Below are 55858 nucleotides of genomic sequence, written 5' to 3'. Positions count from 1 at the left end.
ACGATCACCGACCATCTCGCGGTTTTGCGCCCGCATTGCTGGCTGATGGTCGGCCATTGCGGGGGCCTGCGCCAGTCGCAGACCATCGGCGACTACGTGCTGGCGCACGGGTATCTTCGCCGCGACCGCATCCTCGACGACCTCGTGCCGCCGGACATCCCGGTGCCGGCCTTGGCGGAAGTGCAGATCGCCCTGCAATCGGCCGCCGCCGCGGTGACCGGCGAGCGGGCCGACGCGCTCAAGCGGCGGCTGCGCACCGGCACCGTCGTCACCTACGACGACCGCAACTGGGAGCTGCGCTTCAGCCAGGAGCGGCGGCCGATCAACCTGTCGCGGGCGGTGGCCGTCGACATGGAGAGCGGCACCATCGCGGCGCAAGGCTTTCGCCTGCGGGTGCCCTACGGGACCTTGCTCTGCGTCTCCGACAAGCCGCTCCACGGCGAGATCAAGCTGCCGGGCTCGGCCAGCGCCTTCTACGAGCGGGCGGTGGCCGAGCATCTCGAGATCGGGCTGGCGACCCTCGACACCCTGCGCGCCGACCGGGCCGGGCTGCACTCGCGCAAGCTGCGAAGCTTCGACGAGCCGCCATTCCGGTAGGGGCGGCCGTACGGCTTCGGTTTGATCCACTCGGTGCGCCGAGCATCCCCTCTCCCCGCGTGCGGGGAGAGGGGGGAACCGGCGGCCTTCAATGCGATCAGGCCGCCCGTACGGTCGCCAGGAAGCGCCCGACCTCCGCGCGCAGCTGCTCGGACTGCCGCGAGAGTTCGCCGGCCGCGCCCAGCACCTGCGTCGCCGCAGCACCCGTCTCTTCCGCCGCGCCCGCGACGCCGGTGATGTTGCCCGTCACCTCGGAGGCGCCCGCGGAGGCCTGCGCCACGTTGCGGACGATCTCCTGGGTCGCCGCGCCCTGCTCCTCCACCGCCGCGGCGATGGAAGAGGCCACCGCGTCGATGTCGCGGATGCGCGCCGCGATGCCGCCGATGGCCGTGACCGCCTGACCGGTCGCGCCCTGGATGCGGCCGATCTGCTGCGAAATCTCCTCCGTCGCCCGCGCGGTCTGCGTCGCGAGTTCCTTCACTTCCGCGGCCACCACCGCGAAGCCGCGGCCGGCCTCGCCCGCGCGCGCCGCCTCGATGGTGGCGTTGAGGGCCAGAAGATTGGTCTGGCCGGCGATCGAGGAGATCAGGCCGACCACGTCGCCGATGCGCGCCACCGCCCCGTCGAGTTCCTGCACGAGCGCCGAGGTGTTGCCCGATTCCGCGACCGCCGCCTGGGCGAGGTCGGCGGAGCTCGACACCTGCCGGCCGATCTCCGCCACCGAGGCGCCGAGCTCTTCCGCCGCCGCCGCGACGGTGTTGACGTTGGCGGCTGCCTCTTCCGCGGCCGCCGCGACGGTGCCGGCCTGGCTCGCGGTCTCGGTGGCGGTCGCCGTCATGGTCGAGGCGGTGGCCTGGAGTTCGGTGGCCGACGACGACACCATGCCGACGATGCCGCCGACCGCCCGCTCGAAGCGATCGGCGAGTTCGATCATCGTGCGCCTGCGCTCGGCCGCGGCGGCCGCGTCGGCGATGTGGCGCAGCTCGGCCTCCTCGGCGGCCTTGCGGGCGACCATGTCCTTGATGCGCTCGACCGCGCGGCCGACCTGCCCGATCTCGTCGCCGCGGCGCGCCTCCGGGATGCCGGCATCGATCTCGCCCTCGGCCATCCGCCGCAGCACGCCGACGAGGCGCCCGAGCGGGCGGGTGATGCCGATCACCACGATGGTCCCGGCGAGCGCGAGGGCGAGCAGCAGCGCCAGCCCCGAGCCCGCGATCAGGAGCGACGTCGCGCGCGCGGTCTCGTCGAGCGCGGCCCGCTTCTCGGCCTGCATCTCCTCGCTGATCGTCTTGATGCGGGTGTCCACCGTCTCCCGCAGCTTGGCGCGGGCGGGCGAGGCCTCCTCCTGCGCGATCTTCATCGCCGCGGCGGGTTCGTTGCGCAGGCCGAGATCGGTCGAGCGGGCCAGGATGCCGAAGTAGGACTGCGCCGACTGCAGCATCGCCCGGTTGGCCGCCGCGCGCTGCGGCTCGTCGGAGAGCTCGATCAGCCGGTTGATCGATCCGTAGGCCGCCTGGATCGCCGCGTCCTGGCGGGTCTTGTAGGTCCCCATCTTCGAATTGTCGGTCTCGATGATGATGTTACGGTTCTGGATCGTCGCCTCGGTGATGGCGATCTGCGTCTTCAGGATGTTCTCCTGGCGCACCGCCTGGACGTCCGTCAGGTGGCGGGACTGCTCGCCGACGCTGTCGAGGGTCCGGCTCGCATAGGTGACGGAGCCGACCGACGTCGCCACGAGGAGGCCGAGCGGCACGGCGACCTTCAGGAGGATGCGGGTGTTGGCGACAAGCTTCACGGGGTGGGCCTCGAGGATCGCACGATCGTGAGGCGAGAATTGTTGACGTAGGTTAAGTTGAGCTTACGAGCCGCCGTTTTCGACGCGCTCGATTCTTGTGCCGCATCGGCTTTTTCCGAAAGCCGGCTCCCACCTTTCGGGCCGATGCTCGAGGATCGAAACGGCCGGCGCCGTTCAGCGCTCCCGCTGCCACAGGCCCGCCCGCTCGGCGCGGGCCTGATCCTCGGCCTCGACGAGGTCGGGCGGCGCGTCCTCGGTGGCGCGTGCCCCGCCCGCGGTGACGATGAGCGCGGCGAGGTCGTCGCCGTCGAGGCGGCAGCGCATCTCGGTGTCGCCGGAGCAGACCACTTCGCGCCGCCGCAGGTAGCGGGCGAGCTGGCGGGCGAGCGCGCCGCCCTCGCCGATGACGCCGAGCAGCCGCACCGTGCGCCCGCGGATCGTGAGCGTTCCGGTATCGACCACCTCCGGCACGCCGCGCACCTCCGGCCCGGCATTGCTCGGAATCGGCGCGGGGGGCGTCGGCGGCGGCACCGCGGTCGCCGGCACGGTCTCGCCCCGCGCGGCCGAGGGCGCCGGGCGCTTGCGACCCTTCAGGACCTTCTGGGCGCGCTCGACGAAATCGTGGAACACGCGGGCCGGGATGTCGCCGCCGGTGACCTTGTTCATCGGTGCGTTGTCGTCGTTGCCGACCCAGACGCCGACGATCATGTCCGGCGTCAGCCCGACGAACCACGCATCGCGAAAATCCTGGCTGGTGCCGGTCTTGCCGCCGACCGGCACGCCCGAGACCCGCGCGGCCTTGCCGGTGCCGGACTCCACCACCGCCTCGAGCGAGGTCAGGATCATGGTCTGCACCTGCGCGTCCATCGGCGCGCCCGGCTTCGGGGCGCTGCGCTGGTAGAGCGGCTGCGGCGGCCCGCCCTTCACGGCGCGCACGAGATAGGGCTCGACCGGCACGCCCGGCCCCAGCACCCCTGCATAGGCGCGGGCCATGTCGATCAGCGTCACGTCGGCGGAGCCCAGCGCGAGGCTGGGGACGTTGGGCAGATCGGTCTGCACCCCGAGCCGGCGCGCCTCGGCGATCACGGCCGGCATGCCGACCTCGTCGCCGAGCTGCGCCGCGATGGTGTTGACCGAGAGTGCGAAGGCCTGCCGCAGCGGCAGCGCTCCGCGGAAGCGGTTGTTCGCGTTCTGCGGCTCCCACTCGCCGATCTGGGTCGGGCGGTCGACCAGCACGCTGTCGGGGAAATAGCCCTTCTGATAGGCCGCGAGGTAGACGAACAGCTTGAACAGCGAGCCGGCCTGACGCTTGGCCTGGGTCGCGCGGTTGAACTGGCTGTCCTCGTAGTCGCGCCCGCCCACCATCGCGAGCACGGCGCCGTCGGGGGCGAGCGCCACCAGCGCGCCCTGACCGACCTTCTTCTTGGCGCCTTCCGCGTCGAGGCGGCGGGCGAGCACGCCCTCGGCGAGGCTCTGGAGGTCGAGGTTGAGGGTCGAGCGCACGGTGACGTCGCCGGTCTCAGGTGTCAGGCGGCGCACGTCGGCCTGGAGCGCGTCGAGATAGTAGTTGGTGCCCGGCGGCGTCTCGGGGGGCGAGTGGAGCGTGAGCTTTTCTTTCCGCGCCTTGTCGGCCTCGGCCTGGCTGATCGCGCCGGTCTCGACCATGGCCTGGAGCACGAGGTCGGCCCGCTCCTTGGCGCCGCCGAAATTGCGGGTCGGCGCGAGCTGCGAGGGGGCCCGCACGAGGCCCGCCAGCATCGCGGCCTCCGGCAAGGTCAGCCCCTGCGCCCCGTGGCCGAAATAGCGTCGCGCCGCCGCGTCCGCCCCGTAGGCGCCCGCGCCGAAATAGGCGGTGTTGAGATAGCCTACCAGGATCTCGGGCTTCGACATCGTGCTCTCCAGGCGAAGCGCCAGGAACGCCTCCTGGATCTTGCGCCGGAGCGTCTTCTCCTGGCTGAGCGAGGTCAGCCGCGCATATTGCTGCGTGATGGTCGAGCCGCCCTCGCGCACGCCGCCGCCGGTGGCGTTGCGCCACATCGCCCGCAGCAGCCCGCGCAGGTCGATGCCCCAGTGACTGTAGAAGCGCCGATCCTCGATCGCCACGATCGCCTCGGCGAGCCGCGGCGGCAGGGTCTTTTCGGTGAGTTTTTCGCCCTGGAAGGCGCCGCGGGTGGCGAAGGTGCGGCCGTCGTCGGCCTCGACCACCAGCGCCCGCTGCCCGGCCTCTGGCACGACGCCGCCCAGCGGCGGCAGCGTCGCGAAGGCGGCGAGCACGTAGGCCGCCAGCACCGCGATCGGCACCAGCAGGGCGAGGATCGCCACGGCGAGGGCGGGCCGGCGCCGCAGGCAGGCGAGGAAGCCGGGGCGGGCCGGGGCGGGTTCGGGAGCGGCCGCCGGGATCGGCGCGGATGTCGGCCCCGAAACGGGTCCGCGCTCGCGCCGAAGAGCCGGCCCCGCGGCGCTCGCCGTCCGCCGCGCCGCGTCGCGGCTCTGTCGCCACAGGCTGCGCCCGGCGCTTCCGGCCAGCCGGCCGAGCTGGCGCGCGAGCAGGCCCGCGGTGCGCGCCGCCTCGCGGGCGGCATCCTGCGCCTCGCGTCGGTCGCGTCCCGCGCCATCGGGGCTGTCCGGTCCCTGCGCCGTCATCGAGACCCGTTCACGCCCGCCATCTCCGCCCGATCATGCCGAATGGCACCGATCACGCCCGGCTTCGATGCATTTCCGGCATCGAAGCCCGGGTCCGGAACGACCTTAGCGGAGGGAGGCGGGCTCGGGCTACGGGCACGGAGGTCGCCGCCGCGATGGCGCGGGTCGGGTGGCCGGAAGGACACGGCCGAACGAGCGCCCGGAGCGACGTATCCGGCGGAGAGGCGCTTGCCGGGCACCGATCCTCGTCCCGTCTCCGCCGGTCACCCGCTCCCGGCTTCCGGCTGTGGACGACACGGGTTTCGTCCGGCAGCCCCGTGCCGAGCCTCGTCCGTCCTTGCCGGGGCGAGGGCGGATGAACGGGGTCGTGGCGCGCCCCGGCGGCCGGAACCGCGGCGGCAAGCCGCCCGGCCCCGAGATCGGACCCGCGGCCGGGATCGCTGCGCCGCTGCCCTCGCCGGTGCCAGGATCGCTCGAGCGTAGGCGAAACCCGTGTCGCCCGTCGCTGCAGAGCGGGGAGAGGGGACGCGCGGGCACCGAAGCGATCGGACGGCGACGATCTCACACGGCCGCCATGGCCTCGAACACGAACGCATGACGCGCCGCGATGGCATCGACGTCGCTGCCGTAGCCGCCGCCGATCACCGCGCAGAGCGGGATCCTTTCGGCCACCGCGAGCCCGACGACGAAGCGGTCGCGGGCGGCGAGGCCTTCGTCGGTGAGGTTCAGGCGCCCGAGGCGGTCGTCGCGATGCGGATCGACGCCCGCGTTGTAGAAGACGAGGTCCGGCGCAAACCCCTCGATGAGCGGCGGCAGGCGCGCGGCCAGCACCGCGAGATAGTCCGCGTCGCCGAGCCCGTCGGGCAGGCCGATATCGAGATCGCCCGGCACCTTGTCGTGGGGATAGTTGCGCTCGCAATGGACCGAGAGCGTGAACAGGTCGGGCTCGCGGGCGAGGCAGTCGGCGGTGCCGTCGCCCTGGTGCACGTCGAGATCGACCACGAGCGCCCGCCGGATGCGCCCCTCCCGCTTGAGGGCGAGCGAGGCCACCGCCACGTCGTTGAACACGCAGAACCCCGCCCCGCCCGCGCGCCGGGCGTGGTGGCTGCCGCCCGCCGTGCTGCCCGCGAGCCCGTGCTCGAGGGCGAGCCGCGCGGCGCAGAGCGTGCCACCCGACGAGGCGCGCGAGCGGGCCACCACGGACTCCGTCACCGGCAACCCGATGGCCCGCTCGATCGCGGGCGGCACCCGCGCGTCCAGCACGGCCTGGACGTAGGCCGGATCGTGCGCACCGGAGAGCAACGCCGCATCGGCGGGTTCCGGCGTGACGAACCCGTCCGGCACCAACCCGCGCTCCCGCAAAAGCTCGGCGAGCCGGCCGTACTTGCGCATCGGAAAGCGATGGCCCTCCGGCAGCGCGGCCTCGTAGGCCGGATGGAACACGATCGGCGGCAAGGGGCGGTCTTCGGCGGGTTGCAGTGTCACACGCCTGATAAGGCCGCGCTGCTAGGGGCGTGAAGGGGCGCGCCTCGCGCCCGATGCCGCACCTCACGTCGTTCGGAGACGCCCCGCATGGCCGCCTTGCCGGAGAGCGGCACGCTCGCGACCTTCGCCCTCTGGGCGGTCCTCGCGCTCGTGCTCGTCAACCTCGCGAGTCTCGCCGTCGCGATGGTCCGCATCGGGCGGCAGCACCGGTCCTCCGCCTTCCCGGCGAACGCCCCCGTCTCGGTGGTGCGGCCGCTGCGGGGGATCGAGGCCTTCAGCGAGGAGACCCTGCGGGCGAGCTTCCGGCTCGATCATCCGGCCTACGAGCTGATCTTCTGCGTGGCCGATGCCGGCGACCCGATCCTGCCGATGCTGGAGCGGATGCGCGCGGAATATCCGCACATCCCGTCGCGGCTGATCCTCGGCGACGAGCGCATCGGCGGCAACCCGAAGCTCAACAACTGTGTCCGCGGCTGGGACGCGGCCCGGCACGATTGGGTGATCCTGGCCGATTCGAACGTGATGATGCCCCCCGACTACATCGGGCAGATGCAGGCGGCGTGGCGGCCCGACACCGGCCTCGTCTGCTCGACGCCGATCGGCGACCGGCCGGACGGGTTCTTCGCGCTGGTCGAATGCGCCTTCCTCAACACCCTGCAGGCGCGCTGGCAATATGCCGGCGAGGCGCTGGGGCTGGGCTTCGCGCAGGGCAAGAGCATGCTGTGGAACAAGCCGTTCCTCGACGCGCGGGGCGGCATCCGCGCGCTCAACGCCGAGATCGCCGAGGACGCGGCGGCGACCAAGCTCGTGCGCGCCGCCGGATGCCGGGTCCACCTCGTGGCCTCCCCGTTCCGCCAGCCGCTCGGGCGGCGCTCGTTGAGCGAGGTCTGGTCGCGGCAGGTGCGTTGGGCACGGCTGCGGCGCGTCACCTTCCCGCTGTTCTTCGCCCCCGAGATCGGCATCGGCGCGCTGCTGCCGCTGACGCTCGCCGCGCTCGCCATCGCTACGCCTGAGGCGACCGCCCTGCTGATCGGCGCCGGCGCGCTCTGGTACGGCGCCGAGTATGCGCTGGCGGTCCGGGCCGGCTGGCACCGCTCGCCGCGTCTGCTGCTGGCCTTCCTCGTGCGCGACGCCCTGCTGCCCGCGATCTGGGCCAGCGCCTGGGGCCGCACCGCCATCGTCTGGCGCGGCAACCCGATGGACATCCGCCCCCGCGAGGCCGCACCGCTGGAGACCGGGCCGACCGCCGCCTGATCGGCCCACGCGATTGGCGATGGACAAGGCTTGAGCGATGCACATCTAGCTCCGGTACGGGGGCCGTCGCGCTGACGGTCCCCTCCGAAGGATCGCTGCGGAGCGCAGGATGGGGCAGGCATCGGACGGAGCGCGCGGCGTCGCGGTGATCGGCGGCGGGGCCTGGGGCACGGCGCTGGCCAACGCCGCCGCCGCCGCCGGGCACCCGGTCACCCTGTGGCTGCGCGACGCCGAGACCGCGGCGCGGATGCAGGAAAGCCGCGCCAACGCGCGCTACCTGCCGGGCATCGGCCTGCACGAGGGCGTGCGGGCGACCACCGAAACCGGAGCGCTCGCCGGGGCCGCCACCGTGCTCCTCGTCGTTCCGGCCCAGACCCTGCGCGGCGTGCTCGGCACGCTCGCGCCCGTGCTGCGGCCGGATGCCCCCATCGTGCTCTGCGCCAAGGGGATCGAGCGGGGCAGCGACAGCTTCATGAGCGTGGTGGCCGCCGAGGTGATCGGGCCGGAGCGCCCGGTCGCGGTGCTGTCGGGCCCCAGCTTCGCCGTCGATGTCGCCCGGGGATTGCCGACCGCCGTGACGCTCGCCTGCGCCGACGGGCGCGAGGCCGCGCGCCTCTCCGGCCTGCTCTCGGGCCCGGCCTTCCGGCTCTATCACACCGACGACGTACGCGGCGTCGAGATCGGCGGCGCGGGCAAGAACGTGCTCGCCATCGCCTCGGGCATCGTCGCCGGCCGGGGGCTGGGCGAGAGTGCCCGCGCGGCCCTCATCGCCCGCGCCTTCGCCGAACTGATGCGCTTCGCCCGCGCCTACGGGGGACGCGCCGAGACGCTGATGGGCCTGTCGGGCCTGGGCGACCTCGTGCTGACCGCCTCCTCGTCGCAATCGCGCAACTTCGCCTTCGGCGAGCGGCTCGGAAAGGGCGCCACGCCCGAGGACGCCGCGGGCGGCAAGCTCGCCGAGGGCGCCTTCACGGCAGCGGCTCTGGTCGGCCTCGCCCGCGCCCGCGCGGTCGAGATGCCGGTGGCCGAGGCCGTCGCCGCGGTGGTGGCGGGCGAACTCACGGTGGACGCCGCCACGAGCCGCCTGCTGTCGCGCCCGCTGAAGGGAGAGGTCGAGTGAGCGGCCCGGTCCACGCCTTCCTCGCCGGCCACGGCCGCGACGGCGCCGGGCGGCTTCTCGCCGATGTGCTCGCCTTCGACGACGCCCGCATCGAGGGCGTTCACGACTTCATCCAGTGGTGCTTTCCCCTGCGCGAGGCGAGCCGCGCGGTGCCGGGCGCCCCGGTGCTGACGCCGACGGAAGCCGATGCCATCCGCATCGATCCGGCGGCAATCGATGGCTTGCGGGGCGCGACCGCCCGCATGGCCCGCTTCTACGAGGCCACCGACGGCTGGCTGCGTCCTTACGATCACAACCATCTGCGCATCACCCGTATCCTCACGGCGCTCCGCGACCTGATCGGTCAGGATGCCGCGCAGGAGTTTTTCGAGCTGGTGATGAAGCGGGTGCAGGCGGCGGGCTCACCCGTGAACCCGGACAGCCTCACCTACTGGAAGCGGACACTCAGATAGCTAAGGCGCCGCTTCAAGCGCGGCCGCAATTCCCGTAAGCGGGGGCGTCGTCCACGGAGCCCCCTCCCCCATGGCCCACTGGCTGTTCAAGTCCGAGCCCTCGACCTGGTCGTGGGAGCAACAGGTCGCGGCGGGGGAGGCCGGCACGTTCTGGAACGGGGTGCGGAATCATCTGGCCAAGAACCAGATGCAGGCGATGCGGGTGGGCGAGCGCGGCTTCTTCTACCACTCCAACGAGGGCAAGGCCGTCGTCGGCATCGTCGAGGTGATCAAGCCCTACTATCCCGACCACACCGACGAGACCGGCCGCTTCGGCATGGTCGATGTCCGCGCCGTGGCGCCGATGCCCCGCCCCGTCCCCCTCGACGCCATCAAGGCCGAGGACGCGCTGAAGGGCATGATGCTCGTCGTCAACACGCGCCTCTCGGTCCAGCCCGTGACGGAGGACGAGTGGGCCCTGGTCTGCGCCATGGGCGGCTACGGGCTTTGAGTTTCACACGAATGTGAAGCTCGGCCGGTTGCCCTGGCGCCGGGGCGCACTCGCTTTGCCGCGACACGACCTGCGCCTCGTGCTGGATATGATATCCAGCACGAGACGCTGAATTCTTGTGACGCATCGGCTTTTCCGAAAGCCGGTTCCCACCTTTCGGGCCGATGCTTTGACGGACGAACCCTCATGGCCCCGCGCGAACCCCTGCTCAAACCCGTGCCGATCGCCGAACTGCGGCCGACCCAGATGACGGTCGGCTATCGCGAGGTCGCGGAGAAGCGCCGCCGCTGGCGCGAACACGATGCGGACAAGAAGGCGGCCTTCCTCGGCGCGCACATGATCCCGGTGCTGCTCGGGCCGAAGAAGCACCACTACGTCATCGACCATCACCACCTTGCCCGCGCGCTCCACGAGGAGGGCGTCGAGAGCGTGTTGGTGACGGTGGTGGCCGACCTGCACAAGCTGAGCAAGGACGCGTTCTGGACGGTGGCCGACCACAAGTCCTGGGTCCATCCCTACGACGCCAAGGGGGTGCGGGTTGGCTTCTCGGACATCCCGAAGACGATTTCGGCGCTCGCCGACGACCCCTATCGCAGCCTTGCGGGCGAGTTGCGCCGGGCGGGGGGCTTCGCGAAGGACACGACGCCGTTCAGCGAGTTCCTGTGGGCCGACTTTTTGCGACGCAAGGTGAAGCCCAAGCTCGTCGCCGATGATTTTTCGGCGGCGCTGGAGCGGGCGATGCGCTTCGCCAAGTCGCCGGAGGCCGGCTACCTGCCCGGCTGGTGCGGCCCGGTCGAGGGCTGAGCGAACCCGAGCGCCGCAGCCGCCGCGACGAGGCCGAGGGCAGCGGCGATCAGCGCGTTCCATCCGGCGAGCGAAACGCCGAGGAAGCGCCACGCGGCGGTCGTGCAATCGACCGGCCGCACGCTCTCCAGGCTCTTGAGGAAGTCGCCGACCTCCGCCGGCGCCGCGCCCGAGCCGCCGCCGCAATCGTTGGGTCCGGGCCAAAAAGCCCATTCGGCGCCCGCGTGATAGACGCCGAGCCCGGCCCCGTAGAGCAGCACCAGCGCCACCAGCCCCAGCAGGAACCGCGCCGGCCGCGGCGGCAGGAAGGCGGCGACCAGCGCGAGCGGCGCGGCGAGATAGTAGGGCACCCGCTCGGTCAGGCAGAGCTTGCACGGCACGTAGCCGAAGCCGTGCTCGAACACGAGCGCGGCGCCGACGGTGGCCGCCGCAGCGAGCGCGAGCGCGAGCGCGATGGCACGCAGGCTCACAGCATCACCTTGAAGGCGACGAAGCCGAGGATGATCACCGCGGCGAACAGGCCGGCCACCACGTTGAGATGCCGGTCGAGCACCGCGCGGATGCCGACGCCGTAGCGCCCGAGCAGCCAGGCGAGCAGGAAGAAGCGCGCCCCACGGGTCACCACCGACAGCACGGTGAACCAGAACAGCGAGTAATGCGCGAAGCCCGAGGTGATGGTGACGAGCTTGTAGGGGATCGGCGTGAGTCCCTTCAGGAGGATCACCCAATGCCCGTAGGTGGCGTAGGAGGCCTGGAACGTCGCGGCCTTGTCGGCGAGCCCGTAGAGGTTGAACAGCCACACCCCGACCGAGTCGAACAGCAGCGCGCCGATGGCGTAGCCCACGAGCCCGCCGAGCACGGAGGCGACGGTCGCGATGGTGGCATAGAGCCAGACCCGGTCAGGCCGGCTCACCGCCATCGGCACGATCATGGCGTCGGGCGGCACGGGGAAGAACGAACTCTCAGCAAACGCCACGGCCCCCAGCGCGTAAGGAGCCGAGGGCTTGGCGGCGAGCGCGAGTATCCACTCGTAGAGACGGCGGATCATGGTTCCTCATCCGCGAGAGCATCGGCCCGAAAGGTGGCTTCCGGCTTTCGGAAAAAGACGATGCAGAAACAAGGATCGAGCGCATCGGCCTGGATCCGAGATCCAGGCCGATGCGCGAGCGGGAAGCGCCGCCCTTTCAGCACAGAAGCCGGCGCGAAGCGAGGGCGTGACGGCGCGCGAAAAATTCGCGCTGGCCCTGAACCCTCGGCCTGTGCCGTGAGGCGGAGGCGTCGCGGGTATGGCGGAATTGGTAGACGCGGGCGACTCGTCGTTCTGTTCGAGCAGGATCGCGCCGACGAGGCGGATGATGGCGGCCTCGTTGGGGAAGTTTCCGATCACCTCGGTCCGGCGCTCGATCTCGCTGTTGAGCCCCTCACCCTGAGCCTGTCGAAGGGCTCGGCCATGCGCCGCGGCTCCAGGAAACCGGGGAAGTACGAGCCCTTGCGCAGCTTGGGGATGCGCAGTTCGACCGTGCCGGCCCGCGTCTGCCAGTCCCGGTCGCGATAGCCGTTGCGTTGAACCAGCCGCTCGGCGCTCTTCTCGCCATGGGCCGCCCCGGTCAGGCCGCCCACCTCCAACTCCATCAGCCGTTGGGCGGCAAAGCCGATCATCTCGCGCAGCAGATCGGCGTCGGCACTCTTCTCCATCGGCGGGACCCCATCGTGGCCTGCCACGATGGGCGCCGCTCCCGCGCAGGGCCATCATCTCGTCGGTCATCGGAGGTCTCTCGGGTTCGAGGTTGGTGCTCGCAACCCGACCCTACCCGGCAACCGCCGATGACCACCCCTCAGCTACACCACCGCATGGGACACGACCCCCGAGGGCGGGCGCAGTGGCCGGACCTCGTGCCCATCAACGTTCACCGCACGCGGCCTATTGCGGCGCGAACGGGACTTGGAAACCGCCCGTTCCGGTGGCCCGCTTGGGTGGGTGCGCCCTCGCGAGGTAGTCGAGGACGACCCGGCGCTCGTCGCCTTCGAGCTTGGGCATGCCGTGCTTCTCGGTCATCAGCGTCATGGTCTCGTCCCAGCGCTCTCGGCTCAAGCCCTGGGCGGCGACGAGCCGGTAGGCGTGGCAGGCCGAGCAGGTGCCGAAGGCCTCGTCGCGGCCGGGCGCGGCGGGAAGCGCCTCCGCGCGCTCCTCCCGCGCCGCCGCCTGCTGGGCCGAGGCCGGAATCGGGGCCGCACCGAGCAGGAGCGCGGTCGCGGCGATCAGGGTTCGGTTCGCCATCGGCTCAGCCCACCAGAATCGCGATGCGGTGCTGGGCGTTGCCGCCGTAGCCCTGCGGGTTCCAGTTGGTCGCCAAGGTCGGCTGCGTCCGGCCGTGGACGTCGGTTGCGCGCGCGAAGACCTCGTAATAGCCGTCCGACGGCAGCTTGATCCGCGCGGTCCAGCGATGCCAGTCGTAGCGGTTCTTCAAGGGTGCGATCGTCGCCTCCGTCCAGGTCTGGCCGCCGTCGATGCTGACCTCGACGCGGGCGATGGGGATGTCGCCGCCCCAGGCCGCGCCGCGCAGATCGAGATCGTGCGCACCCGTCGGCAGCCGCGTGCCGTTCGCCGGCGACGTGGTCACGGCCCTCACCGGCATCGACTCGAGGATGCGGAAGGGAACGCCGTCGCCCTTCGAGCCCGGTACAAGCGGCCGCTCGGGCAGCCGGTACGAGTGGCCGGTCATCCCCTGGCCGTCGTGCTCCCGGTCGCGCAGGGTGATCCGCGTCAGCCACTTGTGGGACAGCGAGCCCGGCCAGCCGGGCACCAGTAGCCGCAGGGGGCCGCCATGGATGTTCGGCAACGGCTCGCCGTTCATCGCGAAGACCAGCAGGTTGTGCGCGTCCATCGCCTTCGCGATGGGCATGCCGCGCGACAGGCTTTCCTTCTTGGCATCGCCCGAGAGATGCGGGTCCGCACCGTGATGGGCCGTGTACCGCGCCGACGGCTTGACCTTGGCCGCCCGGAGCACCTCGCCGAGGGGAATGCCGGTCCATTCCGCGCAGCCGGCGCCGCCGTTGGTCCACTGGTTGCCGCGGGCCGGCGGCTGGAAGGACGAGCGGCCGTTGCCGCCGCATTCCAGCACCATGCGGAAGGTTCTGGGCGTGAAGCGCTCCCTCAACTCCTTCAGCGAGAGGGTCAGAGGCGCCTCGACCTCGCCGTCGATCGTCAGCGACCACGCGTCCCGATCCGCCGCCGGCTCCGGAATCTGCCCGTTGCAGCGGATGAAGAACTTCGCGATCGGCGTGGTGTCGTCGTCGAGCAGATGCGCTGGCGTCTCGGCCACCAGCGGCCGGTCGCCGAGCCCCGTCAATCCGGAATCCTTGCCCTCGTAGGCGAAGGCGGCGGGCTCGGCCGGGCCGGCCGCCTTCGCGGCCTCGGAGGGCTTTGACTCCTGCGCGCCCGCGGGAGCGGCCGTCACGACGCTGCCGGCCCCGAGCGCGGCGCCGGCGAGGCCGGCGCCCGCAAGGAAGCCGCGCCGGTCGAGGCCGACGGTGCGCGCCGGAATGATCGGTGCGTCGTCGTTCGTCATCGTCATCGTCATGGCATCCTCCCTCTGATCGTTGCGGCGATCGAGCGGAGTGTGCCCTCCGCTGCGATCCATCCCGGTCGGCCGAGCCGTTGAGATTGGCGAGGACGCAGAACGGCGCTCCTCCCTCGCGAAAGGCGTGATCCGGGATCGCTCCAGCCGGCCCGGGGGTGGAGGGGAACCTCGCGGACCGACAAGACTCGTCGACCACGCGGGCGGAAGCCTCCCGGCTCCGTCGTGACACGCCTGGTTCGAGCGCGCTCCATCGAAGACAGGACTGCCGATGGGTTTCGCGGCCGGTCCGTCGGCGATGGGACGGGACTCGAGGCACGGTCGAGGATCCGTCACGGGCGCGTCCTCGTCAAGCGAATCCACTGCAGTCTTGTAAATGATATATGATCTTGATGATCGGGCCCGAGTCTGCTATCACGTTAGGGGCATCATGGCCCTGGCGTGCGGCCTGCGCCGTGGAGGCCGGCCGCGGCTTCGCCAACCGTTGCCGGACATCGTCCAGGCCCGTTCACGGCCGTACCGCACACCGATTCGGCGGATCACCCACGAAAGTTTAAAATAATCGCCGCGGCATCCTGCATCGCCGCGGCACGGATCAAGACAAGACATAGCTCGCAAAAGATCGCGGCCTAAGCCGCGGCGCAGGGAGGAGCGTATGGGCTTGAATCAACCTCTGTTGGAGGTCGACGGCGTCACGCTGCAATACAAGACGCCGCATCACCTGATCACCGCGACCTACCGGGTCAGTTTCGATGTCCTGCCGGGGGACCGCTTCGTTCTGCTCGGCCCCTCCGGTTGCGGGAAGTCGACGCTCCTGAAGGCGGTGGGCGGCTACATGCCGCCGACCGAGGGCGAGATCCGGCTGAAGGGGCAGGCCGTCACCGAGCCGGGCCCGGACCGGATGATGGTCTTCCAAGAGTTCGACCAGCTCCTGCCCTGGAAGACGGTCAAGCAGAACGTCGTCTTCGCCCTCGAAGCCTCGGGTCGCCTCACCGGCCGCGCCGCCGAGGAGCGGGCGATGGCCTATATCGACAAGGTCAACCTCACGAAGTTCGCCGACAGCTTCCCGCACATGCTGTCCGGCGGGATGAAACAGCGGGTCGCGATCGCCCGCGGGATGGCGATGGAGCCCGACATCCTGCTGATGGACGAGCCCTTCGCCGCGCTCGACGCGCTCACCCGTCGGCGGATGCAGGACGAGCTGCTCGCGCTCTGGGACGAGACCCGCTTCACGGTCCTCTTCGTCACCCACTCGATCCCGGAAGCGATCAAGATCGGCTCGCGTATCCTCCTGCTCTCGCCCCATCCCGGCGAGGTGAAGGCCGAGCTGAACAGCGTGGGCGCACCGGGAGAACAGGCGCGTCTGGAGAACCGCATCCAGCAGATGCTGTTCTCCGAGGAGATCGAGGAGGCGGAGAATGTCTAGGGCGCTTTCCGACGAAGTGGATGCCGGTTCGTCGAAGGGAAGCGCGGCACCACAGAGATTTCGAGATGCGTCCCGACCCAACGTGGTCGGGCACGGCTCCGGCGCGAATGCCTTCGCCGCGACTGCGCCCGTGGGCCCGTCGCGTCCCGAAATCGTCCGCGACCGGATGTCCGCCCAGGGCGGCACCATCGTCGAGAAGCCGCTCTCGACGCCGGAACGGCTCTACAACCAAGCCTGGCTGCGCAAGATCTTCATATTGGTGGTGCTGGCCTCGATCTGGGAGATCTACGGGCGCACCCTCGACAACGACCTCCTGTTCCCGACCTTCACCGCGACGCTCGCGGCGTTCTTCCGCGGCGTGGCGGACGGGACGCTGCCGCTGCGGGCCTGGGGGTCGGTGAAGATCCTGCTCGTCGGCTACGGGATCGGGATCGTGCTCGCCACGCTGCTGACCGGCCTCGCCATCGCCTCGCGGATCGGCACCGACTTCCTCGAGACCATGACGTCGATGCTCAACCCGCTGCCGGCGATCGCGTTGCTGCCGCTGGCCCTGATCTGGTTCGGCCTCGGCAACGGAAGCCTCGTCTTCGTGCTGGTGCATTCCGTCACCTGGGCGATCGCCCTCAACACCCATTCCGGCTTCCTCTCGGTGAGCCGGACGCTGACGATGGTCGGGCGCAATTACGGCCTGAGCGGCGCGGGCCTGATCCGGAAGATCCTGATCCCGGCGGCCTTTCCCAGCATCCTGACCGGCCTGAAGGTCGGCTGGGCCTTCGCGTGGCGCACGCTGATCGCCGCCGAACTCGTCTTCGGCGTCTCCTCGGGCTCCGGCGGCCTCGGATGGTTCATCTTCGAGAACAAGAACATGCTCGACATCCCGAACGTGTTCGCCGGGCTGCTGACCGTGATCCTGATCGGCCTCGTCGTCGAGAACCTGATCTTCCAGACGATCGAGCGCCACACCATCCGGCGCTGGGGCATGCAGGCCTGACGCCGCCGCATATCCCGCTGCATCCCTGACCTCCCTCGTCGTCCCGGGGCGCTCCGACGCGCCTCGGGACGACGTTTACCGTCGAAGCCCCGGCCCCGGATCGCCGATCCGAAACGAGTCATGTATATGACACCTTAATGTTGACAGCCCTCGGGACGGGCGTATCCTCGACGCGACGCTGACGGACACGACAGATCGGCGCGAGAACCGGTGAGGAACGCCATGACGGCACGGAGCATCGTCCGGCTCGTCGGCACGGTCGCGGCCATGTGGGGGGCGCTCGGCGCGGCCCGGGCCGAGGTATCGACCGTCCGGCTCGCCAAGCAGTTCGGGATTTCCTACCTGCCGCTGACCGTGATGGAGGAGGAAGGCCTGCTGGAGAAGCAGGCCAAGGCCCGCGGCCTCGACATCAAGGCGGAGTGGCTGCGCTTCACCGGCGGTTCCGGCATGAACGAGGCGCTGCTCTCGGGCAACCTCGACCTCGCCTCCGGTGGCGTCGGCCCGTTCCTGACGATCTGGGGCCGGACGCAGACCAACATCAAGGTGAAGGGCGTGGCGGCGCTCAATGCGATGCCGCTCTGGCTGGTGACGGTCAACCCGGACGTCAAGTCGATCAAGGATTTCGGCCCGAAGGACAAGATCGCGCTGCCGACCGCCAAGACCTCGATCCAGGCCATCACCCTGCAGATGGCCGCCGAGCAGGCCTTCGGGGCGGGCCAGCAGGCCAAGCTCGACCCGCTCACGGTCTCGATGGGCCATCCCGACGCGCAGACCGCGATGATGGGCGGGCGCTCGGAGATCACGGCGCATTTCGGCGCGCCGCCGTTTCAGGAGATGGAGCTGAAGGACCCACGCGCCCGCAAGGTGCTCGACAGCTTCGACGTGATGGGCGGCCCCCACACCTTCAACCTCGTCTGGGCCTCGGGCCGCTTCGTGGCGGCGAACCCGAAGGTCACCGCGGCCTTCCTCGCCGCGCTGGAGGACAGCCTGAAGCTGATCCGCGACGACCCGAACCGGGCCGCCGCGCTCTGGATCAAGGCCGAGGGGGCGAAGCTCTCGCAGGACGAGGCCGTGGCCATCATCCGTGCGCCGCAGAACGAGTGGACGACGGCGCCCAAGCGCATGCTGGACTATCTCGCCTACATGAACCGCGCCGGGCTGGTCTCGGCCAAGGCGAGCGCCGAGAGCGAGCTGTTCTTCCCCGCCCCCGAGGGCGCCCCGAAGGAGGCCGCGCGGTGACGGCGCCCGTCGACCACGCCGCGGTGGCAGAGGGCGCGACCGAGGCGCTGCGGGTGCGCGTGCGGCGTGGCGACGGCGTGCAGGACTACGCCGTGCCGCGGCGCGCCAACCAGACCGTGCTCGACGTCGTCACCGAGATCCAGCGCGAGCAGGACCCGACGCTGGCCTACCGCTTCGCCTGCCGGGTCGGCATGTGCGGTTCCTGCGGCATGACCGTGAACGGGCGCCCGCGCTGGACCTGCCGCACCCGCGTCGCCGCCGTGGCGCCGGAGGGGGCCTTGCTGCTGGAGCCCCTGCGCAACCTGCCGGTGGTGAAGGATCTCGCCGTCGATATGGAGCCCTTCTTCGAGAAGTGGCGCCGCGCCCACGGCTCTTTCGATCCGGGGGAGAACCCGCCGGACGATTTCGCGGCGGTGCTGCCCGATTCCGCCGAGCGCCGGGAGGCGGATGCCGGCATCGAGTGCATCAATTGCGGCGTCTGCTACGCGGCCTGCGATCTGGTGACCTGGAACCCCGACTATCTCGGGCCGGCGGCGCTGAACCGCGCCTGGACGCTCGTCAACGACGTGCGCGACCGGGGACAGGCGGCGCGGCTCGACGCGGTGGCGGGCGATGCCGGCTGCCATTCCTGCCACAGCCACATGAGCTGCACCGAGCACTGCCCGAAAGCGCTCAGCCCGACCTTCGCCATCGCCGGCCTGAAGCGCGAGACCGGCAAGGCGGCGCTCCGCCGGCTCTGGAGGCGCGGATGAGCCCGCTCCTCTACCTCGCCCAGCGCGGCACCGCCGCGATCCTGGCGCTCACGGTCGCGGTCCATCTCGGCACGATCCTCTACGCCGTGCGGGGGGGGCTGACGGCCGGCGAGATCCTGGGCCGGACGCAGGGCCATCTCGGCTTCCTCCTGTTCTACGCGGTCTTCGTGCTGGCGGCGGCGATCCACGCGCCGATCGGCCTGCGCAGCATCCTGCGGGAGTGGACCGGCTGGCGCGGACGCTCCCTCGACATCGCCATGCTCGCCCTCTCGGCCCTGCTCGCCGGGTTGGGGCTGCGGGCGGCGCTCGCGGTGTACGGAGCATGAGGACCGGCATCACCCACGCCCCCCACCGCCGGCCGGGCTTCGCCGCCGCCCTGATCCACCGGCTCTCCGGCATCGCGCTCGCCTTGTTCCTGCCGATGCACTTCGTCGCCCTCGGCACCGCGCTGCAGGGCGCCGACCGGCTGGAGAGCTTCCTCGGGCTCACCCACAACGGCTTCGTGCGCGTGGCCGAGTGGGGCCTCGTCTGCGCGCTCGCCGTCCACATGGCGCTCGGCCTGCGCGTGCTCGCGATCGAGTGGCTGAGCTACCGCGAGCGCACCGCCCTCGTCGTCTCGGGCTGCCTCGCGACCTCCTTCGCGGTCGGCCTCCTGTTCCTGCTCAGCGGGGCCTGACCGCCCGCCATCCGGAGATCCGCCATGGAGCTCGACCTGCGCGAATTCGAGGAGGTCTGCCGCGACCTCTACGTCCGGGCCCTGAAGATCCTGCCGCCCGACATCAAGGCGGGTTTCTCGGAGTTGCAGCGGGCCGAGACCAGCGCGACGGGCCGCGCCATCCTCGACACGATGGTGGAGAACGTCGCGGTCGCCGAGCGCACCAAGAACATCCTCTGCCAGGACACCGGCATCCCGATCTACAACATCCGCATCGGCCGCGGCGTCGCCTTCGACGGCGCGGACCTCAAGGCCGCGATCCGGCGCGGCTGCGAGCGGGCGACCAAGGAATTCTCCCTGCGCTCCTCCGTGGTCCATCCGATCACGCGCAAGAACGAGCAGACCTCCTGCGGCATCCGGGTGCCGATCATCCATGTCGATTTCGACGAACGTCCCGAGACCGTCGCGGTCGAGATGATCCCGAAGGGCTCGGGCTCGGAGAACGGCTCCTTCCTGCAGATGCTGCTGCCCTCCGACGGGATCGGGGCGGCCAAGCGCTTCGTGATCGACCGGGTGATCGAGCTCGGCGGCCGGGTCTGCCCGCCGACCATCGTCGGCGTGGGATTGGGCGGGACCTCGGATCTCTGCATGCACCTCGCCAAGGTCGCGGCGACGCGGCCGCTCCGCTCGGTCTGCGCCGACCCGGAGGGCGCCCGGATCGAGGCGGAGCTGTCGCGGGCGGTCAACGAACTCGGCATCGGTCCGCAGGGACTCGGCGGGCGCTCGACCAGCTTCGCGGTCCACGTGGAACTGGCCGCCACCCACATCACCCAGAACCCGGTCGCCGTGAACATCCAGTGCCACTCGGCCCGCCGCGCCCGCGCGACGATCACGCCGGGCGGCATCGCGTTCGACTGATTCCAAGCTGCACGGAACCGGACCGATGGTCCCGTTCCGTGCGTCCGGCGGACGGCCGCCGCCGCGCAGTCGCGCGGGCAATCGACGACGAGTCAGGATCATCGTCGATTGGGACGCGTTCCGCCGCGCTTCGACTGAGGAGGCCCCCATGGCCCACCACGTCCTCGACATGCCGGCCGGGGAGCCCGAGATCCGGGCGCTGCGCATCGGCGACACCGTCACCCTGCGGCGCTGGCTGTTCGGCATCCGCGACGCCACGCTGATCCACATGTTCGACCGGGACCGGCGCACCCGGCTCGACCTCGCCGGGCACGCGGTGATCCACACCGCGCCCAACGTCCACCGGGTCGCGCCCTCGCCCGAGGCGCCGGTCGGCTACGCGCCGTTCTGCATCGGCACCACCACCTCGATGCGCATGGAGCGCTTCACCGACGCGCTGATGGCGCGGGAAGGCGTGCGCCTCATCGTCGGCAAGGGCGGCATGGGGCCGGCGACGTCGAAGGCCTTCGCCGAGCGGGGCGGCGCCTACCTTGCCATCGTCGGGGGTGCGGCGGCGCTGGAGACCACGTGGATCGAGCGCATCGAGGACGTCGACATGGACGACCTCCATCCCGAGAGCCTGTGGCGCTTCGCGATCCGCGATTTCGGGCCGCTCTTGGTCGGCATGGATTCGCACGGCGGCTCGCTCTTCGCCGAGGTGCAGCGCGACGTGGCCAGCCGCCGCGACGCCGTGCTGGCCAGCCTGGAGGAGGCCCGATGAGCCTCGCTGCGGACCTTTTGCAGGTCGAGACCGACATCCTGATCCTGGGCTCCGGCGGGGCCGGGCTGTTCGCGGCGCTCCACGCCAAGAAGACGGCACCGGACCTCGCGGTGACGGTCGCGGTGAAGGGGCTGCTCGGCAAGTGCGGCTGCACCCGCATGGTCCAGGGCGGCTACAACGTGGCGCTGGCGCCGGGCGACTCGGTCGAGCGCCACTTCATGGACACGGTCGAGGGCGGCAAGTGGCTGAACGACCAGGCGCTCGCCTGGACGCTCGTCACCGAGGCGCAGGTGCGCATCCGCGAACTGGAGACCGAGCTCGGCTGCTTCTTCGACCGCAACCCGGACGGCAGCGTCCACCAGAAGGCCTTTGCCGGACAGACCTTCGACCGCACGGTGCACAAGGGCGACCTCACCGGCATCGAGATCATCAACCGGCTCTCCGAGCAGGTCTGGCGGCGCGACGTGAACCGCCTGGAGGACCACCGGGCGCTGGAACTGATCCCGGCCCGCGACGGCTCGGGGCTTGCCGGCGTCCTGATGCTCGACATGCGCTCGGGCGAGGCCAAGCTGGTGCGGGCGAAGGCCGTGCTGCTCGCCACCGGCGGCGGGCCGACCATGTACAAGTACCACACGCCCTCGGGCGACAAGTCCTGCGACGGGCTCGCCATGGCTTTGCGCGCCGGGCTGCCGTTGCGCGACATGGAGATGGTGCAGTTCCACCCCACCGGCCTGCTCGCCGGGGCCGGCACCCGCATGACCGGCACGGTGCTGGAGGAGGGCCTGCGCGGGGCGGGCGGCTGGCTGCTCGATGCGACGGCTGAGCGCTTCATGGAGGCCTACGACCCGCGCGCCGAGCGGGCGACGCGCGACGTCGTCAGCCGCTCGATCATCCGCCGCATCCGCGACGGCTACGCCACCCCGAACGGGGGCGTGCACATCCAGATGAGCCATCTCGGCCCGGAGGATGTCCGCCGCCGCTTCAAGGGCATGGTCGAGCGCTGCGCCGATTGCGGCTTCGACCTCGCGGGGGGGCTCGTCGAGGTGATCCCGACCGCCCACTACATGATGGGCGGCCTCCAGTTCGCGGTGGACTGCACCACGGCGCTGCCGCGCCTCTACGCGGCGGGCGAGGATACCGGCGGCGTGCACGGGGCGAACCGGCTCGGCGGCAACGGCGTGGCGAACTCCACCGTGTTCGGCGGGCTCGCCGGCCAGTCCATGGCCCGCGCGGTCGCCCGCGGCGGCGGCCTCGCCGATCCCGATCCGGACGCGGTCGAGGCCGGGCTCGCCCGCGCCTTCGGGCCGCTCGGCCGGCCCGAAGGCGAACTCCCGGCGATCCGCGAGGCGCTCTACGAGACGATGTGGGCCGATGTCGGCATCCTGCGCGACGAGGCCGGGCTGAGGCGCGGGCTCGCCGCCCTCGACGGCCTCGCCGACGCGGTCGCCCGCGCGGGCGCCCCGGACGGCGACCGCCGCTACGCGCTCACCTGGATGGACCGGCTGAATCTGGAGAACCTCGTTCTCGTCTCGCAAGCGATCGCCCGCGCCGCCCTCGCCCGCACCGACAGCCGCGGCGCGCATTTCCGCGAGGACCATCCCGAGACGTCGGACCTCGCCACCTCCGCCTACACGGTGGTGCGGCGGCAGGGCGAGGCCTTCGCGATCGCGATGGAGCCGGTCGCCTTCACCCATGTGCGGCCGGGCATCTCGCTCCTCGACACGGCGGCCTGAGGGAGGACCGTCGCGCTCGCATCCGGCCACCCACCTTGCAGGAACGGCCATTTTTGGAATAATTCTTATATAAGACATATGGCTACGAACAAACGTTTGCTGGCGAGACGTTCCTCACCGTGGGTCAAACCGGGCCACCCATCGACGCAGCCGTCTCACCCTTGACGCTTTTGATATGATAGGTCTTATATAAGACTAGTCGCCGCCAAGAGACGACGATCAGCCAGCAGGAGGACCGCATGAGCAGCCACGCCGAAGCCGGCGCGGGACGCCGCAAGCCGCATCTTCTCGCCCATTCCCCGGACGACAACGTCGCCGTCGCGGTGATCGAAGGCCTCTCGGCCGACACCGACGCCTTCGGGGTGGTCACCGAGAACGACTCCACCTTCGAGGTGCATGTCCGGCACGACATCCCGATCGGCCACAAGGTCGCGCTGACCGACCTCAAGGCGGGCGATACGGCCATCAAGTACGGCCAGGACATCGGCAAGGTCATCAAGGACGTCGCCAAGGGCGAGCACGTCCACGTTCACAACGTCAAGACGAAGCGCTGGTGAGGTGACGATGTTCAGGGAATCCGCTCGGCTCGAACACGAGATCGCCACGCCCTTCGTCGGCGGCGCTCCCGATCAATTCGCCACGAAGGCGCTCTCGACCGACCGCGCCTCCGCCGATCACGAGGCCGCCACCTTCATGGGCTGGCGCCGCGAGAACGGCCGCGTCGGCGTGCGCAACCACGTTGTGCTGCTGCCGCTCGACGATCTCTCCAACACCGCCTGCGAGGCCGTGGCCAACAACGTGAAGGGCACGATGGCGCTGCCCCACGCCTATGGCCGGCTCCAGTTCGGCGAGGATCTGGCGCTGCATTTCCGCACCCTCATCGGCATCGGCTCGAACCCGAACGTCGCCGCCGTGGTGGTGATCGGCATCGAGGACCAGTGGACCAACCGCGTGGTCGAGGGCATCGCCCGGACCGGCAAGCCGGTGGTCGGCTTCGGCATCGAGGGCCACGGCGACATCGCCACGGTGGCCAGGGCGAGCTACCAGGCCAAGCGCTTCGTGCAATGGGCGACCGAGCTGGCCCGCGAGGAATGCCCGATCTCGGACCTCTGGGTCTCGACGAAGTGCGGCGAGTCCGACACCACCACGGGACTGGCCTCCTGCCCCACCGTCGGCAACATGTACGACAAGCTGATCCCGCACGGGATCTACGGGGTGTTCGGCGAGACCTCGGAGATCACCGGCGCCGAGCATCTCTGCCGCGAGCGGGCGGCGAGCCCGGAAATCTCCGACAAGTGGTACGCCATGTGGAAGGCCTACCAGGACGACGTGATCGAGGCCCACAAGACCGACGACCTCTCGGACTCGCAGCCGACCAAGGGGAACATCGCGGGCGGGCTGACCACGATCGAGGAGAAGGCGCTCGGCAACCTCGAGAAGATCGGCCACGAATGCCGCTACATCGACGCCCTTCAGCCGGCGGAAAGCCCGGCCAAGGGGCCCGGCCTCTACTTCATGGACACCTCCTCGGCGGCGGCCGAGTGCGTGACCCTGATGGCGGCGGCGGGCTACGTGGTGCACACCTTCCCCACGGGCCAGGGCAACGTGATCGGCAACCCGATCGTCCCGGTGATCAAGATCACCGGCAATCCCCGCACCGTGCGCACCATGGGCGAGCATATCGACGTCGATGTCTCCGGGGTGCTGACCCGCGAGATGACGATTCCGCAGGCCGGCGACGCCCTGATCGACATGGTGGTGCGCACCGCCAACGGCCGCCTCACCGCGGCCGAGTCGCTCGGCCACCGGGAGTTCGTGATGACGAAGCTCTACCGAAGCGCCTGAGGACGGGGGCATCGACCCTCCCCCTCCGCGGGGGAGGGCGACCGCGCCGTTCGACGTTGCAGGACCAGTTCCACGGAACCCGCCATGCCCAAGGTCGTCGTCAGCGAGTTCATGGACGAGGCGGCCATCGCCGCCGAACTCTCCGGCTTCGAGGTCCTGTACGATCCCGGCCTCGTCGACCGGCCCGAGGCGCTGGCCGCGGCGCTGGCGCGCGCCGACGCCTTGATCGTGCGCAACCGGACCCAGGTGCGCGGCGCCCTGCTCGACGGCGCCCCCGACCTCAAGGTGGTCGGTCGCCTCGGCGTCGGCCTCGACAACATCGACGTCGAGGCCTGCCGCGCCCGCGGCATCGCGGTCTACCCGGTGACGGGCGCCAATGACGGGGCCGTGGCCGAGTACGTCGTGGCCTGCGCGATGCTGCTCCTGCGCGGCGCCTACGGCGCGAGCGCCGCTGTCGCGGCCGGTACGTGGCCGCGCAACGCCCTGATGGGCCGGGAGATCGGGGCCAAGCGCCTCGGCCTCGTCGGGTTCGGCGCCATCGCCCGCGAGACCGCCCGCCGCGCCGCGGCACTCGGCATGTCGGTCGCGGCGCACGATCCGTTCGTCGCCCCCGAGGATGCGGCCTGGAGGCCGGCCCATGGCCCGGTCGCGCGCGTCGCCCTCGACGCGCTGCTCGCGGACAGCGACGTGCTCTCGCTGCACGTGCCGCTGACCGAGGGAACGCGCGGCCTGATCGATGCGGCGGCGATCGCCCGGATGCCCCGCGGGGCGGTGCTGATCAACGCCGCCCGCGGCGGCATCGCCGACGAGGCGGCGGTCGCGGCGGCCCTGCGCTCGGGCCATCTCGGCGGCGCGGCGCTCGACGTCTTCGCCCGCGAGCCCCTGGACGGGGAGGCCGGCGCCGTCTTCGCGGACGTGCCGAACCTGATCCTGACCCCGCACATCGCCGGGGTGACCCGGGAATCGAACGTGCGCGTCTCCGCCGTCACGGCGCGGGCGGTGCGCCGCCACCTCACGGGGAGCTGATCCCATGCCGACGGTCTCCCTCGCCGAGGCGGAAGCGCTCGCCGCCGACGCCCTCGTCCGCTGCGGGACGGCGCCGGCCGCCGCAGCGAGCGTCGCCCGCGCCCTGGTCGGCGCCGAGGCGGGCGGGCTGAAGGGGCACGGCCTGTCGCGGGTGGCGCCCTACGGCGCGCAGGTGCGCGTGGGCAAGGTCGTCGGCGACGCGCTGCCGCGCCTGGAGCGCCCGCGGCCGGGCCTGCTCGCGGTGGACGCCGCCCACGGCTTCGCCTATCCGGCCATCGATCTCGCTCTGGAGGCGCTGCCGGACCTGGCCCGCCAGCAGGGCATCGCCGCGGCCGGCATCCGCCGCTCGCACCATTGCGGCGCGGCCGGCCGCCCGGTCGAGGCGCTGGCCGAGCGCGGCTGCGTCGCCCTCCTGTTCGCCAACACGCCGGCCGCGATGGCGCCCTGGGGCGGGGCCCGTGCGGTGTTCGGGACCAACCCGCTCGCCTTCGCCTGCCCGCTTCCGGGCCGGGCCCCCGTCGTCGTCGATCTCGCCCTGTCGAAGGTGGCGCGCGCCACCATCGTCGGGGCGGCCAAGCGCAGCGAGGCGATCCCCGAGGGCTGGGCCCTCGACGCGGAGGGGCGCCCCACCACCGACGCGAAGGCCGCGCTCGCGGGCACGATGGTGCCGCTCGGCGACGCCAAGGGTACGGCGCTCGCGCTGATGGTGGAACTGCTCGCCGCGGGCCTCGTCGGGGCGCGCTTCGCCGGCGAGGCCTCGTCCTTCCTCGACGCGGACGGGGACCCGCCGGGCACGGGCCAGCTCATCGTGGCCCTCGACGCGGCGGCCCTGAGCCCGGACGGTCCGGAGCGCTTCGCCGCGCTCGCCGCCTCCATCGAGGCGCAGGACGGCGCCCGGCTTCCGGGCGCCCGTCGCCTCGCGCTGCGCCGCCGGGCCGCCGCCGAGGGTCTGGACCTTCCGGACGCGCTGCTCACCGAGATCCGGGCGCTGTGAAAACGATCGCCTGTGCGGAGGAAAAACCTGCGATTGCTCCGCTGCGCAGGCCGACGTAAGCCAGGGGAGGGAGAGGTGCTGGACACATCCTTCGACGCTCTGCCCGCAGATGGGGCTCGGCGTCGTCACGGCATGGAACGGTCAGGGGACGGGCAGGCGGGTTCGGGGAGCGGCAACGCGGTCGGCTTTCGGCCGCTCTACCGGCAAGTCTACGACACGCTGCTGAAGCGCCTCGCCGACGCCGTGTGGCAGCCCGGACAGATCCTGCCGAGCGAGGGGCAACTGGCCGCCGAGCTCGGCGTCAGCCAGGGCACGGTGCGCAAGGCCCTCGACGCCCTCACGGCCGACAGCCTGCTGGTGCGCCGCCAGGGCCGCGGCACCTTCGTGGCCGACCACGACGACAAGCAGAGCGTCTTCCGCTTCTTCAAGCTGCGCCCGGACGGCGACGGCACCGGCATGCCGACGAGCCGGGTGCTGGCCATCGCCGAGGCCACCGCCAGCGCGGACGAGCGCGGGCGCCTCGACCTCGTGCGGACCGCCCGCGTGGTGCGGATCGAGCGCGTGCGCTCCATCGACGGACGGCTCTGCGTCAGCGAGACGATCAGCGTGCCGGCGAGCCTGTTTCCCGGCATCGCGGGCCTCGAACTGCCCAACACCCTCTACAGCCTCTACGCGATCCGCTACGGCATCACGATCGCGACCGCCAACGAGCGTCTGAAGGCGGTGGCGCTGGCGGAGCGGGAGGCCGGGCTGCTTGCGGTGGCGCAGGGCACGCCGGCGCTGGAGATCGACCGCGTCGCCGTCGATCTGGAAGAGCGGCCGGTCGAGTGGCGCCTCTCGACCTGCCTGACGCAGGACGTTCACTACCGCTCGGTCCTGCGCTGACCGGGGCACGATGCCCCGCGAAGTATCCTAGCGGATCTGGATCGCGGCGGGCGCCTGGGCCTGGACGTGGGCCGCGGCCGTCTCGCTCCCCGGCGCGGCGGGCCCGGCACCGAAATGGATGCGCCCCACGACGAAGAGGAGAGCCAAGCCCCAGAAGACCACGACGGCGACGTTGCGCGCCCGATGCTTCACCGGCGCGGCCGCGTCGACGCAGCGCGAATCGACCGGCTCACCGAACGGATCGAAGGCAGACGGCGACAGATCGGAGGGCGTGCGCATGATCGCGAATATCGCGTTCGCGACAGCCTCCAGCAATGGACGCGACGTTTCGATTTTTCGCTGGAATGGGGATGTTCGTTCTTTCATGGATGCGCAAAGAAGAACTTTCTTCCCTCGCCTCGGGAGACCGGCTCCATGAGCGCCGAAGCGCCCGCGAAGGCCGCGCGGCCCGCCGTGCTCGTCGGCCGATCCTCCTCGCTGCTCCCCGGTCTCCTGGTCTGCCTCGCGATCACGGTGGCGGCGCTCGCTGTGCAGGCGGTGGAGGAACACCTCACCGGCCATCCCTATATCGAGGCCCTGGTCATCGCGATCCTGCTCGGCATCGCCCTGCGGACGGTCTGGGTGCCGGGCGAGCGCTTCCGCGCCGGGATCGCCTTCTCGGCCAAACAGGTGCTGGAGGTGGCCGTCGTGCTGCTCGGCGCCTCGATCAGCCTCGGGGCGATCGTGGCGTCCGGCCCTGCGCTTCTGACCGGCATCGTCGCGACCGTGCTGCTGACGATCGGGGCCAGCTACGGCATCTGCCGCGGCCTCGGGCTGCCGACGCGCATGGCCATCCTGGTGGCGGCCGGCAACGCCATCTGCGGCAATTCGGCCATCGCCGCGGTCGCCCCGGTGATCGGCGCCGAGGCCCGCGACGTGACGGCCGCGATCGCCTTCACCGCCGTGCTCGGCGTCCTGATGGTGCTCGGGCTGCCGCTCGTCGTGCCGCTGATGGGGCTCAGCGAGCACCAGTACGGGGTGCTGGCGGGACTGACCGTCTACGCGGTGCCGCAGGTCCTCGCCGCCACCGTGCCGGTGGGGTTGCTCGCGACCCAGGTCGGGACGCTCGTCAAACTCGTCCGGGTGCTGATGCTCGGCCCCGTCGTGGTCGTCTTCGCCCTCATCGCCCCGCATCTCCCGAGCGACGGAGCGACGGGCAAGGCCGGCCCGCGGCGGCTCGGCTTCGCCAAGCTGGTCCCGTGGTTCATCCTCGGCTTCCTGGCGCTCGCGATGCTCCGCTCGCTCGGCCTCGTGCCGGAAACGATCCTGCCCCCGATCAGGCGGGTCGCGGGCGTCCTCACGGTCGTCTCGATGGCCGCCCTCGGCCTCGGCGTGGACGTCCGCGTCCTGGCCCGCGTCGGCGTCCGCGTCACGCTGGCCGTCACCGGTTCCCTCGTGCTCCTGCTCGTCGTGAGTCTCGCTCTGATCCGCGTGCTCGGCATCGTCTGACCGCCCCACCGTTCCCATCCCGCGCCCACGGGATCGCTCCTCCGCCGGGCCTCTGCTCGGCGGGAGGCACGGTCGGCGCGGGGCAGCGTGCGGCGATCACCCCGGCGGTGGCGGATGTGGGCCTCCGGCACGCCGGCCATGCCGCACGCACGGGTCACGAGGCCGGACGTCGCGCAGGAACCGTCGAGAGCCCGGCGCACCCGGTCCGGTTCTTCCTGGGAGCGCCACCGGTCGATCGAGCATCCGATACCGAGCCGCACGGACCATGACCGATGGTCCCGTTCCGTGCGTTCGCCGGGCGACCGGTGCCTCACGCCCCCGGCGCGAGCGGGATCGGGTAGAACCGCGCCCCGGCGGCGGCGGCGAGCACCTCCACCGCGCCAACCGTCGAGGCGCAGCCGGAGGCGTGGACGGCGTCCGTGGTGCGCAGGGTGGGCACGTGGGCGGTGAGCGGGCCGGGGCGCACGTCCGGCGGGCGCTGGCGGTGGCGGTCGGCCGCCAGCGTGATGCGGCTGACGCCGGTCGCCCGCAGCCATTCCAGCGCCGGGCGCATGTAGAGGTCGAGGGGATCGCGGGCGCCGACGACGAGGCAGACCTCGCGGGCCGGCTCGATGTAGCGGGCGGCGCGCGCGATCGCCCAGACGCCGGCGAACCCGGTCTCGGCGGCGACCAGCACGAGGCGTCCGCCGCCGGGGCGGTAGGTGCCGTGGCCGAGCGGCCCCTTCGCCTTCACCGGCGTGCCGGGGACCGGCACGGCGCCGAACAACGCCTCCAGATCCTCCGGGCACTCGCCGTGCAGGTGGAACACCAGCTCGTTGAGTTCCGCCCCGCCCTCGACGCTCAGCGTCGGCGCCAGCGTCACCGGGCGCCCGCCGTCCAGCGTGACGCAGACCTGATCGCCGGGCTCGACCGCAAGACGCCGCTCCAGGGCGACGACGAGCTGGAGCACGCGGGGCCCCAGCGCCGTGACGGCATCGACGCTGCCGGTGCGCCGCACGAGCGGGCGGGCCGGCGTCCTGACGGCATGAAGCAGCGGGGCGGCGTCGGGCACCGACACCGTCGGGTTTTCCGCGCGCCGGGCGCGGGCGGCGAGGCGCCGACCGGACGGGGCGGCGGCCTGCCCCATCAGGACGGCGCCGTGCAGGCCCTGGAGCGGGGCGATCACCCCGTCGGCGAGCGCCGTCTCGAGCGAGGTGTCCCCGGGCGAGACCCGCAGGGTCTGGCCGTTGACGACGAGGGAGCAACGGGCGCTCGTGGGAGCACGCATGGCGGGCAACCCGCTCCGGATTCTTTTGGGAGGAAAGAGGGTGAGCCGGTCCGCGGGCGGACCCGTCAGAGCCCGCCGTGGATCAGGCGCCCGACCAGGGCGACCCAGCGCTCGCGCTCGGCCCGGGCCTCGTCGCCGAGCATGTCGGCGGCGGTCAGGCCGAGGCTGGAACGGAGGGCCTCGCTCTCGCGCCGCTCGGCGGCGAGCGCCGCCTTCATCATCAGGATTTCCATGCGCAGGCGCACGAGATCCTGCGCCTCGGTCTCGGCCGAGGCCGCGGGCGGGGCCGTCGGCGCGGTCTCGCTCGCGGGGGCGGGCGTGCGGGGTTGGGCGGCGCCGGCGATCTGCGCGCGGATCGGGCGCGCCATCAGGCGCCGCACCGCGCTGCCGCCGCTTCCCGGTTCCCTGCGTCTGTGCGCCTCGTTCATCGCTCATCCTCGGGCCGGCCGGGACTGCGCGTTCAGCGCCCCGGACACTTGAGCGTGACCATGGCGGCTTATGGTTAAGGGAGGTTTAAGCCGTTGCCGCGCCTCGCCGTATCCGGTCGGGATCAGGCGGCTTCCGGCGCGGCGCCGACGAGCTGGCGGGCCTGGAGCATGGTCATCGGCTCGCCGAAGGCCGCCCCCTGCGCGTAGTCGCAGCCGAGTTCCTGCAACCCTTGCGCATCCTCCTCCGATTCCGCGCCCTCGGCGACGACGGCGAGGCCGAGTTCCTGCGCCATCCGCATGAGGGAGCGCAGCATCGCGGTGCGGCCCTGGCCCATCTGGCGCACGAAGCTATGGTCGATCTTCAACGTGTCGAACGGAAAGCGCTGGAGATAGGCCAAAGCCGAGTAGCCGGTACCGAAATCGTCGAGGCTTAAGCCCGCGCCGAGGTCGTGGATGCGGGCGAGCATCTGGGCGGCGTATTCGGGGTTCTCCATCACCAGCCCCTCGCTCAGCTCCAGCTTGAGCGAGCCCGGCAGCACGCCGGTGCGGGCGATCACCGTCTTCACGTCGTGCAGGAGGTCGTGGCGCAGGAGTTGGCGCGAGGAGACGTTGACGGAGGCGAAGATCGGCGGCTCGACGTCGAGCGAGCGCTGCCACGCGGCGAGTTCCAGCGCCGTGCGCTCGATGGCGAAGTTGCCGAGCGCGACGATGACCCCGGTCTCCTCCGCCACCGGCAGGAAGGTCGCGGGCGGGATGCGCCCGAGCTTGGGGTGGTCCCAGCGCAGCAGCGTCTCGAAGCCCGCCACCGTCCGGTCTTCGAGGCGCACGATCGGCTGGAACAGCACGCGGATCTCGTTGCGCTCCAGCGCCTTGCGCAGGTCGGCCTCCAGCATCAGCCGGTCGGAGCGCTCGGTGCGCATGTTGGCGCGGAAGATCTCGATGCGGTCGCCGCCGCCGCGCTTGGCCTGGATCATCGCCATCTGCGCGCTCTTGACCACTTCGTCGCGCTTCGGCTGGCCGGCATTGCCGGGCCCGGCCTCGTAGAGCACGACGCCGACGGAGACCGTGAGGAACACCTCGCGGTCGGCGTAGGTCACGGGCGTGGCGATGGCGCGCCGGATCATCTCGGCGAAGGCGAGGATGCGGTCGGGCTCGCGCTCGGACAGCAGGATCACGGCGAACTCGTCGCCCGCCACCCGCGCCAGCGTGTCCTGCGGGCGCAGGAGCCGCCCGAGCCGGCGCGACAGGGTGAGCAGGATCGAATCGCCGGCCGAGAGGCCGATGGCGTCGTTGATCGCCTTGAACCGGTCGATGTCGAGCACGATCACCGCGGGCTTCAGCCGCGCGTCCTGGCTCGCGAGTGCGAGGGCCGCGTCGAGCCGATCGTGCAGCAATTCGCGGTTCGGCAGGCCGGTGAGGCTGTCGTGCACCGCGTCGTGCAGCAGGCGCTCCTCGGCGGTCTTCAGTTCGGTGACGTCGCTGATGGTGCCGACGATGCGGATCACCTCGCCGTCGGTGCCGATCACGGGGCGCGCCTTCAGCCGGTACCACGCGTAGGGGCCGGCCGCCGAGCGCAGGCGGAAATCGTGGACGATGCGGCCGCGCCGCTCCTCGATCACCGTGTCGAGGGCCGCCGAGTAGCGCTCGACGTCGAAGGGATGGAGGAGCCCCAGCCAGTTGGCGGCGGGCCCTTCGAGCGCGCCGCGCTTGAGGCCGAGTTGCGCTTCGATCTCCGGGCCGGCGAAGACCCGGTCGCCCGGCACGTCCCAGTCGAACACGATGTCGCCCGCGCCCATCAGGGCGAGTGCCCGGCGCTCGGTGTCGGAGACGAGGCTGTGGCTCAGGCCCCCGCCCGCGAAGGCGTGCTGCATCACCGTGAAGCCGATCAGCATGACGATTAGCACGAGGCCGCCGATCAGCGCCGGCTGGACGAGATCCGAGCCGATCTGCCCGGTGATGGCGAAGCCCGCCGCCACCACCCAGAACAGCAGCAGCAGCCACGTCGGCACCAGCAGGATCGCCCGGTCGTAGCCGTTGTGGACGGCCAGATACAGGATCAGCATCAGCCCGACGCCGGCCACCGCCGCCATGGAAATGCGCGCCACGCCCGCGGCGACGGGGGGATCGAACACCGCGAGCCCGACGAGGCCGGCGAGGAAGATCAGCCAGAAGAAGGCGACGTGGCTGTAGCGCACGTGCCAGCGCGACAGGTTGAGATAGGCGAACAGGAACACCAGCAGGGTGGCGCCGAGCACCGCCTCGGCGGACGCCCGGTAGATCCGCTCCGCGCTCTCGGTGACGGGGAAGACGCGCTGCAGGAAGCCGAAATCGATGCAGGCATAGGCGAGCACCGCCCAGGACAGGGCGGCGGCGGCGGGGAAGATGATCGCGCCCTTCACGACGAAGATGATCGTCAGGAACAGCGCGAGCAGCCCACTGATGCCGATGATGATGCCCTTGTAGAGCGTCAGCCCGGCGGTCTTTTTGCGGTAGGCGTCCTGGTCCCAGAGGTAGACCTGAGGGACGTTGGGGCCTTTCAGCTCGGCGACGTAGGTGACCGTGGTGCCCGGATCGATGGTGATCAGGAACTGGTCGGCCTCCAGGCTCTCGTCGCGCTCGGGGCGGATGCCCTCGCTCGCGGTGATCGCGGCGATGCGCGAGCCGCCGAGATCGGGCCAGACCACGCCGGAGCCGACGAGGCGGAAATGCGGGGCCACCAGCAGCCGGTCGATCTGCTCGTCGGTGTCGTTGGTGAGCGCGAACACCATCCAGTCGGGCCGGGCGCCGGGCTCGCGGGCCTTGACCGCGATGCGCCGCACGATGCCGTCCTTGCCCGGGGCGGTGGAGATCTGGATCATCTCGCCGTCCGAGCGGTAGCGCTCGATCATCGGCGTCAGGTCCAAGGCGGGCGCGTCGAGGGTGACGCGCACGGCCTCCACCGCGTGGGCGGGCGTGAGGGCCCCGAGGAGGCCGGCCACGAGGCCGGCCAGAACCGTCAGGGCCGCGAGGGCCGGGGACAAAGTGCGCAACGGGCTTTTCTTGGACCGGCGAAGGCGGAACGAGATGACGGCGAGAGCGGTCGGCCAGAGTCGTATCGGCGGGGCCCCGCCCCCGCAAGGCGCCCACACCACGGCACGGGGCTCGGCCCACCGGCGATTGACGCCCCGCGGTGCCAGCGGATCGCGCGGCTTTGCGGCCAAAACAAGCCGAGCCCTCGCCCGCCCGCGCGGCGGCGGGTAGAGCGGGGGGATGATGCGACGCCTCGTAGAGCCCGACGGATATGCCCTCCCCCCTCTGCGGGGGAGGGTGCCTGCGGAGCAGGCGGGAGAGGGGCAGCGCGACGGTGCCGAAACCTGTCGGCGCAGGACGTGGCCCGGGTCCCCTCCCCCTTGTGGGGAGGGGTTCGGGGTGGGGGTGGTGCAGAAGGCACCGCTGAGCCTCATCCGGCACCACCCCCACCCCTCCCCCTCCCCACAAGGGGGAGGGAAACGCGCGGCCCTTTCGGCCGCTGCGGGCGGAACGACCGCCGCATGACCCTCGCCCCTCTCATCGCCGTACCGCTGGCGGCCGCCCTCTCCGCCGGCCTGATCGTGCTCCTGAAGCCGCTGCTGCAACGCTACGCGCTGGCCCGGCCGAACGCCCGCTCCAGCCACACGATGCCGACACCGCAGGGCGGCGGCATCGCCATCGTCGGCGCGGCTCTGGTTGCGGCCGCGCTCCTGACTTCACTCTTCGGAATCCGCCTCGTCGGCACCGAGGGCGCAGCGTTGGCTTTTGCCGTCCTCGTGCTCGCAGGCGTCGGCGCGGTCGACGACATCCGGCCGCTGCCGGCCTCGCTCCGGCTCGTGGTGCAGACCGGCGCGGTCGCCGCGGTGGTGGCGACCGCGCAGGGGCGGCTCCTGCCCGAGGGTTGGGCGTGGCTGGAACTCCCGGCGGCCCTGATGGCCGGCCTGTGGTTCGTCAACCTCGTCAACTTCATGGACGGGCTCGACTGGATGAGCGTCGCCGAGTTCGTGCCGCTCACCGCCTTCCTGGCCGGGCTGGGCCTCGTCGGCGGATACGCGGCCGAGCCGGCGCTCGTCGCGGGCGCCCTGCTCGGCGGGCTCCTGGGATTCGCGCCGTTCAACCGGCCGGTGGCGCGGCTCTTCATGGGCGATGTCGGCTCGCTGCCGGTCGGCCTGATCGTGGCGTGGCTGCTGTTCCGCCTTGCGTCGCAGGGCGGGCTCGCCGCGGCGCTGATCCTGCCGCTCTACCCCGTCGCCGACGCGACGCTGACCCTGCTCTGGCGCATGCGACGCGGCGAAAAGGTGTGGCAGGCCCACCGCAGCCACTTCTATCAGGTCGCCACGGTGAACGGGTTTTCCGTGATGGGTGTGGTCGCCCGCGTCTTCGCCCTGCAATTCGCGCTCGCCGGGCTCGCGCTCATCACCTTGCTTTGGCCGTTCTGGCCGGTCACGCTTCTCTGCCTCGCGCTTGCGGCGGGGCTCGTCGGGTGGCTGCTGCGCCGTTTCGCGACGCCGCGCCCGTGAGGCATTGAGGGGAGCGAGCCGTTGAGCGGAAAGCTGATCGCGCTGACGGGGGCGACGGGCTTCATCGGGCGCCACCTGCTCACGGCGCTCTCCGCCCGCGGCCACCGGGTGCGGGTGCTGCTGCGCCGGCCGGTCGCCGTGCCGGAGGGGGCGAGCGGCGCGGTGGTGGGCGATCTCGCCCGCCCCATGAACATGGCCGCCGCGCTCAGCGGGGTCGATGCCGTGGTGCATTCGGCCGGGCTGGCGCACGCCATGTCCGGCGCCCCCGAGGACGATTTCCGCACCTCCAACACCGAGGCGACGCGAAAGCTCGCCGAGGCGGCGCAGCGGGCGAAGGTCGGGCGTTTCGTGTTCCTCTCCTCGATCCGGGCGCAGACCGGCCCGAGCGCCGCGGCCGCGCTCACCGAGGCCGACGCGCCCGCCCCCACCGACCCCTACGGCCGCTCCAAGCTCGCGGCCGAAGAGGCGCTGGCCGAGATCGGGCTCGACTGGGTCGCGCTCCGCCCGGTGCTGGTCTACGGCGCGGGCGTGAAGGGCAACATGGCCGCCCTGCTCAAGCTCGCCCGCGCCCCCTACCCGCTGCCGCTGGGAAGCCTGACCGGACGGCGCTCGCTGGTCTCGGTGGAGAGCCTCGCGGCGGCGGTGGCGGCGTCCCTCGACGCCCCCGGCCCGATCGGGCGCCCGCTGATCGTGGCCGATCCCGATCCCCTGACGCTCCCCGACATGATCGCCGCGCTCCGCGCCGGTCTCGGCCGGGAGCCGGGCCTGCTGCCCTGCCCCGTCTCACTGATCGGGCTGGCCTGCCGCGCCACCGGCCGGCAGGAGACCTTCGACCGTCTGTCGGGCTCGCTCGTGGCCCGCGCCGACGGGCTCGCCGCGCTCGGCTGGCGGCCGGCGCAGAGCACGCGGGACGGGCTCGCGGCCCTGGCGCGGGCGGGCGGGTAGCGCCTGTCAGCGAACGCCGCCGCTCGCCGCGATGTCCTCGCCGGTCACCCAGCGGGCGTCGTCGGAGGCGAGGAACGCCACCACTTCGGCGATGTCGTCCGGTTGGCCGGCGCGGCCGAGCGGCGTCTGCGCGACGAGGCCGGCCTCCATCTCCGAGCCGATGACGCCGGCCGTGTGGGTGCCCTCGGTCACCACGAGGCCGGGGCTGACGCCGTTGACCCGGACGCGGCGCGGCGCCAGTTCGTTGGCCAGCACGCCGGTGATCGCGTTGAGCGCCCCCTTGGTCGCCGTGTAGGCCGCGGTGGTGGGCATGTTCACCAGCGTCGCCGCCGAGGAGATGTTGACGATGCTGCCGCCCTCGCCGAGGTGCTTCGCCGCCGCCCGAGTCGTCAGCAGCACGCCGAGCACGTTGACGTCGAACAGGCGGCGGTAATGCTCTTCCGTCACCTCCTCGATGGCTGCGAATTCGTAGACGCCGGAATTGTTGACGAGGATGTCGAGCCGGCCGAACGCCCGTACCGCCGCCTCGATCAGGCCCTCCGCCTGCTCCGCCCTGGACACGTCGCCCTGCACCGCGATGGCCCGGCCGCCCGCCGCGGTGATCGCCTCGACGACGGCGTCCGCCCCGGCCTTGCTCGACGCGTAATTGACCACGACCCCCGCGCCGTCCCGCGCCAGCGCCTTGGCGATCGCCGCGCCGATCCCCTTCGAGGCGCCCGTCACCACGGCGACCTTGCCTTCGAGCTTCGACATCTGTGCTACCCTTTCCGCCTGGGTCGGCGCCGGATTGGTCGCCTTGGTCCCATAGTTCGGAAATTCGGAACTGTTGGAGCGCGGTTCAAGCCTCCATATGGATGAATGATGCGCCCGCTGTTTCACCCTGCGATTGAGGACGTGCGCCCGGAGGCGATCCTGCACGCGCTCGCCGATCCGGCCCGCGCCGCGATCTTCGCCAGCATCAACCAAGTTGGCTGCGTCCAGGCCTGCTCGGCGGTCGCGTCGCTGGGCGAGCGCGTGATCCCGAAATCGTCGCTGTCGAGCCACTTCAAGGTGCTGCGCGAGGCCGGCCTGATCCGCAGCGAGCGCCACGGCGTCGAGATGCGCAACCATTCGCGCTGCGCCGAGGTGGAAGCGCGCTTCCCCGGCCTGCTCTCGGCGATCATGAACGCCTATGCCGGGGCGAGGGGCTGCGAGGCGCCGGCAGGGTGAGCCGGATGCAGGCGCGCTACAGGGCCGCGGCCGTCTCGGCGCGCGAGGCGGAAGCCTCCGCCTTCGGCACGGGGCGCGTCCGGTGGCGGAAGTCGGGAATCGCCTCCTCGAACACCGCCTCGGCCGCGGCCCGGTCGCCGGTCTCCACGGCGGCGCGGAGGCGCAGAATCCAGCCGTCCAGCACGGTGCGGTCGGCGAAGACGGGCTTGGCCGCCATCACCCCGTCGATGCCGGCGAGCGTCACCCGCGGCTCTTCCTTGGCGAACAGGATCTCGTTGAGGCGCTCGCCCGGCCGGGCGCCGGTCACCTGAATCTCGATGTCCTCGCCGGGCTCGAAACCCGCGAGCCGGATCATCCGCTCGGCGAGTTCGCGGATGCGCACCGGCTGGCCCATCTTGAGCACGTAGACCGCCGCGCGCTGCTCGCCCGTGGCGCCGCGCCCCTCCGCGTCGGCGTGGGAGGCGGCGGTCAGCACGAGGTCGGAGGCCTCGCGGACGGTCATGAAGTAGCGCACCATCTCCGGATGGGTGACGGTGACCGGCCCGCCGCGGGCGATCTGCGCCTTGAACACCGGCACCACCGAGCCGACCGAGCCGAGCACGTTGCCGAAGCGCACGGCGATGAGGCGGGTGGCGTCCCGGCCCGCCTGCTCGGCGTCCAGGGCCGTTTCTTGATCAAGGGCCTGCGCCACCATCTCGGCGAAGCGCTTGGTGACGCCGAGCTGCGAGACCGGCTCGATCGCCTTGTCGGTCGAGATCATCACCAGCGCGCGGGCGCCCGCCGCGACGGTCGCCTCGGCCACGTTGATCGAGCCGAACACGTTGGTCTTGATGCCCTCGGCCCAGTCGCGCTCCAGATACGGCACCTGCTTGAGCGCGGCGGCGTGGACCACGTAAGTCGGCCGGAACGCGGCGATGACCGCGGCGAGCCGGTCGCGGTCGCGGATGTCGGCGATCGCGCCCTGCACGTCGGCCTCGGCGTGAAGCAGGGCGGGGCTGTTGAGCACGCCGTGGAGCGCGGGCTCCGAGTTCTCGATGACGAGCAGCGCGGCGGCCCCGAAGGCGACGGCGCGGGCGCAGATCTCCGAGCCGATCGAGCCGCCGCCGCCCGTCACCGCCACGCGCGCACCCGACAAGAACCCTTCGAGGCGCGGCCGGTCGATGGCGACGGTGGGGCGCAGCAGCAGATCCTCGATCTCCAGCGGCGCGAGTTCGGCGTCGCGCATGCCCTCGCCGAGGCTGGTGACGCGGGCGAGCGGCAGGCCGAGGCGCCGGGCGCGGGCGATCAGGTCGTCGGGCTCGGATTCGGGTGCCAGCGCGGAAGGCGTCGCCACGAGGCGACGCACGGGCAGGCCGCGATTGCCGAGATCGGCCACCACCTGCTCGAGATCCGCGAAGCCGCCGAGCACCGGCACGCCGCGCATCATCTGCCCGGCCTCGTCGGCGCGGGGCGAGAGGATGCCCTTGGGCGAGAGCCGCTTGACCGAGCCGGCCTCGATCGCCCGCAGCACCACCTCGATGTCGGCGCCGCGCCCGAGCAACAGCGTCGGCGTGGTCGCGGCCCGCGCGTGGCTCTGCCGGGAACGGGTGTATTTCAGGTAGCGGAACGCCAGCCTCGGGCCCCCGAGCAGGAACACCTGCAGCACCCAGTAGAGCAGGATCGCGATCTTGCCGAAGAAGTAGAAGCCGTAGAGGTCGGAGGAGACCAGCACGTAGTCGAGCACGAGCAGCGTCAGCGCGGTGACGCTCGCGGCACGGACGATGCCGGCGAGATCGGGCAGCGAGGCGAAGCGCCACTTGGTGCGGTAGAGCTTAAACCACGCGTAGATCAGCCCGGCATAGGCCAGGAACGGCGGCAGCAGCAGCGGCAGGGCGGAGAGGCGCTCCGCCAGCAACTCGCCTTGGAAGCGGAAGACGAAGGTCAGCACCACGGCCGCCGCGGTGGCGGCGAGATCGTGGGCGACCATCACCGCCGTCTTGAGGGTGCGCTTCTGCATGGTGCTTTTTGTGAATGCGGGGCGGTATCGGCGGCCCTCGCGGCGATGTCAACGAGCGGGACGGTCGCTCGAAGCGAGCGACCTTGGTTCTTGCTTCGGCCTCAAGCGCCGGCGGCCGCATCCGCGGCCTTAGGCTTCTCGCTCCGCTAGACGCCTCGGCCGAAGCCGAGGCCCGCTGCGCGGGGCGCTCTTCGCGCCCGGCCATCCGGTGCCATCGCTCGTGACGAGCGCTGGCTGTCGTTAGGCAACCGAGCGCTTCGCCCGCGCCAGGGCCTCGTCGGCATCACCGAGATCCGGGGCGTCGATGCGGCGGTAGCGCGCCTGGATCAGGCCGAAGGCCCCGAAGGCGAAGTGGCCCGCGGCCACCACCGCCAGCAGCACCCAGCCGTAGGGCTGCGCGCGCAACGCCGCGAAGGCGCCGGACAGCCCGTGCGCGTTGGACGGTCCCTGCGTCCAGGCGGCGATGGCGAGGAAGCCCGCGATCATGAGGAACACCACCGCACGCGCCGCGTAGCCGAACCGGCCCAGCGGCTTGGCCCAGCGCTCGCTCTCGCCGGGCAGCGAGAGCCGGTCGGTCACGTCGCCCGTCCAGGCCTTCTTCGCGTAGGCCAGCCCGGCCGCGGCCACGCCCGCTGCGGCGAGCCCGACGAGCCAGGGCCCGAACGGCTGGCGCAGGAGCCACGCGGTCCAGTCCTGCACCCCGTCGCCGCCGGCCGAGGCCCGGCCGATGCCGAAGGCGAGTTGGCCCGCGCTCAGCGCGAGACCGGCATAGACGACGGCGCTGATGAGATGCGCGCCGCGCACAGCCAGCGCCTTGGCCGAACTCCCGCGCCGGTCGGCGTCGGTGACGCCCTCGACGACGCGCCACAGGGAAAAGCCCGCGAGCCCGAGGGCGATCAGTCCGACGATGACGACGCCGAACGGCCCGCCGAGGACGGCCCGCAGCGCCCCCTTGCTGTCGCCGGCCGAGCCGCCGTGGCCCAAAGCCGCGAGCACGGCCAGCGCGCCGACGATGCAGTAGACGAAGCCGCGGGCGCCGAAGCCGAAGCGGGCGAGATGTTCGAGGGCGTTGTCGTTCCGGCTCCAACCCATCCCGGTCAGTCGCGCTCGCGCGCGGGCTTGCCCGCGAGTGCCACGTAGAAGCCGAGCCCGTCCCCCGAGGGCAGCGTCTGCAGCCGGTCGATCCAGCCGCGGCGCTTGGCCTCCAGCAGCAGGCGCCCGACCGGCTGGAACAGCGTCTCGCCCCCGCCCTCGGGCGGGGCTGCGAGCCGCACCGCGACGGTCTTGCCCTTGGCGAATCGGCTGCGCTCCAGCATGTCGCCGATCGAGGCCTCCGCCGTCGCCCGGTTGGCCTCGCGCAGGTCGAGCACGGATTCGGCGTCGGTGACGCCGAGGGAGCCGCGCAGCTTGTTGGCGTAGAAATCTTCGAAATGGGGCAAGGGCGGAGCGCTCGCGTCAGAAGTCGATGTCGTCGTAGATGTCGGCAACGGCAAGCCGGCCGCCGAGTTCGGGCAGATCGATGTGCGCGTCGCACCCCCGAATGTCCTGGGCCCAAGCACCCGCCGCGTCACGCCGCCAAGTTTCAACGCACGGCGCGTCCTGATCGACCAGCAGAAATGCGTCGAGCGAGGCGAGGCTTTCGTAGAACGCGGCCTTGGCGCCACGGTCGCGGTGCAGGGTCGAGGGCGAGACCACTTCGGCCACGAGGATCGGATCGCGGGCGTAGCCGTGCCCCAGCACGGGTCCGCAGCGGACCAGCACGTCGGGGATCGGTGCGAACCCATCCATGGCATCGCTCAGCACGGCGATGCCGGGGATCGCGCGGCCACCCTTGGCGCGGGCGAGCGGGAACAGGAGCTGCAGCAGATTGAGAACGATCATCTGATGTCGCTCGCTCGGCGGCGGCGCGAGCACGGGTTCGCCGTCGATGAGCTCCCATCGCTCCTCGTCGGGCCGGTCCGCGACCCAGACCTGATACTCCGCGACACCCATGCCGGGGTCGCGCCGAACGGCGAGCGCCATCGAAGGGCCTCCGAGACAAACGCGATGCTAGCACCGGGCCGGGGCTTGGCAAACGGGCGCAGCTCAGAGGGACAGGCGCGCGTAGATCTCCGCCACCGAGAGGCTGCCGCCGAGTTCGGGCAGGTCGATGGTCTCGCCGGGTCCGGCGATCCGCATGGTCCACGCGGCCTCGCGCCGCCACACCTCGACCCGCGCTTGGTCCTGCTCCACGAGCAGCAAGAAGCGGAGGGACGGGACGGTCTGGTAGAACTCGGTCTTGCGCCCGCGGTCGATCAGGAAGGTCGAGGGGGAGAGCACTTCGACGACGAGGAGCGGGTCGCCGGTGTAGCCGTCGGCCGGCGGCTCGCCGCACTGGACCACGACATCGGGGATCGGCGCATCATCGTCCCTCGCCTCGCTGAGGATCGCGAGGCCCGGATAGGCGCCGCAGCCCCGGCTCTCGGCGAGATCGTCGAGACGCTTGGCGATGTTCGTGACGATGCGCTGATGCCGTCCCCCGGCGGGTGATTTCATCACCGGCTCGCCGTCGAGCAATTCCCAGCGCTCGTCGTCGGGCCGGGTCGCGGCCCATTCCCTGTACGCGGCCACCCGCATGCGGGCGTCACGCCGAACCGCCACGGCCATCGCCGATCCTCCGGAGGAACCCGTGAAGGCTAGCATCCGATCGGGGGGCAGCCAATGCGGCCGCCGACGCTCAGAGATCAATCCCGTCGTAGACATCGGCCACGGTGAGGGCACCGCCGAGTTCGGGTAGATCGATGGGCTCGCCGGCTCGCGCGATCCGCATCGTCCATTCGGCTTCCTGCCGCCACACCTCGATCCGCGCCTCGTCCTGATCGATCAGCAGAAGCGTCTGAAGCGACGGGATCGACTGATAGAAGCGCGCCTTCAAGCCGCGGTCGTTGATCATCGTGGAGGGCGAGAGCACTTCGGCCACGAGCAGCGGATCGCGCACGTAGCCGTCCTTCAGGGCGGCCCCGCAGCGGACCAGCACATCCGGGATCGGCGCGTAATCGTCGAACGTCTCGCTCAGGACGGCGAGGTTGGACAGGGCCCAGCAGCCCCTCGGGCGGGCGAGACGACGCAACGCCGCCTCGACGTTGGAGACGATCTGCTGATGCCGGTAGGCCGGCGGCGCCATCATCACCGGCGCGCCGTCGATCAGCTCCCAGCGCTCGCCCTCGGGCCGGGCGGCGACCCATTTCTTGTATTCCGCGACCCGCATGGGCGGATCGCGGCGGATGGCGACGGCCATCGATTCTGCCTCCGCGTGAAGACCCACAGAGTAGCATCGCGGGGCCGCCCTGTCGCGGGCGGCCCCTCTCGCCTCAGCGGTGAACCAGTACGTTGCGGAACTGCCAGGGGTCGCTCGTGTCGATGTCCTCCGGGAACAGGCCGGGGCGGTCGGTGAGCGGGGTCCAGTCGGTGTAGACGCCCACGACCGGGCCGAGATACGGCGTCTGCACTTCGAGGCAGCGGCGGAAGTCGATCTCGTCGGCCTCGACGATGCCGGCCTCCGGGTTCTCCAGCGCCCAGACCATGCCGGCGAGCACGGCCGAGGTCACCTGCAGGCCGGTGGCGTTCTGGTAGGGGGCGACGCGGCGGGTCTCCTCGATGGAGAGCTGCGAGCCGTACCAGTAGGCGTTCTTCCTGTGGCCGTAGAGGAGCACGCCGAGTTCGTCGATGCCGTCCACGATCTCGTTCTCGTCGAGGATGTGCTGGCGCTCCTGCACCTTGCCGGCATTGCCCCACATCTCGTGGAGCGAGAGCACGGCGTCGTTGGCCGGGTGGTAGGCGTAGTGGCAGGTCGGGCGGTAGACCGGCTCGCCGTTCTCGCGCACCGTGTAGTAGTCGGCGATCGAGATCGCCTCGTTGTGGGTGACGAGGAAGCCGAACTGCGCGCCCACCGTCGGCACCCAGGTGCGCACGCGGGTGTCGGCACCGGGCTGGAGCAGGAAGATCGCGCAACGCGAGCCCTTGGTCTGACCTTCCGCGTTCGCGGGCTTCCAGGTCTCGTGCGTGCCCCAGCCGAGTTCGGCCGGCTGGTTGCCCTCGGACACGAAGCCCTCGACCGACCACGTGTTGACGAACACGCCCATGGGCTTGGGATACTTGGCGCGCTGGGTGTCGCGCTCGGCGATGTGGACGCCCTTGACGCCGACCTTCTGCATCAGCGCGGCCCATTCCTCGCGGGTCTGGGGCTCGGGATCGGTAACGCCGGTATCCGCCGCGACGTTCAGGAGCGCCTGCTTGACGAACCACGACACCATGCCGGGATTGGCGCCGCAACAGGACACCGCGGTCGGGCCGCCCGGCGCGACGCGGCGCGCCTCGAGGATGTTCTCGCGCAGCGCATAGTTGGTGCGGTCGGCCTGCGACAGACCCTTGTCGAAGTAGAAGCCGGTCCAGGGCTCGGCCACGGTGTCGATGTAGAGCGCGCCGAGTTCGCGGCAGAGTTCGAGGATGTCGCGCGAGGAGGTGTCGACCGACAGGTTCACGCAGAAGCCCTGGCCGCCGCCCTCGGTCAGCAGCGGCGTGAGGACGTCGCGGTAGTTTTCCTTCGTCAGCGCCACCTGCTCGAAGCGCAGGCCGTGCTGGTCGGCGAGATCCTTGTGCGCGTCGGAGGGCTCGACCACCGTGAAGCGGCTCTTGTCGAATTCGAAATGCCGCTCGATCAGGGGGAGCGTGCCGCGACCGATCGAGCCGAAGCCGATCATCACGATCGGGCCGGTGATGCGGCCGTGGACGGGCCAATCCTTCTGCTGACCGTCGGACATGGTGAAACCCTCCTCGTCGGGCTGCTCGTCGTGTGGGAGCGGCGTGCTTGATGCCTGGAAATGACGAGCGGATGACGGTTCGGCGTCGCGCGGTCAACCGGCTGAGCCACGAGAATATTGCAAATCTGTGAAGGTCGGCCGGCGCCGGCATGATCCCAGCGCAGGCCTGCGGCGGACATCCCGAGGGGCGCACCGTCGCGGGAAGCGTTTATATTGCACCGCAACAAGGGAGCGACGCCCAGGGCCCAGAACCGCACAAGGGACCCGAGCCATGCTGACCATCCTGACCGCCCAGCCCGTCCACCCCGAGGTCGAGGCGATCGACCGCGATCCGGGCATCATCACGCTTCTCTCCGCTCTCATCCGCAGCGTCCGCCGGACCAAGGGCGGTCGCGCCGGCGAAGGCATCGGCCTGTTCGCCTCGTCCACCGCGTGGCCGCACAGCCACCGCTGACGCTTTCGGAAGACTCGCCGCGTCGAAGCGATCGATCGGCAATGCCGTAGGCTTTTCCCACCCGATCCCCTCATGCTGGGTGGCGGCGCGAAGCGTCGCCCTCGAAAGGAGGGCTCCAGCCTGCCGCGCGATCCCTGGAGCCCACCTTCGAGGCTTCCGCTTCGCTCCAGCCTCTCAGGACGAGGGTGTGGAGGGGAGAGGCGTCGCGAAACAGGCGCTCGAAACGAAACGGGCAGGCGAGGCACCCGCCTCGCCTGCCCGTTTCGCATTCATGCTCTTCGCAAAATGGGCGTCAGCCCAGCTTCACCTGCCAGATCTCCTCGGCGTATTCCCGCATCGAGCGGTCGGAGGAGAACCACGCCATCCGGGCGGTGTTGAGGATGGCGGTGCGCCACCACTGGGCCGGGCGGCGCCACGCGGCGTCGATCTCGCGCTGGACGCGCCAGTAATCGTCGAAATCGACGGTGGTCAGGTAGCGGTCGCGGTGGCGCAGCTCGTCGATGAGCGGCGCGAAGCGGCGCGGCTCGTCGGGCGAGAACAGGCCGTTGCCGATGGCGTCGAGGGCAGCCGCCAAGCGCGGCGACGCCGAGATCGCCTTGTTGGCGTAGGCCGGCTCGTCGACCCGCTCCAGCACCCCCTCGGCGTCGAGGCCGAAGATGAAGATGTTCTCGGGGCCGACATGGTCCTTGATCTCGATGTTGGCCCCATCGAGCGTGCCGATGGTGAGCGCGCCGTTGAGCGCCAGTTTCATGTTGCCGGTGCCGGACGCCTCCATGCCCGCGGTCGAGATCTGCTCCGAGAGGTCCGCGGCCGGGATGATCACTTCGGCCAGACTCACCGAGTAGTTCGGCAGGAACACGACCTTGAGCTTGTTGCCGACATCCGGGTCCTCGTTGACGACCTTGGCGATGTCGCCCGCGAGCTTGATGATGAGCTTGGCCTGGACGTAGCTCGGCGCCGCCTTGCCGGCGAAGATCTTGACCCGCGGCGTCCAGTCCTTGTGTGGCGCCTTCTTGATCGCCTGATACAGCGCCACCGTCTCGACGAGGTTGAGCAGCTGGCGCTTGTACTCGTGGATGCGCTTGATCTGCACGTCGAACAGGGCGGTCGGATCGACCGCGATGCCGGTGCGCTCGGCGATCACCTGGGCGAGGCGCTTCTTGCGCAGCTTGCGCACCGCCGCGTAGCGCGTGCGGAAATCCGCGTCGTCGGCGTAGGGCACGAGCTTCGTCAGTTCGGTCGGGTCGTCGAGCACGCCCTTGCCGATCGTGTCGACGGCGAGCTTGGTCAGCTCCGGGTTGGCGTTGTGCAGCCAGCGGCGGAAGGTGATGCCGTTGGTCTTGTTGACGATTTTTTCCGGCTCGATCTCGTGGAGATCCTTGAACACCGTCGATTTCAACAGGTCGCTGTGGAGCGCCGACACGCCGTTGACCCGGCGCGATCCGTGGAAGGCGAGCGGTCCCATGCGCACGCGCCGTCCGTGCGACTCGTCGATGAGCGAGACGGCGGCGATGTGGGCGGCACCGCCGCGGGCGTTCTTGCTCTGCTCCTCGAGGTGGAGCCAGTTGATCAGGTAGATGATCTGCATGTGGCGCGGCAGCAACCGCTCCATCAGCTCCACCGGCCACGTCTCCAGCGCCTCGGGCAGGAGGGTGTGGTTGGTGTAGTGCAGAGTGTTGGAGGTGACCTGCCACGCATCCTCCCAGAGGAAGTCGTGCTCCTCCAGCAGGATGCGCATCAACTCCGGCACCGCGATGGCGGGGTGCGTGTCGTTGAGCTGGATCGCGGCGTGGTCGGGGAGCGTCCGCAGGTTGCCGCGCTCGGCCACATGCCGGCGCACGAGGTCCTGCAGCGAGGCGGAGGTGAAGAAGTATTCCTGGCGCAGGCGCAGCTCCTGCCCTTCCGCCGACGAATCGCTCGGATAGAGCACCCGCGAGATCGCCTCGGCCCGGGCGCGACCGGCCACCGCACCGACATGATCGCCCGCGTTGAAGCGGGCGAGTTCGACCGGCGCATCCGATTCCGCCTTCCACAGGCGAAGCATGTTGACGTGCCGGCCGCGCCAGCCGACGACCGGGATGTCGTAGGCCACCGCGTTGACGGTCTCGGCCGGGTGCCAGTGGCGGCGGATATGGTGGTCGCCGTGGCTCGTCATGGTGACGTGGCCGCCGAAGCCGATCTTGTAGGTCGATTCCTGCCGGGCGAACTCCCAGGGGTTGCCCTCGGCGAGCCAGGTCTCCGGCGCCTCGCGCTGCCAGCCGTCCTCGAGCGACTGGCGGAAGATGCCGTGATCGTAGCGGATGCCGTAGCCGATCGCCGGGATCGACAGGCTCGCCATGCTCTCCATGAAGCAGGCGGCCAATCGCCCGAGGCCGCCATTGCCGAGCGCGGCGTCGGGCTCCGCGCCCTCGACCTCGCCGAGATCGACGCCGAGGTCGCGCAACGCCTGCTTGGTGGTCTCGACGAGGCCGAGATTGTTCATCGCGTCCGACAAGAGCCGGCCGATGAGGAATTCGAGCGAGAGGTAGTAGACCCGCTTGTCCGGCACGGTGCCGGCCTGCCCCTCGTGGCAGGCATCGACGATCCGGTCGCGCAGCGCCAGGGCGGTCGCGGCGAACCAGTCGCGGTCGCGGGCGGTCTCGGGGGTCTTGCCGAGCACGTAGATGAGCTTGGCGCGGATATCCTCACGCAGCGCGACCACGGGGTCGCGATCGTCGGCGGCACGCGGCTTCACATATGTGGCAGCGGCCTTGGCCGATTTCGAGGATGAAGCGGACGGTTCCGCCTCGCCGTTCCTGACGAGAACGGACAGAGCTTCGTTCAGCACTGGACCAACCCCTTCGTCGCAGCCGATTCGAATCGGTGATGCATCGGACCCTGCCCGCTTCTTGCGGCAGGACGAGGTCCGACAACCCTGCACCCGCCATGGTGTTGCGGAGCGGCGAGCTTGTCGAGACACATGCGGGCGGAGATCGTCTTTGCAAGCGCCGTGCCGGCAGACCTGTGTCCTGGTCGACACAACGCTGCCGGTTCCGCATGGCCCCGGCCCCCGAAATGGGGCCGCGCGCTTGAAGGCGGCCTGAACGGCTCTACCCCACCTGGACGAACGCGCGCCGCCATCGGGACAGTTCCGATGCGGGTGCCGGGGAGGTCCGATGCCCGAGACCATCTGGTGGAAGAGCGGAACCGTCTATCAGGTCTATCCGCGCTCGTTCCAGGACACGGACGGCGACGGCGTCGGCGACCTGCCCGGCATCACGGCACGGCTCGACCATCTGGCCTGGCTCGGCGTCGATGCGGTCTGGATCTCGCCGTTCTACCGCTCGCCGATGGCCGATTTCGGCTACGACGTGGCCGATTACTGCGCCGTCGATCCGCTGTTTGGCACGCTCGACGATTTCGACGCGCTGATCGCCGAGGCGCATCGGCGCAAGCTCAAGGTCATCCTCGACTTCGTCCCCAACCACACCTCGATCGAGCATCCGTGGTTCGTCGAGAGCCGGGCGAGCCGCGATTCGGAGAAGCGCGACTGGTATATCTGGCGCGATCCGGCGCCCGACGGCGGGCCGCCCAACAACTGGCTCTCGAATTTCGGCGGCCCGGCCTGGACCCGGGACGAGGCGAGCGGCCAGTATTACTACCACGCCTTCCTCAGCCGGCAGCCGGACCTGAACTGGCGCAACCCGGACGTCCGCGCGGCGATGCACGACGTGCTGCGCTTCTGGCTGGAGCGCGGCGTCGACGGTTTCCGCGTCGACGTGATCTGGCACCTGATCAAGGACGAGGGGTTTCGCGACAACCCGGAGAATCCGGACTTCGCCCCGCACCGGCCCGGCATCGAGCGGTTCTCCCAGGTCTATTCCTGCGACCGGCCCGAGGTGATCGAGGTGATCGGCGGGATGCGCGCGGTGCTCCGCGAATACGGCGAGCGGGTGCTGATCGGCGAGATCTACCTGCCGATCGAGCGGCTGGTGGCCTATTACGGCCCGGATTTGAGCGCCGCCGATCTGCCCTTCAACTTCCAGCTTCTCGAAACACCCTGGCGGGCCGACGCCGTCGCCGGCCTCGTCGCCGAATACGAGGCGGCTTTGCCCGAGGGCGGCTGGCCGAACTGGGTGCTGGGCAACCACGACCGGCCGCGCATCGCCGCCCGCGTCGGCGAGGCGCAGGCGCGGGTCGCCGCGATGCTGCTGCTCACGTTGCGCGGCACGCCGACGCTCTATTACGGCGACGAGATCGGGATCGGTGACGTGCCAATCCCGGCGGACCGGGTGCAGGACCCATGGGAGAGGAACGAGCCCGGCCACGGCCGCGATCCCGTGCGCACACCAATGCAGTGGGACGACGGCCCGAACGCGGGCTTCAGCCGAGCCGAGCCGTGGCTGCCGCTCACAGAGGATCACGAGCGCCGCAACGTCGATGCCCTGCGCGACGATTCCCGCTCGATCCTGACGCTCTACCGCCGCCTGCTGTCGCTGCGCCGCGACCATCCCGCCCTGTCGGTCGGCGGCTGGCGCGGCCTGCCGCTCGACCCCGCCCTCGCTGCCGACATCTTCGCCTACGAGCGGTTCGAGGGTGACGAAATCGTACGCATCCTGCTCAATTTCGGTCGCACCGGGTGGTCGGTGCCGCTCCCGGACGGGCAGGCCTGGAACGTCCTGCTCTCGACCCGTCCGGGGCAGGCGGGCGAGACCGTCCGCGACGCCCTCACGCTCGGATCGGACGAGGGCGTGGTGCTGCGCGCCGATCCGTCCAGATGAGGCGGCACGCGCCCAGCGCATGCGCACCATGATGCAACCGCAGGCGTTTGACGGGCAATCTTCATCTGAACGTGGCCTGAATTGTGCGATGCAGCGGAACAGAACGCATTCCGGAGCATTACGATGCTGGGCGCGGCCACCACGCGGTGTGTCTCCCACGAGCGGCGCCCGATCTCTCGGCGCCCTGTCGAGCGACATCCGGGGCGTGAGGGCGGGTCGATGGCGTATGTGGATCTCGGTGCGCTTCCGGCTGCCGAGGTAACGTCGTCTCCCTCCTCCACCTCCGAGCCGCAGACCGACCACTCCCTTCTTCCGCGCATCCTGTTCGCCACCCCCGAGATGGCGGATTTCGTGAAGACCGGCGGGCTCGGCGAGGTCGCGGGCGCGCTGCCCCGCGCCCTGCGGCGCCACTACGACGTACGCGTCCTGATCCCCGGCTACGCCTCGGTCATCGCCGGCCTGCAGAATTTTTCGACCGTCGCCCGGATGGGCGCCTTCGCCGGCGTCCCGGCCTGCGAACTCGGCTACGGCACCACGCCGGACGGGCTCGGCGTCTACGCGCTGGTCGCCCCCGACCTCTACGAGCGCGACGGCACGCCTTACGGCGACGCCGGGGGTGATTTCGGCGACAACGACCTGCGCTTCGCCCGCCTCGGCCGCGCCGCGGCCGAACTCGCCGCCGGCCTCGACCCGTACTGGTCGGCCGACCTGCTGCATCTCAACGACTGGCAGACCGCGCTGGCGCCGGCCTACATGGCGTGGCTCGGCATCCGCCGCCCGAGCGTGCTGACGATCCACAACCTCGCCTATCAGGGCCTGTTCCCGCGCGACAACCTCGGGCGGATCGGCGCGCCGGACTACGCCTTCCAGATGGACGGGGTGGAGTTCTACGGCCAGCTCTCGTTCCTCAAGGCCGGCCTCTACCACGCCTCGCACGTCACTACGGTGAGCGAGACCTACGCCCGCGAGATCACCACGCCGGAGGGCGGCTGCGGCCTCGACGGCCTGCTGCGGACCCGCGCGGCGCAGGGGCGGCTCACCGGCATCCTCAACGGCATCGACGAGAGCTGGGACCCGCGCACCGACCCGCATCTCGCCACGCCCTTCGAGGCCGACGACTGGAAGGGCAAGCGCGCCAACGCCGACGAGGTGCGAAAGCAGTTCGGCATGGCGGTCTCCCGCGGCCCGCTCTTCGCCATCGTCTCCCGCCTCGTTCACCAGAAGGGGATCGACCTCAGCTTGGCTGCCGCCGAGTCGATCGTCGCCGAGGGCGGCCAGCTCGTCGTCATCGGCCAGGGCGAGGGCCGCTTCGAGGAGGCGCTTCGCGACCTCGCCGGGCGTCATCCCGACCATGTCGGCGTCCATGTCGGCTTCCGCGAGACGGAGGCGCGACGCATCTTCGCCGGCAGCGACTTCCTGCTGATGCCCTCCCGCTTCGAGCCCTGCGGGCTGGCGCAGATGTACGCCCAGCGCTTCGGCTCCCTGCCGATCGTGCGCCGCACCGGCGGCCTCAACGACACCGTCGAGGACGGGGTGACCGGCTTCACCTTCGCCGACGCCTCGCCGCGGGGCCTGACCTCGGCGATCACCCGCGCCTTCGAGGCCTTCGGCCAGAAGAAGCGTCTCAACGCCATGCGCCGCACCGCGATGGCTCGCGAGTTCGGCTGGGACCGCTCGGCGCTGAACTATTGCGGCCTCTACGCCCGCGCCTTCGGCAACAACGCCGCCCGGCGCTGGAAGGCGGCCTGACGTTCATTTCCCGATCATCCCGGCGAAACGCGGGCGGCCCCTGCCGCGTTATGCGGCCATGGATGCAACGGTGGCGATCCCGCGCAGCAATCCGCTGATCCGCAAGCTGCGGCACGGCGTCGATCTCGACGACGGCGACCGCGGCCTCCTGGCCGGGATGTTCCGTCCGGGACGCACCCTGGAGCCGCAGCAGGACATCGTCCGGGCCGGCGAGCCGGCGGTGGGCGTCCATCTCGTCGTCGAGGGCTTCGCCTTCCGCTACAAGCTCGTCGGCGACGGGCGCCGCCAGATCCTCGGCCTGCTGCTGCCCGGCGATTTCTGCGATCTGCAATCGATCGTGCTCGGCCCGTCCGACCACTACATCGCCGCGCTCACCGCCTGCACCGTCGCCGACGTGGCCCAGGATCGGGTCGACGCCCTGGTGTTCCGCGATTCGCGCATCGCCCGCGCCCTGTGGTGGGCGACGCTGGTGGACGAGAGCATCGTGCGGGAATGGCTCGCCAATATGGGCCAGCGCGCCGCCGACCGGCGCATCGCCCACCTGTTCTGCGAGCTGCTCCTGCGCCAGCAGATCGTCGGCGCCGCCGGCCCGAACGACTGCGCCATGCCGATGACGCAGCCGATGCTGGCCGACATCCTCGGCATCACCACGATCCATGTCAGCCGCGTCCTGCGCGACCTGCGCGAGGACGGCCTGATCCGGCTCCAGGACCGGCGGCTGCACGTGCCGGACGTGGCGCGGCTGCGCGCGTTCTGCGACTTCGACCCGACCTACCTGCACCTCCTGCGCCGACCCGGCGACGAGGACGAGGCGACCGCGAGCGCGGCGGGCCAGAACCGGCGGTCCTGATCCCGGCGCAGCCCTGCCCCTGCGGCGAAACGGCTGTACGACCGGCACGATCCTGCCGATTGTCCCGGCCTCGTCCGGGCCTTTCCCGGGCCGCGCACAGGCTGGCCTCATGGCAACCCACGATCCCGTCCCGCAGATCGCGCTGAACGACGGGCACGCGATCCCCCAGATCGGCTTCGGCGTCTACCGCCTGGAGGAGACGCACGCGCCCGCCCTCGTCGGCACGGCGCTCGGCGCCGGCTACCGCTCCGTCGACACGGCCTCGGTCTACGGCAACGAGGCGGGCGTCGGCCGAAGCCTGCGCGAGACGCGGGTGCCGCGCTCGGACGTGTTCGTGACGACCAAGCTCTGGAACGACGACCAGGGCTACGACGCGACCCTGCGGGCCTTCGAGGCGAGCCTCAGTCGTCTCGCGGTCGAGCAGGTCGATCTCTACCTGATCCACTGGCCCTGTCCGGCCCGCGGGCTCTACCTCGACAGCTGGCGCGCCCTGATCCGCCTGCGCGAGGAGGGCCGCGCCCGCTCCATCGGCGTCTCGAATTTTTCCGAGAGCCAACTCGACCGGCTCGTGTCGGAGACCGGCGTGACGCCCGCCCTCAACCAGATCGAGCTGCATCCCCGCTTCCAGCAGCGTCGTTTGCGGGAGGCGCATGCCCGGCTCGGCATCGTCACCGAGGCCTGGAGCCCGCTCGGCAAGGCGCAGATCCTCGACGATCCGATCATTACTCGCATCGCCGGTCGTCTCGGGCGCAACCCGGCCCAGATCGTGCTGCGCTGGCATGTCGAGTGCGGCTTCGTCGCGATCCCGAAATCCGCCACGGCCACCCGGATCAGCGAGAATCTGGACGTGTTCGGCTTTTCGCTCACCGAAGACGACCACGCCGCCATCGCCGGGCTCGATAAGGCGGACGGGCGGATCGGGCCGGACCCGGCGACGCTGCAATAGGAAGGCTGGCGACACTTGTTCTATCCGCCTGCCTCATGACACCCCACGCCCGTCATTCCGGGGCCGCGTAGCGGAACCCGGAATCCACCCGTGATGCGCGGCTATACGTACTGTCGAGGCCAGTCGTGGATTCCGGGTTCTCGCCTTCGGCGAGCCCCGGAATGACGGCGGTTGAAAGGGTCATCGGGCGTCGAAGATCGACGGCAACCGAAGCGGGCGGCTCCTACCCCGCCAGCGGCAGCGGCTTCACCGCCGCCAGTTCCGTCCCGCCCTTGCGTTCCAGCAGGCCCGGCGGGGGCACCGGCGCCTCGATGGTGCAGACCACGCCGTCGGGCTCGTAGAGCAGTTCGACCGTGCCGGCGAGTTCGCGGGCGAGGCTGCGCTCGATCAGGCGGGAACCGAAGCCGCGCCGGGTCGGCGGCGTCACCGGCGGGCCGCCGGCCTCGCTCCAGCGCAGCGACAGCCGTAGCTCGGGCTTGCGCTGCACCGTCCACGTGATGGTCACTTTGCCGCCCTCCTTCGAGAGCGCGCCGTACTTGACCGCGTTGGTGCCGAGTTCGTGGAGCGCCATGGCGATGGAGAGGGCCAGCCGCGGCGCGAGGCGCAGGCGCGGGCCCGACACCGCGAAGCGCGAATCCTGACCTTCGGTGGCCTCCAGCGGGCGGATCGCGTCGGCCACCACCGTCTTCAGTTCGGCGCCGTCCCAGCTCTCGCGGGTCAGCACGTCGTGGGCGCGGGCGAGCGCGAGCAGACGCGCCTCGAAGGCGGCGCGCGCGGCCTCCGCCTCGTCGCCCTCCAGGCCGCGCAGGGACTGCATCGCGATCGACTGCACGGTGGCGAGCGTGTTCTTCACCCGGTGGTTCAGCTCGTTGATGAGCAGGCGCAGGTGCTCCTCGGCCCGCTTGGCGTCGGTGACGTCGACGCTGCAGCCGGTGAAGCCGAGGAAGGTGCCGCCGTCGTCGAGCCGCGGCACGCCCTCGCAGCGCAGCCAGCGGATTTCGCCCGTGCGGTCCACCACCCGCATCTCGGCCCGGAACGGGCGTCGGCTCTCGAACGCCTCCTCGAAGGTCGAGAGGAACAGCGGCAGATCCGGCGGATGGACGATCGATTCCCAGCCGGCGCCTGCCATCTCGGCGGCGGGGCGTCCGAACAGGTGGTCGAAATGCATGTTGGCGAAGACGACCTCGGCGGTCTCGTCGGTCATCCAGATCAGGGCCGGCGCCGAATCGGCCATGTGGCGGAAGCGCGCCTCGCTCTCCTTGAGGGCCGAGAGGCCGCGCTGGGTCTCGGCGAGCGCCCGGTCGCGCTCCTCGCTGCGGGTGCGCAGGCGGAGCGAGGCCTCGGACAGCACGTCGCCGAGGCGGCGGATCTCGTGGATCGGCGAGGCGATGCGCGGGATCGCTTGACCCCGGGCGAGCGCGGGGCCGGAGGCCGCGAGCTGGCGCAGCGGCTTCGACACCCGCGACCACAGATGCACCGCGAGCACCGAGGAGGTCGCGAGCACGAGCAGGCCGAACCCGCCGAAGGCCCAGAGCCAGCGGTGCAGCCGCTCGTCCACGAGTTCGCGCGGGATGCTGGCGCCCGCCGTCCAGCCGTTGAGCCGCGAGCGTGCCTCGACCACGGTGACGGGCTTGAAGGCGCGGTCGCGTCCCTCCCAGACGCCCGGCGTGCCCGTGGATTTCTGGCGCAACGTCGCGAGGCGCGGGCGCCCGACCACGCCGGGCAGCTCCGGCAGGCGCGCCAGCACGATGCCCTCGCGGTCGGACACGCCGGAGACCCAGCCCCGCACCTGCTCGCGGGCCAGAATCCCCTCGATGCGGCTGACCGGCACGGTGAAGCTGAGGATGTAGGCGACCGCGTCGTCGATCCGCACTGGCACGGCGACCGCGTAGCTCGCCTGATCGGGCGTCGCGCCCGCGATGTAGCCGGTCACCATCGAGCGCTGGCCGCTGGCGCGCAGTTCGTGGTCGATCGGCAGGGTGCTGACCGGCAGCGGCGCGCCGGGGCGCAGCGCCGTGTTGACGATCTGCTGTCCGTCGAGGCGGCGCAGCACGATGTCGAGCCCGGTGGCGTCGCGCACCAGCCGCGCCTGGTTCTCGAAATTGGTGAACTCGCCGTCCTTCAGCCGCGGCGAGGTCGCGAGCGTCTGCAGCACCGAGACGAGGCCGGCCGTGTCGCGGTCGATCGAGAGTGCGATGCCGCGCACGTTCTCCCGCGCGTCCTGCTCGAAGCGGGCGCGCTCGGTCGAGGCGTAGCGGGCGAGCAGGATCGCGGTGAAGATCAGGCCGGGGCCGATCAGCGCGATCACCAGCATGATGAGGTAGAATTGCGTGGAGAAGCCGCGCTGGCCGAGCCGGGTCAGGAACCGCCGCAGGGCCGAGTCCCGCGGCTCGCGCGGCGCCGGCGCCGGCTCCACGGTGGCGGAGGCCGCCGCGCCCGCCGAAGGCTCGGCCTCGGCGCGGGTCTCAGGATCGGTGCGCAGCACGATCGACATGCCCGAGGTCGCGGCCCGGATCGAGCCGGTCGCGCACCCGCTGCTTGAGGGTCTTTACGTCGGGAAAGCCTCCGTCGCGCACCCGCTCCCAGATCGTCTCCCCCTCGAAGGTGATGGCGAAGGCGCCGCCGGTGGCGGGCCGCAGCGCCACCTCGCCGAGGTCGTCGCGGAAGGTCGAGAGCAGCTCCTGCGCCATCCAGGCGGCGCGCAGGAGCCACTGGCACTGGGTGCAGTAGGTGATCGCGACCCGCGGCCGGGTGGGCCGCGACGGAATGGCGTCGTCCGGAGCCTCGTCCATGGCCCGCACAGCGGCCCTATCGGCCCGGCCTTGTCAACCGTTCGACGGTTTCGCGCGGGGTTCGGTACGCAGGATGATGCAGGATGGCCAGTCCTTCGTTCCATCACCGCCGTCATTCCGGGGCCGCGCAGCGGAACCCGGAATCCATATGTGGACGGCCCCCTTCTCGCAAGGTTTGGAGCGGTGATCTGGTTGCGCTGACCT

At 71.1% G+C, this 55858-nt stretch carries 52 protein-coding genes and 1 pseudogene (1 of these 53 cut by a window edge); 29 read left to right on the top strand and 24 right to left on the bottom strand.

Annotated elements, in window-relative coordinates; translation table 11 throughout:
• Positions 1-597: the 3' end of an AMP nucleosidase gene (locus HNR00_RS18055; RefSeq protein WP_183571758.1), read on the top strand. Its footprint begins 891 nt before the window's first position; only the last 597 of its 1488 coding nucleotides appear in the window; its start codon lies beyond the left edge, outside the window; its stop codon occupies positions 595-597.
• Positions 598-694: 97 nt separating this feature from the next.
• Here the strand turns inward: HNR00_RS18055 and HNR00_RS18050 are convergent, their stop codons facing one another.
• The 3 genes from HNR00_RS18050 to HNR00_RS18040 all read right to left on the bottom strand — a co-directional run bounded on the left by HNR00_RS18050 (position 695) and on the right by HNR00_RS18040 (position 6490).
• Positions 695-2392 carry a methyl-accepting chemotaxis protein gene (locus tag HNR00_RS18050; RefSeq protein ID WP_183571757.1) on the bottom strand — a complete coding sequence of 566 codons (1698 nt, stop codon included), beginning with the start codon at positions 2390-2392 and terminating at the stop codon, positions 695-697.
• A gap of 174 nt (positions 2393-2566) precedes the next feature.
• Positions 2567-5035: a PBP1A family penicillin-binding protein gene (locus HNR00_RS18045; RefSeq protein ID WP_183571756.1), complete on the bottom strand. Its 2469-nt coding sequence runs from the start codon at positions 5033-5035 to the stop codon at positions 2567-2569.
• A gap of 561 nt (positions 5036-5596) precedes the next feature.
• Positions 5597-6490, bottom strand: a complete 894-nt coding sequence (locus HNR00_RS18040) for a histone deacetylase family protein (RefSeq protein WP_183571755.1) — start codon at positions 6488-6490, stop codon at positions 5597-5599.
• A gap of 117 nt (positions 6491-6607) precedes the next feature.
• On the opposite strand from HNR00_RS18040, the gene HNR00_RS18035 reads away from it, so the two are divergent.
• The 5 genes from HNR00_RS18035 (at position 6608) to HNR00_RS18015 (ending at position 10640) form a co-directional block, all read left to right on the top strand.
• Positions 6608-7774, top strand: coding sequence for a ceramide glucosyltransferase (locus tag HNR00_RS18035; protein ID WP_183571754.1), 1167 nt, complete (start codon positions 6608-6610; stop codon positions 7772-7774).
• Between the two features lie 109 nt (positions 7775-7883).
• The gene (locus tag HNR00_RS18030; protein ID WP_183571753.1) at positions 7884-8894 is read left to right on the top strand and encodes an NAD(P)H-dependent glycerol-3-phosphate dehydrogenase; all 1011 of its coding nucleotides are present in this window, start codon (positions 7884-7886) and stop codon (positions 8892-8894) included.
• Positions 8891-9346, top strand: coding sequence for an opioid growth factor receptor-related protein (locus HNR00_RS18025; RefSeq protein ID WP_183571752.1), 456 nt, complete (start codon positions 8891-8893; stop codon positions 9344-9346). The genes HNR00_RS18030 and HNR00_RS18025 overlap by 4 nt, the downstream gene beginning before the upstream one ends.
• Positions 9347-9416: 70 nt before the next feature.
• On the top strand, positions 9417-9836 hold the full coding sequence (locus tag HNR00_RS18020) for an EVE domain-containing protein (protein WP_183571751.1): 420 nt from the start codon (positions 9417-9419) through the stop codon (positions 9834-9836).
• Between the two features lie 186 nt (positions 9837-10022).
• The gene (locus tag HNR00_RS18015) at positions 10023-10640 is read left to right on the top strand and encodes a ParB-like protein (protein WP_183571750.1); all 618 of its coding nucleotides are present in this window, start codon (positions 10023-10025) and stop codon (positions 10638-10640) included.
• Here the strand turns inward: HNR00_RS18015 and HNR00_RS18010 are convergent.
• The 6 genes and pseudogenes from HNR00_RS18010 to HNR00_RS17985 form a co-directional block, all read right to left on the bottom strand.
• On the bottom strand, positions 10604-11110 hold the full coding sequence (locus tag HNR00_RS18010) for a disulfide bond formation protein B (RefSeq protein WP_183571749.1): 507 nt from the start codon (positions 11108-11110) through the stop codon (positions 10604-10606). The two genes, HNR00_RS18015 and HNR00_RS18010, sit on opposite strands and share 37 nt — an antisense overlap.
• Entirely contained in the window at positions 11107-11688 is a 582-nt protein-coding gene (locus tag HNR00_RS18005; protein ID WP_183571748.1) for a YqaA family protein, read from the bottom strand. The genes HNR00_RS18010 and HNR00_RS18005 overlap by 4 nt, the downstream gene beginning before the upstream one ends.
• A 6-nt stretch (positions 11689-11694) precedes the next feature.
• Positions 11695-12027, bottom strand: a complete 333-nt coding sequence (locus HNR00_RS26085; RefSeq protein ID WP_210306540.1) for a hypothetical protein — start codon at positions 12025-12027, stop codon at positions 11695-11697.
• Between the two features lie 56 nt (positions 12028-12083).
• A pseudogene (locus HNR00_RS17995) lies at positions 12084-12390 on the bottom strand (transposase); the annotation flags it as partial.
• Positions 12391-12561: 171 nt separating this feature from the next.
• Positions 12562-12918: a hypothetical protein gene (locus HNR00_RS17990; protein WP_183571747.1), complete on the bottom strand. Its 357-nt coding sequence runs from the start codon at positions 12916-12918 to the stop codon at positions 12562-12564.
• 4 nt (positions 12919-12922) lie between these two features.
• Complete coding sequence (locus HNR00_RS17985; protein ID WP_246390774.1) at positions 12923-14221, bottom strand: sulfite oxidase; 1299 nt, start codon at positions 14219-14221, stop codon at positions 12923-12925.
• Positions 14222-14873: 652 nt separating this feature from the next.
• Here HNR00_RS17985 and HNR00_RS17980 point away from each other — a divergent pair.
• The 14 genes from HNR00_RS17980 to HNR00_RS17915 all read left to right on the top strand — a co-directional run bounded on the left by HNR00_RS17980 (position 14874) and on the right by HNR00_RS17915 (position 27442).
• Positions 14874-15644: an ABC transporter ATP-binding protein gene (locus tag HNR00_RS17980; protein ID WP_183571746.1), complete on the top strand. Its 771-nt coding sequence runs from the start codon at positions 14874-14876 to the stop codon at positions 15642-15644.
• A 166-nt stretch (positions 15645-15810) separates the two neighbouring features.
• A complete protein-coding gene (locus HNR00_RS17975) occupies positions 15811-16635 on the top strand; it encodes an ABC transporter permease (RefSeq protein WP_183571799.1) in 825 nt (274 codons plus the stop codon).
• 222 nt (positions 16636-16857) lie between these two features.
• Positions 16858-17874, top strand: a complete 1017-nt coding sequence (locus HNR00_RS17970) for an ABC transporter substrate-binding protein (RefSeq protein WP_183571745.1) — start codon at positions 16858-16860, stop codon at positions 17872-17874.
• Positions 17871-18626 carry a succinate dehydrogenase/fumarate reductase iron-sulfur subunit gene (locus tag HNR00_RS17965; protein WP_183571744.1) on the top strand — a complete coding sequence of 252 codons (756 nt, stop codon included), beginning with the start codon at positions 17871-17873 and terminating at the stop codon, positions 18624-18626. The genes HNR00_RS17970 and HNR00_RS17965 overlap by 4 nt, the downstream gene beginning before the upstream one ends.
• The gene (locus HNR00_RS17960) at positions 18623-18952 is read left to right on the top strand and encodes a succinate dehydrogenase (RefSeq protein ID WP_183571743.1); all 330 of its coding nucleotides are present in this window, start codon (positions 18623-18625) and stop codon (positions 18950-18952) included. The genes HNR00_RS17965 and HNR00_RS17960 overlap by 4 nt, the downstream gene beginning before the upstream one ends.
• Positions 18949-19302, top strand: a complete 354-nt coding sequence (locus HNR00_RS17955; protein ID WP_183571742.1) for a succinate dehydrogenase, cytochrome b556 subunit — start codon at positions 18949-18951, stop codon at positions 19300-19302. The genes HNR00_RS17960 and HNR00_RS17955 overlap by 4 nt, the downstream gene beginning before the upstream one ends.
• Before the next feature lie 24 nt (positions 19303-19326).
• The gene (locus HNR00_RS17950; protein ID WP_183571741.1) at positions 19327-20199 is read left to right on the top strand and encodes a fumarate hydratase; all 873 of its coding nucleotides are present in this window, start codon (positions 19327-19329) and stop codon (positions 20197-20199) included.
• A 148-nt stretch (positions 20200-20347) separates the two neighbouring features.
• Positions 20348-20959, top strand: coding sequence for a fumarate hydratase C-terminal domain-containing protein (locus HNR00_RS17945; RefSeq protein WP_183571740.1), 612 nt, complete (start codon positions 20348-20350; stop codon positions 20957-20959).
• Positions 20956-22692 (top strand): L-aspartate oxidase, encoded by a 1737-nt coding sequence (locus HNR00_RS17940; protein WP_183571739.1) that lies wholly within the window; start codon positions 20956-20958, stop codon positions 22690-22692. The genes HNR00_RS17945 and HNR00_RS17940 overlap by 4 nt, the downstream gene beginning before the upstream one ends.
• Positions 22693-22931: 239 nt before the next feature.
• Positions 22932-23249 carry a UxaA family hydrolase gene (locus tag HNR00_RS17935; RefSeq protein ID WP_183571738.1) on the top strand — a complete coding sequence of 106 codons (318 nt, stop codon included), beginning with the start codon at positions 22932-22934 and terminating at the stop codon, positions 23247-23249.
• Between the two features lie 7 nt (positions 23250-23256).
• Positions 23257-24537: a UxaA family hydrolase gene (locus HNR00_RS17930; RefSeq protein ID WP_183571737.1), complete on the top strand. Its 1281-nt coding sequence runs from the start codon at positions 23257-23259 to the stop codon at positions 24535-24537.
• 84 nt (positions 24538-24621) lie between these two features.
• Complete coding sequence (locus tag HNR00_RS17925) at positions 24622-25563, top strand: NAD(P)-dependent oxidoreductase (protein WP_183571736.1); 942 nt, start codon at positions 24622-24624, stop codon at positions 25561-25563.
• A gap of 4 nt (positions 25564-25567) precedes the next feature.
• Positions 25568-26557, top strand: a complete 990-nt coding sequence (locus HNR00_RS17920; RefSeq protein ID WP_183571735.1) for an Ldh family oxidoreductase — start codon at positions 25568-25570, stop codon at positions 26555-26557.
• Between the two features lie 132 nt (positions 26558-26689).
• The gene (locus tag HNR00_RS17915) at positions 26690-27442 is read left to right on the top strand and encodes a GntR family transcriptional regulator (RefSeq protein ID WP_210306539.1); all 753 of its coding nucleotides are present in this window, start codon (positions 26690-26692) and stop codon (positions 27440-27442) included.
• A 27-nt stretch (positions 27443-27469) separates the two neighbouring features.
• On the opposite strand, the gene HNR00_RS17910 is transcribed toward HNR00_RS17915, so the two are convergent.
• Entirely contained in the window at positions 27470-27721 is a 252-nt protein-coding gene (locus HNR00_RS17910; protein ID WP_183571733.1) for a hypothetical protein, read from the bottom strand.
• Positions 27722-27856: 135 nt separating this feature from the next.
• Here HNR00_RS17910 and HNR00_RS17905 point away from each other — a divergent pair, with 135 nt between their 5' ends.
• Positions 27857-28930: a YeiH family protein gene (locus HNR00_RS17905; RefSeq protein WP_183571732.1), complete on the top strand. Its 1074-nt coding sequence runs from the start codon at positions 27857-27859 to the stop codon at positions 28928-28930.
• Between the two features lie 310 nt (positions 28931-29240).
• On the opposite strand, the gene HNR00_RS17900 is transcribed toward HNR00_RS17905, so the two are convergent.
• The 3 genes from HNR00_RS17900 to HNR00_RS17890 form a co-directional block, all read right to left on the bottom strand.
• Positions 29241-30197 (bottom strand): ferredoxin reductase domain-containing protein, encoded by a 957-nt coding sequence (locus tag HNR00_RS17900; protein WP_183571731.1) that lies wholly within the window; start codon positions 30195-30197, stop codon positions 29241-29243.
• Positions 30198-30262: 65 nt separating this feature from the next.
• Entirely contained in the window at positions 30263-30625 is a 363-nt protein-coding gene (locus HNR00_RS17895; RefSeq protein ID WP_183571730.1) for a hypothetical protein, read from the bottom strand.
• Between the two features lie 122 nt (positions 30626-30747).
• Complete coding sequence (locus HNR00_RS17890; protein ID WP_183571729.1) at positions 30748-33654, bottom strand: EAL domain-containing protein; 2907 nt, start codon at positions 33652-33654, stop codon at positions 30748-30750.
• A gap of 501 nt (positions 33655-34155) precedes the next feature.
• On the opposite strand from HNR00_RS17890, the gene HNR00_RS17885 reads away from it, so the two are divergent.
• Positions 34156-35154 (top strand): MraY family glycosyltransferase, encoded by a 999-nt coding sequence (locus HNR00_RS17885; RefSeq protein WP_183571728.1) that lies wholly within the window; start codon positions 34156-34158, stop codon positions 35152-35154.
• A 21-nt stretch (positions 35155-35175) separates the two neighbouring features.
• Positions 35176-36099 carry an NAD-dependent epimerase/dehydratase family protein gene (locus HNR00_RS17880; protein WP_183571727.1) on the top strand — a complete coding sequence of 308 codons (924 nt, stop codon included), beginning with the start codon at positions 35176-35178 and terminating at the stop codon, positions 36097-36099.
• A gap of 6 nt (positions 36100-36105) precedes the next feature.
• Here the strand turns inward: HNR00_RS17880 and HNR00_RS17875 are convergent, their stop codons facing one another.
• A complete protein-coding gene (locus HNR00_RS17875; protein WP_183571726.1) occupies positions 36106-36852 on the bottom strand; it encodes a glucose 1-dehydrogenase in 747 nt (248 codons plus the stop codon).
• A gap of 108 nt (positions 36853-36960) precedes the next feature.
• On the opposite strand from HNR00_RS17875, the gene HNR00_RS17870 reads away from it, so the two are divergent.
• Positions 36961-37308, top strand: coding sequence for a winged helix-turn-helix domain-containing protein (locus HNR00_RS17870; protein WP_183571725.1), 348 nt, complete (start codon positions 36961-36963; stop codon positions 37306-37308).
• A 16-nt stretch (positions 37309-37324) separates the two neighbouring features.
• On the opposite strand, the gene HNR00_RS17865 is transcribed toward HNR00_RS17870, so the two are convergent.
• From HNR00_RS17865 to HNR00_RS17835, 7 genes are all read right to left on the bottom strand, one after another.
• Entirely contained in the window at positions 37325-39304 is a 1980-nt protein-coding gene (locus HNR00_RS17865; RefSeq protein WP_183571724.1) for a polysaccharide biosynthesis protein, read from the bottom strand.
• Between the two features lie 240 nt (positions 39305-39544).
• Positions 39545-40396 (bottom strand): DUF1206 domain-containing protein, encoded by an 852-nt coding sequence (locus HNR00_RS17860; RefSeq protein ID WP_183571723.1) that lies wholly within the window; start codon positions 40394-40396, stop codon positions 39545-39547.
• A gap of 5 nt (positions 40397-40401) precedes the next feature.
• A complete protein-coding gene (locus HNR00_RS17855) occupies positions 40402-40743 on the bottom strand; it encodes a hypothetical protein (protein ID WP_183571722.1) in 342 nt (113 codons plus the stop codon).
• Positions 40744-40759: 16 nt separating this feature from the next.
• A complete protein-coding gene (locus HNR00_RS17850) occupies positions 40760-41326 on the bottom strand; it encodes a Uma2 family endonuclease (RefSeq protein WP_183571721.1) in 567 nt (188 codons plus the stop codon).
• A 63-nt stretch (positions 41327-41389) separates the two neighbouring features.
• Entirely contained in the window at positions 41390-41950 is a 561-nt protein-coding gene (locus tag HNR00_RS17845) for a Uma2 family endonuclease (protein WP_183571720.1), read from the bottom strand.
• 70 nt (positions 41951-42020) lie between these two features.
• Entirely contained in the window at positions 42021-42581 is a 561-nt protein-coding gene (locus HNR00_RS17840; RefSeq protein ID WP_183571719.1) for a Uma2 family endonuclease, read from the bottom strand.
• A gap of 73 nt (positions 42582-42654) precedes the next feature.
• Positions 42655-44103 (bottom strand): homospermidine synthase, encoded by a 1449-nt coding sequence (locus HNR00_RS17835; RefSeq protein ID WP_183571718.1) that lies wholly within the window; start codon positions 44101-44103, stop codon positions 42655-42657.
• A 271-nt stretch (positions 44104-44374) separates the two neighbouring features.
• On the opposite strand from HNR00_RS17835, the gene HNR00_RS17830 reads away from it, so the two are divergent.
• Entirely contained in the window at positions 44375-44557 is a 183-nt protein-coding gene (locus HNR00_RS17830) for a hypothetical protein (RefSeq protein ID WP_183571717.1), read from the top strand.
• A 292-nt stretch (positions 44558-44849) separates the two neighbouring features.
• On the opposite strand, the gene HNR00_RS17825 is transcribed toward HNR00_RS17830, so the two are convergent.
• Entirely contained in the window at positions 44850-47384 is a 2535-nt protein-coding gene (locus HNR00_RS17825) for a glycogen/starch/alpha-glucan phosphorylase (RefSeq protein WP_183571716.1), read from the bottom strand.
• Between the two features lie 328 nt (positions 47385-47712).
• Between HNR00_RS17825 and HNR00_RS17820 the strand changes: the two genes are divergently transcribed.
• From HNR00_RS17820 to HNR00_RS17805, 4 genes are all read left to right on the top strand, one after another.
• A complete protein-coding gene (locus HNR00_RS17820; RefSeq protein ID WP_183571715.1) occupies positions 47713-49317 on the top strand; it encodes an alpha-amylase family glycosyl hydrolase in 1605 nt (534 codons plus the stop codon).
• A 219-nt stretch (positions 49318-49536) separates the two neighbouring features.
• Positions 49537-51066, top strand: coding sequence for a glycogen synthase GlgA (gene glgA, locus HNR00_RS17815; RefSeq protein ID WP_183571714.1), 1530 nt, complete (start codon positions 49537-49539; stop codon positions 51064-51066).
• Between the two features lie 70 nt (positions 51067-51136).
• Positions 51137-51916, top strand: a complete 780-nt coding sequence (locus HNR00_RS17810) for a Crp/Fnr family transcriptional regulator (protein WP_312886078.1) — start codon at positions 51137-51139, stop codon at positions 51914-51916.
• Positions 51917-52025: 109 nt separating this feature from the next.
• Complete coding sequence (locus tag HNR00_RS17805; RefSeq protein ID WP_183571712.1) at positions 52026-52862, top strand: aldo/keto reductase; 837 nt, start codon at positions 52026-52028, stop codon at positions 52860-52862.
• Positions 52863-53085: 223 nt separating this feature from the next.
• Here the strand turns inward: HNR00_RS17805 and HNR00_RS17800 are convergent, their stop codons facing one another.
• Entirely contained in the window at positions 53086-55176 is a 2091-nt protein-coding gene (locus tag HNR00_RS17800; protein ID WP_246390782.1) for a sensor histidine kinase, read from the bottom strand.
• A gap of 151 nt (positions 55177-55327) precedes the next feature.
• Complete coding sequence (locus HNR00_RS17795; RefSeq protein WP_183571710.1) at positions 55328-55654, bottom strand: Rdx family protein; 327 nt, start codon at positions 55652-55654, stop codon at positions 55328-55330.
• Positions 55655-55858 lie beyond the last annotated feature (204 nt).

It is taken from the genome of Methylorubrum rhodinum, assembly GCF_014199935.1.
GTDB classification, from domain to species: domain Bacteria; phylum Pseudomonadota; class Alphaproteobacteria; order Rhizobiales; family Beijerinckiaceae; genus Methylobacterium; species Methylobacterium rhodinum.
This window is presented reverse-complemented; position numbering and strand designations above follow the sequence as displayed.

What these genes read in the sequence shown, in the direction of transcription:
- HNR00_RS18045 (WP_183571756.1), bottom strand. Translation starts at nt 5,035, where the DNA reads ATGACGGCGCAGGGACCGGACAGCCCCGATGGCGCGGGACGCGACCGA.
- HNR00_RS18035 (WP_183571754.1), top strand. Translation starts at nt 6,608, where the DNA reads ATGGCCGCCTTGCCGGAGAGCGGCACGCTCGCGACCTTCGCCCTCTGG.
- HNR00_RS18030 (WP_183571753.1), top strand. Translation starts at nt 7,884, where the DNA reads ATGGGGCAGGCATCGGACGGAGCGCGCGGCGTCGCGGTGATCGGCGGC.
- HNR00_RS18020 (WP_183571751.1), top strand. Translation starts at nt 9,417, where the DNA reads ATGGCCCACTGGCTGTTCAAGTCCGAGCCCTCGACCTGGTCGTGGGAG.
- HNR00_RS18015 (WP_183571750.1), top strand. Translation starts at nt 10,023, where the DNA reads ATGGCCCCGCGCGAACCCCTGCTCAAACCCGTGCCGATCGCCGAACTG.
- HNR00_RS18005 (WP_183571748.1), bottom strand. Translation starts at nt 11,688, where the DNA reads ATGATCCGCCGTCTCTACGAGTGGATACTCGCGCTCGCCGCCAAGCCC.
- HNR00_RS17990 (WP_183571747.1), bottom strand. Translation starts at nt 12,918, where the DNA reads ATGGCGAACCGAACCCTGATCGCCGCGACCGCGCTCCTGCTCGGTGCG.
- HNR00_RS17985 (WP_246390774.1), bottom strand. Translation starts at nt 14,221, where the DNA reads ATGACGATGACGATGACGAACGACGACGCACCGATCATTCCGGCGCGC.
- HNR00_RS17980 (WP_183571746.1), top strand. Translation starts at nt 14,874, where the DNA reads ATGGGCTTGAATCAACCTCTGTTGGAGGTCGACGGCGTCACGCTGCAA.
- HNR00_RS17975 (WP_183571799.1), top strand. Translation starts at nt 15,811, where the DNA reads ATGTCCGCCCAGGGCGGCACCATCGTCGAGAAGCCGCTCTCGACGCCG.
- HNR00_RS17970 (WP_183571745.1), top strand. Translation starts at nt 16,858, where the DNA reads ATGACGGCACGGAGCATCGTCCGGCTCGTCGGCACGGTCGCGGCCATG.
- HNR00_RS17960 (WP_183571743.1), top strand. Translation starts at nt 18,623, where the DNA reads ATGAGCCCGCTCCTCTACCTCGCCCAGCGCGGCACCGCCGCGATCCTG.
- HNR00_RS17955 (WP_183571742.1), top strand. Translation starts at nt 18,949, where the DNA reads ATGAGGACCGGCATCACCCACGCCCCCCACCGCCGGCCGGGCTTCGCC.
- HNR00_RS17950 (WP_183571741.1), top strand. Translation starts at nt 19,327, where the DNA reads ATGGAGCTCGACCTGCGCGAATTCGAGGAGGTCTGCCGCGACCTCTAC.
- HNR00_RS17945 (WP_183571740.1), top strand. Translation starts at nt 20,348, where the DNA reads ATGGCCCACCACGTCCTCGACATGCCGGCCGGGGAGCCCGAGATCCGG.
- HNR00_RS17940 (WP_183571739.1), top strand. Translation starts at nt 20,956, where the DNA reads ATGAGCCTCGCTGCGGACCTTTTGCAGGTCGAGACCGACATCCTGATC.
- HNR00_RS17935 (WP_183571738.1), top strand. Translation starts at nt 22,932, where the DNA reads ATGAGCAGCCACGCCGAAGCCGGCGCGGGACGCCGCAAGCCGCATCTT.
- HNR00_RS17930 (WP_183571737.1), top strand. Translation starts at nt 23,257, where the DNA reads ATGTTCAGGGAATCCGCTCGGCTCGAACACGAGATCGCCACGCCCTTC.
- HNR00_RS17925 (WP_183571736.1), top strand. Translation starts at nt 24,622, where the DNA reads ATGCCCAAGGTCGTCGTCAGCGAGTTCATGGACGAGGCGGCCATCGCC.
- HNR00_RS17920 (WP_183571735.1), top strand. Translation starts at nt 25,568, where the DNA reads ATGCCGACGGTCTCCCTCGCCGAGGCGGAAGCGCTCGCCGCCGACGCC.
- HNR00_RS17915 (WP_210306539.1), top strand. Translation starts at nt 26,690, where the DNA reads ATGGAACGGTCAGGGGACGGGCAGGCGGGTTCGGGGAGCGGCAACGCG.
- HNR00_RS17910 (WP_183571733.1), bottom strand. Translation starts at nt 27,721, where the DNA reads ATGCGCACGCCCTCCGATCTGTCGCCGTCTGCCTTCGATCCGTTCGGT.
- HNR00_RS17905 (WP_183571732.1), top strand. Translation starts at nt 27,857, where the DNA reads ATGAGCGCCGAAGCGCCCGCGAAGGCCGCGCGGCCCGCCGTGCTCGTC.
- HNR00_RS17900 (WP_183571731.1), bottom strand. Translation starts at nt 30,197, where the DNA reads ATGCGTGCTCCCACGAGCGCCCGTTGCTCCCTCGTCGTCAACGGCCAG.
- HNR00_RS17895 (WP_183571730.1), bottom strand. Translation starts at nt 30,625, where the DNA reads ATGAACGAGGCGCACAGACGCAGGGAACCGGGAAGCGGCGGCAGCGCG.
- HNR00_RS17885 (WP_183571728.1), top strand. Translation starts at nt 34,156, where the DNA reads ATGACCCTCGCCCCTCTCATCGCCGTACCGCTGGCGGCCGCCCTCTCC.
- HNR00_RS17875 (WP_183571726.1), bottom strand. Translation starts at nt 36,852, where the DNA reads ATGTCGAAGCTCGAAGGCAAGGTCGCCGTGGTGACGGGCGCCTCGAAG.
- HNR00_RS17870 (WP_183571725.1), top strand. Translation starts at nt 36,961, where the DNA reads ATGCGCCCGCTGTTTCACCCTGCGATTGAGGACGTGCGCCCGGAGGCG.
- HNR00_RS17865 (WP_183571724.1), bottom strand. Translation starts at nt 39,304, where the DNA reads ATGCAGAAGCGCACCCTCAAGACGGCGGTGATGGTCGCCCACGATCTC.
- HNR00_RS17860 (WP_183571723.1), bottom strand. Translation starts at nt 40,396, where the DNA reads ATGGGTTGGAGCCGGAACGACAACGCCCTCGAACATCTCGCCCGCTTC.
- HNR00_RS17850 (WP_183571721.1), bottom strand. Translation starts at nt 41,326, where the DNA reads ATGGCGCTCGCCGTTCGGCGCGACCCCGGCATGGGTGTCGCGGAGTAT.
- HNR00_RS17845 (WP_183571720.1), bottom strand. Translation starts at nt 41,950, where the DNA reads ATGGCCGTGGCGGTTCGGCGTGACGCCCGCATGCGGGTGGCCGCGTAC.
- HNR00_RS17840 (WP_183571719.1), bottom strand. Translation starts at nt 42,581, where the DNA reads ATGGCCGTCGCCATCCGCCGCGATCCGCCCATGCGGGTCGCGGAATAC.
- HNR00_RS17835 (WP_183571718.1), bottom strand. Translation starts at nt 44,103, where the DNA reads ATGTCCGACGGTCAGCAGAAGGATTGGCCCGTCCACGGCCGCATCACC.
- HNR00_RS17830 (WP_183571717.1), top strand. Translation starts at nt 44,375, where the DNA reads ATGCTGACCATCCTGACCGCCCAGCCCGTCCACCCCGAGGTCGAGGCG.
- HNR00_RS17820 (WP_183571715.1), top strand. Translation starts at nt 47,713, where the DNA reads ATGCCCGAGACCATCTGGTGGAAGAGCGGAACCGTCTATCAGGTCTAT.
- glgA (WP_183571714.1), top strand. Translation starts at nt 49,537, where the DNA reads ATGGCGTATGTGGATCTCGGTGCGCTTCCGGCTGCCGAGGTAACGTCG.
- HNR00_RS17805 (WP_183571712.1), top strand. Translation starts at nt 52,026, where the DNA reads ATGGCAACCCACGATCCCGTCCCGCAGATCGCGCTGAACGACGGGCAC.
- HNR00_RS17800 (WP_246390782.1), bottom strand. Translation starts at nt 55,176, where the DNA reads ATGCTGGTGATCGCGCTGATCGGCCCCGGCCTGATCTTCACCGCGATC.
- HNR00_RS17795 (WP_183571710.1), bottom strand. Translation starts at nt 55,654, where the DNA reads ATGGACGAGGCTCCGGACGACGCCATTCCGTCGCGGCCCACCCGGCCG.